The sequence below is a fragment of the Ruegeria sp. YTSC106 genome (assembly GCF_059609765.1).
In genome coordinates this window covers 1-56,580 of record NZ_JBXWMI010000008.1, presented here as the reverse complement: position 1 = coordinate 56,580, position 56,580 = coordinate 1, and the positions used below count along the sequence as shown (strand labels likewise).

The 56,580-nt window shown below is 57.9% G+C and carries 57 protein-coding genes, 2 tRNA genes and 1 other RNA gene (1 of these 60 only partly in view); 36 read left to right on the top strand and 24 right to left on the bottom strand.

Annotation, left to right across the window (positions count from 1 at the left end; all coding sequences use genetic code 11):
* Both AC2FEB_RS12650 and AC2FEB_RS12645 read left to right on the top strand, forming a co-directional pair.
* Positions 1–27, top strand: the end of a protein-coding gene (locus tag AC2FEB_RS12650) for a DUF1127 domain-containing protein (RefSeq protein ID WP_117868246.1). Its footprint begins 183 nt before the window's first position; the window shows 27 of its 210 coding nt (coding positions 184–210); its start codon lies off the left edge, out of view; its stop codon occupies positions 25–27.
* A 184-nt stretch (positions 28–211) separates the two neighbouring features.
* The gene (locus AC2FEB_RS12645) at positions 212–991 is read left to right on the top strand and encodes a Bax inhibitor-1/YccA family protein (protein ID WP_117868245.1); all 780 of its coding nucleotides are present in this window, start codon (positions 212–214) and stop codon (positions 989–991) included.
* A 136-nt stretch (positions 992–1,127) separates the two neighbouring features.
* Here the strand turns inward: AC2FEB_RS12645 and AC2FEB_RS12640 are convergent, their stop codons facing one another.
* The 3 genes from AC2FEB_RS12640 to AC2FEB_RS12630 all read right to left on the bottom strand — a co-directional run bounded on the left by AC2FEB_RS12640 (position 1,128) and on the right by AC2FEB_RS12630 (position 2,843).
* Positions 1,128–1,634, bottom strand: coding sequence for a hypothetical protein (locus tag AC2FEB_RS12640; RefSeq protein WP_162896730.1), 507 nt, complete (start codon positions 1,632–1,634; stop codon positions 1,128–1,130).
* Between the two features lie 206 nt (positions 1,635–1,840).
* Positions 1,841–2,008 (bottom strand): 50S ribosomal protein L33, encoded by a 168-nt coding sequence (gene rpmG, locus AC2FEB_RS12635; RefSeq protein ID WP_037309480.1) that lies wholly within the window; start codon positions 2,006–2,008, stop codon positions 1,841–1,843.
* Positions 2,009–2,135: 127 nt separating this feature from the next.
* Positions 2,136–2,843: a DUF533 domain-containing protein gene (locus AC2FEB_RS12630; RefSeq protein WP_496675770.1), complete on the bottom strand. Its 708-nt coding sequence runs from the start codon at positions 2,841–2,843 to the stop codon at positions 2,136–2,138.
* A gap of 270 nt (positions 2,844–3,113) precedes the next feature.
* Between AC2FEB_RS12630 and AC2FEB_RS12625 the strand changes: the two genes are divergently transcribed.
* The 3 genes from AC2FEB_RS12625 (at position 3,114) to AC2FEB_RS12615 (ending at position 5,007) form a co-directional block, all read left to right on the top strand.
* Positions 3,114–3,749: a DUF1326 domain-containing protein gene (locus tag AC2FEB_RS12625; RefSeq protein WP_496675767.1), complete on the top strand. Its 636-nt coding sequence runs from the start codon at positions 3,114–3,116 to the stop codon at positions 3,747–3,749.
* A gap of 13 nt (positions 3,750–3,762) precedes the next feature.
* Positions 3,763–4,605 (top strand): DUF2182 domain-containing protein, encoded by an 843-nt coding sequence (locus tag AC2FEB_RS12620; protein WP_496675765.1) that lies wholly within the window; start codon positions 3,763–3,765, stop codon positions 4,603–4,605.
* A 69-nt stretch (positions 4,606–4,674) separates the two neighbouring features.
* Complete coding sequence (locus AC2FEB_RS12615) at positions 4,675–5,007, top strand: GYD domain-containing protein (protein ID WP_299895019.1); 333 nt, start codon at positions 4,675–4,677, stop codon at positions 5,005–5,007.
* A 6-nt stretch (positions 5,008–5,013) separates the two neighbouring features.
* Here the strand turns inward: AC2FEB_RS12615 and rnpB are convergent.
* The 5 genes from rnpB to gatC form a co-directional block, all read right to left on the bottom strand.
* Positions 5,014–5,413: RNase P RNA component class A (rnpB, locus tag AC2FEB_RS12610), an RNA gene on the bottom strand.
* 124 nt (positions 5,414–5,537) lie between these two features.
* Entirely contained in the window at positions 5,538–6,245 is a 708-nt protein-coding gene (locus AC2FEB_RS12605; protein ID WP_496675762.1) for an N-acetylmuramoyl-L-alanine amidase, read from the bottom strand.
* Entirely contained in the window at positions 6,196–6,900 is a 705-nt protein-coding gene (locus AC2FEB_RS12600; RefSeq protein WP_496675759.1) for a hypothetical protein, read from the bottom strand. Before AC2FEB_RS12600 ends, AC2FEB_RS12605 begins: the two co-directional genes overlap by 50 nt.
* Before the next feature lie 38 nt (positions 6,901–6,938).
* The gene (gatA, locus tag AC2FEB_RS12595) at positions 6,939–8,426 is read right to left on the bottom strand and encodes an Asp-tRNA(Asn)/Glu-tRNA(Gln) amidotransferase subunit GatA (protein ID WP_117868237.1); all 1,488 of its coding nucleotides are present in this window, start codon (positions 8,424–8,426) and stop codon (positions 6,939–6,941) included.
* Between the two features lie 3 nt (positions 8,427–8,429).
* Positions 8,430–8,717, bottom strand: coding sequence for an Asp-tRNA(Asn)/Glu-tRNA(Gln) amidotransferase subunit GatC (gene gatC / locus AC2FEB_RS12590; protein ID WP_117868236.1), 288 nt, complete (start codon positions 8,715–8,717; stop codon positions 8,430–8,432).
* Between the two features lie 227 nt (positions 8,718–8,944).
* Here gatC and AC2FEB_RS12585 point away from each other — a divergent pair, with 227 nt between their 5' ends.
* Positions 8,945–9,103 (top strand): hypothetical protein, encoded by a 159-nt coding sequence (locus AC2FEB_RS12585; RefSeq protein ID WP_162896729.1) that lies wholly within the window; start codon positions 8,945–8,947, stop codon positions 9,101–9,103.
* A 156-nt stretch (positions 9,104–9,259) separates the two neighbouring features.
* Positions 9,260–9,823: a DUF4202 domain-containing protein gene (locus AC2FEB_RS12580; RefSeq protein WP_496675756.1), complete on the top strand. Its 564-nt coding sequence runs from the start codon at positions 9,260–9,262 to the stop codon at positions 9,821–9,823.
* Between the two features lie 73 nt (positions 9,824–9,896).
* On the opposite strand, the gene AC2FEB_RS12575 is transcribed toward AC2FEB_RS12580, so the two are convergent.
* Positions 9,897–10,568, bottom strand: coding sequence for a ceramidase domain-containing protein (locus AC2FEB_RS12575; RefSeq protein ID WP_117868234.1), 672 nt, complete (start codon positions 10,566–10,568; stop codon positions 9,897–9,899).
* 60 nt (positions 10,569–10,628) lie between these two features.
* On the opposite strand from AC2FEB_RS12575, the gene AC2FEB_RS12570 reads away from it, so the two are divergent.
* On the top strand, positions 10,629–11,321 hold the full coding sequence (locus AC2FEB_RS12570) for a metal-dependent hydrolase (protein WP_496675754.1): 693 nt from the start codon (positions 10,629–10,631) through the stop codon (positions 11,319–11,321).
* An 8-nt stretch (positions 11,322–11,329) separates the two neighbouring features.
* Here the strand turns inward: AC2FEB_RS12570 and AC2FEB_RS12565 are convergent, their stop codons facing one another.
* Positions 11,330–11,794 (bottom strand): nucleoside deaminase, encoded by a 465-nt coding sequence (locus AC2FEB_RS12565; RefSeq protein WP_496675751.1) that lies wholly within the window; start codon positions 11,792–11,794, stop codon positions 11,330–11,332.
* Between AC2FEB_RS12565 and AC2FEB_RS12560 the strand changes: the two genes are divergently transcribed.
* The 15 genes from AC2FEB_RS12560 (at position 11,793) to AC2FEB_RS12490 (ending at position 27,121) form a co-directional block, all read left to right on the top strand.
* Complete coding sequence (locus tag AC2FEB_RS12560) at positions 11,793–12,671, top strand: pseudouridine synthase (RefSeq protein WP_496675748.1); 879 nt, start codon at positions 11,793–11,795, stop codon at positions 12,669–12,671. The genes AC2FEB_RS12565 and AC2FEB_RS12560 overlap by 2 nt on opposite strands.
* A gap of 175 nt (positions 12,672–12,846) precedes the next feature.
* A complete protein-coding gene (locus AC2FEB_RS12555; RefSeq protein WP_496675746.1) occupies positions 12,847–13,761 on the top strand; it encodes a 5-bromo-4-chloroindolyl phosphate hydrolysis family protein in 915 nt (304 codons plus the stop codon).
* 30 nt (positions 13,762–13,791) lie between these two features.
* A complete protein-coding gene (locus AC2FEB_RS12550) occupies positions 13,792–14,982 on the top strand; it encodes a toxic anion resistance protein (RefSeq protein ID WP_299640154.1) in 1,191 nt (396 codons plus the stop codon).
* Positions 14,957–15,952 (top strand): DUF2927 domain-containing protein, encoded by a 996-nt coding sequence (locus AC2FEB_RS12545; RefSeq protein WP_496675743.1) that lies wholly within the window; start codon positions 14,957–14,959, stop codon positions 15,950–15,952. The genes AC2FEB_RS12550 and AC2FEB_RS12545 overlap by 26 nt, the downstream gene beginning before the upstream one ends.
* A 22-nt stretch (positions 15,953–15,974) precedes the next feature.
* A complete protein-coding gene (locus AC2FEB_RS12540; RefSeq protein ID WP_117868227.1) occupies positions 15,975–17,123 on the top strand; it encodes an SPFH domain-containing protein in 1,149 nt (382 codons plus the stop codon).
* A gap of 9 nt (positions 17,124–17,132) precedes the next feature.
* On the top strand, positions 17,133–17,450 hold the full coding sequence (locus tag AC2FEB_RS12535; RefSeq protein ID WP_496675739.1) for a CPCC family cysteine-rich protein: 318 nt from the start codon (positions 17,133–17,135) through the stop codon (positions 17,448–17,450).
* 7 nt (positions 17,451–17,457) lie between these two features.
* A complete protein-coding gene (locus AC2FEB_RS12530) occupies positions 17,458–18,573 on the top strand; it encodes a TFIIB-type zinc finger domain-containing protein (protein ID WP_496675736.1) in 1,116 nt (371 codons plus the stop codon).
* A 65-nt stretch (positions 18,574–18,638) separates the two neighbouring features.
* Entirely contained in the window at positions 18,639–19,307 is a 669-nt protein-coding gene (locus AC2FEB_RS12525; RefSeq protein ID WP_496675734.1) for a nitroreductase, read from the top strand.
* Between the two features lie 42 nt (positions 19,308–19,349).
* Positions 19,350–19,787: a D-aminoacyl-tRNA deacylase gene (dtd, locus tag AC2FEB_RS12520; protein ID WP_117868223.1), complete on the top strand. Its 438-nt coding sequence runs from the start codon at positions 19,350–19,352 to the stop codon at positions 19,785–19,787.
* Positions 19,787–20,890: a DUF4147 domain-containing protein gene (locus AC2FEB_RS12515; RefSeq protein WP_496675732.1), complete on the top strand. Its 1,104-nt coding sequence runs from the start codon at positions 19,787–19,789 to the stop codon at positions 20,888–20,890. Before dtd ends, AC2FEB_RS12515 begins: the two co-directional genes overlap by 1 nt.
* 235 nt (positions 20,891–21,125) lie before the next feature.
* Positions 21,126–22,712 (top strand): ABC transporter substrate-binding protein, encoded by a 1,587-nt coding sequence (locus AC2FEB_RS12510; protein WP_117868221.1) that lies wholly within the window; start codon positions 21,126–21,128, stop codon positions 22,710–22,712.
* 15 nt (positions 22,713–22,727) lie between these two features.
* Positions 22,728–23,684: an ABC transporter permease gene (locus AC2FEB_RS12505; RefSeq protein WP_117868220.1), complete on the top strand. Its 957-nt coding sequence runs from the start codon at positions 22,728–22,730 to the stop codon at positions 23,682–23,684.
* Positions 23,681–24,496 (top strand): ABC transporter permease, encoded by an 816-nt coding sequence (locus AC2FEB_RS12500; protein WP_117868219.1) that lies wholly within the window; start codon positions 23,681–23,683, stop codon positions 24,494–24,496. The genes AC2FEB_RS12505 and AC2FEB_RS12500 overlap by 4 nt, the downstream gene beginning before the upstream one ends.
* Positions 24,493–26,130, top strand: a complete 1,638-nt coding sequence (locus AC2FEB_RS12495) for an ABC transporter ATP-binding protein (protein ID WP_299895067.1) — start codon at positions 24,493–24,495, stop codon at positions 26,128–26,130. Before AC2FEB_RS12500 ends, AC2FEB_RS12495 begins: the two co-directional genes overlap by 4 nt.
* A gap of 154 nt (positions 26,131–26,284) precedes the next feature.
* Positions 26,285–27,121: an alkaline phosphatase family protein gene (locus AC2FEB_RS12490; RefSeq protein WP_117868217.1), complete on the top strand. Its 837-nt coding sequence runs from the start codon at positions 26,285–26,287 to the stop codon at positions 27,119–27,121.
* A 23-nt stretch (positions 27,122–27,144) separates the two neighbouring features.
* On the opposite strand, the gene AC2FEB_RS12485 is transcribed toward AC2FEB_RS12490, so the two are convergent.
* The 6 genes from AC2FEB_RS12485 to AC2FEB_RS12460 all read right to left on the bottom strand — a co-directional run bounded on the left by AC2FEB_RS12485 (position 27,145) and on the right by AC2FEB_RS12460 (position 34,042).
* Positions 27,145–27,948, bottom strand: a complete 804-nt coding sequence (locus AC2FEB_RS12485) for a class I SAM-dependent methyltransferase (RefSeq protein WP_496675728.1) — start codon at positions 27,946–27,948, stop codon at positions 27,145–27,147.
* 108 nt (positions 27,949–28,056) lie between these two features.
* Complete coding sequence (locus AC2FEB_RS12480; RefSeq protein ID WP_117868215.1) at positions 28,057–28,980, bottom strand: alpha/beta hydrolase; 924 nt, start codon at positions 28,978–28,980, stop codon at positions 28,057–28,059.
* Positions 28,981–28,992: 12 nt separating this feature from the next.
* Entirely contained in the window at positions 28,993–30,882 is a 1,890-nt protein-coding gene (locus AC2FEB_RS12475) for an acyl-CoA synthetase (RefSeq protein WP_496675726.1), read from the bottom strand.
* 159 nt (positions 30,883–31,041) lie between these two features.
* Positions 31,042–32,862, bottom strand: coding sequence for an ABC transporter transmembrane domain-containing protein (locus AC2FEB_RS12470; protein ID WP_117868213.1), 1,821 nt, complete (start codon positions 32,860–32,862; stop codon positions 31,042–31,044).
* 129 nt (positions 32,863–32,991) lie between these two features.
* A tRNA-Gly gene (locus AC2FEB_RS12465) sits at positions 32,992–33,065 on the bottom strand.
* Between the two features lie 104 nt (positions 33,066–33,169).
* Positions 33,170–34,042 (bottom strand): MurR/RpiR family transcriptional regulator, encoded by an 873-nt coding sequence (locus tag AC2FEB_RS12460; protein ID WP_496675723.1) that lies wholly within the window; start codon positions 34,040–34,042, stop codon positions 33,170–33,172.
* 127 nt (positions 34,043–34,169) lie between these two features.
* Between AC2FEB_RS12460 and AC2FEB_RS12455 the strand changes: the two genes are divergently transcribed.
* The 7 genes from AC2FEB_RS12455 (at position 34,170) to AC2FEB_RS12425 (ending at position 42,022) form a co-directional block, all read left to right on the top strand.
* Complete coding sequence (locus AC2FEB_RS12455; protein ID WP_496675721.1) at positions 34,170–34,931, top strand: N-formylglutamate amidohydrolase; 762 nt, start codon at positions 34,170–34,172, stop codon at positions 34,929–34,931.
* A gap of 16 nt (positions 34,932–34,947) precedes the next feature.
* Positions 34,948–35,466 (top strand): TRAP transporter small permease subunit, encoded by a 519-nt coding sequence (locus AC2FEB_RS12450; RefSeq protein ID WP_496675719.1) that lies wholly within the window; start codon positions 34,948–34,950, stop codon positions 35,464–35,466.
* Complete coding sequence (locus AC2FEB_RS12445; protein WP_496675717.1) at positions 35,466–36,791, top strand: TRAP transporter large permease; 1,326 nt, start codon at positions 35,466–35,468, stop codon at positions 36,789–36,791. Before AC2FEB_RS12450 ends, AC2FEB_RS12445 begins: the two co-directional genes overlap by 1 nt.
* Before the next feature lie 67 nt (positions 36,792–36,858).
* Positions 36,859–37,890: a TRAP transporter substrate-binding protein gene (locus AC2FEB_RS12440; RefSeq protein ID WP_299895090.1), complete on the top strand. Its 1,032-nt coding sequence runs from the start codon at positions 36,859–36,861 to the stop codon at positions 37,888–37,890.
* Positions 37,891–37,980: 90 nt separating this feature from the next.
* Positions 37,981–39,333: a glutamine synthetase family protein gene (locus tag AC2FEB_RS12435; RefSeq protein WP_299895093.1), complete on the top strand. Its 1,353-nt coding sequence runs from the start codon at positions 37,981–37,983 to the stop codon at positions 39,331–39,333.
* Between the two features lie 93 nt (positions 39,334–39,426).
* Positions 39,427–40,809, top strand: coding sequence for an aldehyde dehydrogenase family protein (locus AC2FEB_RS12430; protein WP_117868206.1), 1,383 nt, complete (start codon positions 39,427–39,429; stop codon positions 40,807–40,809).
* 67 nt (positions 40,810–40,876) lie between these two features.
* Positions 40,877–42,022, top strand: coding sequence for an iron-containing alcohol dehydrogenase (locus tag AC2FEB_RS12425; protein WP_496675712.1), 1,146 nt, complete (start codon positions 40,877–40,879; stop codon positions 42,020–42,022).
* Positions 42,023–42,083: 61 nt separating this feature from the next.
* On the opposite strand, the gene AC2FEB_RS12420 is transcribed toward AC2FEB_RS12425, so the two are convergent.
* Together AC2FEB_RS12420 and AC2FEB_RS12415 are read right to left on the bottom strand one after the other, a co-directional pair.
* On the bottom strand, positions 42,084–43,316 hold the full coding sequence (locus AC2FEB_RS12420) for an HlyD family secretion protein (RefSeq protein WP_496675710.1): 1,233 nt from the start codon (positions 43,314–43,316) through the stop codon (positions 42,084–42,086).
* Positions 43,313–43,741, bottom strand: coding sequence for a hypothetical protein (locus AC2FEB_RS12415; protein ID WP_496675707.1), 429 nt, complete (start codon positions 43,739–43,741; stop codon positions 43,313–43,315). Before AC2FEB_RS12415 ends, AC2FEB_RS12420 begins: the two co-directional genes overlap by 4 nt.
* Before the next feature lie 162 nt (positions 43,742–43,903).
* Between AC2FEB_RS12415 and AC2FEB_RS12410 the strand changes: the two genes are divergently transcribed.
* From AC2FEB_RS12410 to AC2FEB_RS12400, 3 genes are all read left to right on the top strand, one after another.
* On the top strand, positions 43,904–44,977 hold the full coding sequence (locus AC2FEB_RS12410) for an NAD(P)/FAD-dependent oxidoreductase (protein ID WP_496675705.1): 1,074 nt from the start codon (positions 43,904–43,906) through the stop codon (positions 44,975–44,977).
* A complete protein-coding gene (locus tag AC2FEB_RS12405; RefSeq protein WP_496675703.1) occupies positions 44,974–45,627 on the top strand; it encodes a DUF938 domain-containing protein in 654 nt (217 codons plus the stop codon). Before AC2FEB_RS12410 ends, AC2FEB_RS12405 begins: the two co-directional genes overlap by 4 nt.
* A gap of 72 nt (positions 45,628–45,699) precedes the next feature.
* Positions 45,700–46,035, top strand: coding sequence for a carboxymuconolactone decarboxylase family protein (locus AC2FEB_RS12400; protein ID WP_496675700.1), 336 nt, complete (start codon positions 45,700–45,702; stop codon positions 46,033–46,035).
* A gap of 42 nt (positions 46,036–46,077) precedes the next feature.
* Here the strand turns inward: AC2FEB_RS12400 and AC2FEB_RS12395 are convergent, their stop codons facing one another.
* The 6 genes from AC2FEB_RS12395 to AC2FEB_RS12370 form a co-directional block, all read right to left on the bottom strand.
* Positions 46,078–48,585, bottom strand: coding sequence for a GcvT family protein (locus AC2FEB_RS12395; protein WP_496675697.1), 2,508 nt, complete (start codon positions 48,583–48,585; stop codon positions 46,078–46,080).
* Positions 48,586–48,727: 142 nt separating this feature from the next.
* On the bottom strand, positions 48,728–49,006 hold the full coding sequence (locus AC2FEB_RS12390) for a hypothetical protein (RefSeq protein ID WP_496884085.1): 279 nt from the start codon (positions 49,004–49,006) through the stop codon (positions 48,728–48,730).
* An 86-nt stretch (positions 49,007–49,092) separates the two neighbouring features.
* Complete coding sequence (locus AC2FEB_RS12385) at positions 49,093–50,502, bottom strand: FAD-binding oxidoreductase (RefSeq protein WP_496675850.1); 1,410 nt, start codon at positions 50,500–50,502, stop codon at positions 49,093–49,095.
* Between the two features lie 93 nt (positions 50,503–50,595).
* The gene (ggt, locus tag AC2FEB_RS12380; RefSeq protein WP_496675692.1) at positions 50,596–52,383 is read right to left on the bottom strand and encodes a gamma-glutamyltransferase; all 1,788 of its coding nucleotides are present in this window, start codon (positions 52,381–52,383) and stop codon (positions 50,596–50,598) included.
* Between the two features lie 111 nt (positions 52,384–52,494).
* Positions 52,495–52,884 carry a GFA family protein gene (locus AC2FEB_RS12375; protein ID WP_496675689.1) on the bottom strand — a complete coding sequence of 130 codons (390 nt, stop codon included), beginning with the start codon at positions 52,882–52,884 and terminating at the stop codon, positions 52,495–52,497.
* 20 nt (positions 52,885–52,904) lie between these two features.
* Entirely contained in the window at positions 52,905–53,891 is a 987-nt protein-coding gene (locus AC2FEB_RS12370; protein WP_117872586.1) for a 2-hydroxyacid dehydrogenase, read from the bottom strand.
* A 198-nt stretch (positions 53,892–54,089) separates the two neighbouring features.
* On the opposite strand from AC2FEB_RS12370, the gene AC2FEB_RS12365 reads away from it, so the two are divergent.
* The 3 genes from AC2FEB_RS12365 (at position 54,090) to AC2FEB_RS12355 (ending at position 55,801) form a co-directional block, all read left to right on the top strand.
* The gene (locus tag AC2FEB_RS12365; protein ID WP_496675846.1) at positions 54,090–54,551 is read left to right on the top strand and encodes an SH3 domain-containing protein; all 462 of its coding nucleotides are present in this window, start codon (positions 54,090–54,092) and stop codon (positions 54,549–54,551) included.
* A 95-nt stretch (positions 54,552–54,646) separates the two neighbouring features.
* Positions 54,647–55,636, top strand: a complete 990-nt coding sequence (locus tag AC2FEB_RS12360; RefSeq protein WP_496675687.1) for an NADPH:quinone reductase — start codon at positions 54,647–54,649, stop codon at positions 55,634–55,636.
* A gap of 90 nt (positions 55,637–55,726) precedes the next feature.
* Positions 55,727–55,801: transfer RNA gene (locus AC2FEB_RS12355), tRNA-Gln, on the top strand.
* The last annotated feature ends 779 nt before the right edge of the window (positions 55,802–56,580 follow it).

Here is a 56,580-nt window from a genome sequence, read left to right as displayed (position 1 = left end):
GATGCTCCCCAATTCTGGAAAAGGTAACCGTGAAACTCATATTTTTATGGCGATAGGAGGCCTTGAGTCGCCTGTCGCCATTTTTGTTGCGTGTTTTGGTCGGTTTTCGCCCGGAATCTCTTGAAACACAGCCCCTTGTTGCCGATATTTAGATGGAAAACCGCCCCGTACAACCGGGGCGATGTAACTTGACGACTAGGGAGACCCTTTGATGGCACAATTCGATACGATCCGGACGGCATCCGGCGCGCGCGCCGCCGAGATTGATCAGGGCCTGCGCGCCCACATGAACAAAGTCTACGGCACGATGTCCGTCGGCATGCTGATCACTGCACTGGCGGCATGGGCTATTGCGGGTCTGGCTGTCACCAGCGATCCAAGCAACGCGGTCGCACAGATCGGCGCAGATCGCTATCTGACCAGCCTGGGCGGCACGCTGTTCCTGTCGCCGCTGAAATGGGTGGTCATGTTCGCGCCGCTGGCCTTTATCCTCTTTGGCTGGGGTGCCCTGATGCGCCGCGGCTCGGCGGCGACAGTTCAGCTTGGCTTCTTCGTCTTTGCCGCCGTGATGGGCATCTCGATGAGTTCGATCTTTCTGGTCTTCACACCCTACTCGATTACCCAGACCTTCCTGGTGACGTCGATCGCCTTTGCTGGCCTCAGCCTTTATGGCTACACCACAAAGCGGAACCTCAGCGGAATGGGCACCTTCCTGATGATGGGTGTGATCGGTCTGCTGGTTGCGATGATCATCAACCTGTTCCTGCAATCCGGTGTGATGATGCTGGCCATTTCGGCCATCGGCATCCTGATCTTTGCCGGTCTGACCGCGTTCTACACACAGGACATCAAGAACACGTACGTCGCCCATGCTGCGCATGGCGACCAGGAATGGCTGGACAAAGCGGCCTTTGACGGCGCGCTGAGCCTGTACATCTCGTTCCTGAACATGTTCCAGTTCCTGCTGATGTTCATGGGCCAGCAAGAATAGCCCTTGTTGACACCTGAATTGGTTTGGGGCCGGTCATTGACCGGCCCTTTTCTTTGCGCGCCGGACTTCTTTTGCCCGGAAATGAAAAGCCCCGCCTGACCAGGCGGGGCTTTCTGTTTCCGAAGCGTTTATGTGTTCAACTGCAGTTTAGCGGTATGGCAAAGCCCGAGCTCTTCTCGGATGTACCTTTGCGGAAGACATTGCCAGCCGGCAGACAGCCGGTAAAACGCTCTGTTTCTTCCGCAAAGCTCACACCGATCGAATTGTCGACTTTCACACTGTTGGAGGGCGTGCGCAGCACACCAAACAAAGTGCCGTTCACGCTGACAGTGCTCAGGAACAGGTTCGTGTCGCTACCTTGCAATTGCACCGCGTTGTCTGGCGTCTGGCCGCCGTTATCGATTGCAACCGATGCTACCTTGGAAGATTCCACCTCATCACTCAAAAGCGTGACTGTCCGCAGTTCCGCCAGTTCCGCAGGAACGTTGGTCGCATCCGGCAGAAAGGCTACGGCTCCGGGTACGTCCGAAATCGTGCGTGGTTCGCCATCGATTCCAGTAAACCCGACACCTTCGCGGTTAAACGGGTCTTCACAGGCCGTTAGGGTTAGAACGGCGATTGTGGATAACAAGATTTTTTTCATGGCGGTCAACATTTTGTGGCGGTTTGCTGAAACGTACTTGCAGGTCCCCACAAAAAGCAAGCCGCAGGTTATGCGATTGCACCAAACGCTGATGCGCCACTGCAACGGACTGCTTGGATTGCCACCTGTCAAAAACAGGAAATCAGAACTGAAAAAGGGCTCTGTGAACCAGAGCCCTTTTCGGAATTTCCATTTGGAACGGCAGATTACTTGATCTTGCCTTCCTTGTACTCGACATGCTTGCGAACGACCGGATCGTATTTACGAATGGTCATTTTCTCAGTCATGGTGCGCGCATTCTTTTTGGTCACGTAGAAGTGGCCCGTGCCCGCGGTCGAGTTCAGACGGATCTTGATTGTCGTCGGCTTCGCCATGGTTATCTCCTGCGTCCGAAAAGGCAGGGGCCTTTCGGTTGAATTCCTATGAGCGTGCGCTTTTACGCGCTGCACCGCCCATGTCAAGGCCAATCCGATGATACCGGCTCAGGAATCGGGTGCAGGTTCAACCAGGCAGGGTTGGAGCGCCCATATAGGTGTGAATTTGGTCTCTTTCAGCGTCCGAAAGGCCCAACGCGGTGGACAGTTGCCGCAGGTATGATGCCTCGCGCGTGTTATCCAGACGGATCGCGGCCAGAGATGCTGCATAGATCTGCGTTTTGAACGGCGCACCAGAATCAGCCGCCAATCCCATTACATCAATCGGTGCGCTCAGCTGATCTTGCACGAAGGCGCGTTCCTCATCGCTGATGTCATCGCCCAATTCACCCAGAATGATTTCCTTTTCCTGTTCGTCCAGTTCGCCATCCGCCTTGGCTGCCTGAATCATCGCCCGAAGCATCAGCTTCGCCTGCTCTTCCATCGCCGCACCCGCGGGCGTGCCGCCGAACACGGTTTCCATCATGTCACCTGTTTGTTGGTTGGCCGTCTTGGCGGCCCCCTGCATGGCATTCAACAACCCACCCAATCCGGCCGCACCGGTTGCGCTGCCGCCGATACCCATCTTGCTCATCATGTCCTGCAAGCCTGACGCGCCACCGGGCAGACCAAACTGCTCTGCCATTTTGCCCAGCTGATCCACGCCAAAACCGCCGCCGGCGCCCTGCATCATGTCCTGCAGGCCAGCCATGCCGCCCATCTTCTGATATTTGTCCATGCCCTTGGCAGCAGCAAACCCAATGGCCACGGACGCCAGCGTTTTCATAAAGCTCATAATCAACCTCCCGTTTCAAAAAAAATTGGTGCCGCAAGCCTAACAGCAGAATGGAAGCACGAATACCGCACTCAACCCCAGCGCGACTGACGCGCACTATAACGTCTAGAGAAGGCGGGTTATTTGCCATGATGTTTGTACATATCACGCTTTCGTGATAGGTTTGCGTATCCAAGAAGCCGAATTCAGGCTCGAAGGCCGAGGCAGTGCCAAGTGGGATTGATCCGCATCGAGCAGGGGTGTTTTGCGTGACTTTTCTTGGGGGCTATCATGACAGAATGGGCTATTCAGGCCGAAGAACTGGCCAATTGCAATTGCAATTTCGGTTGCCCGTGTCAGTTCAGCGTACTTCCGTCTCACGGAAATTGCGAGGCGGTTGTCGTTTTCGACATTCAAAGCGGTCACTACGGTGACACTGATCTGGGCGGGCTTCGGGCGGCAGGGGTTTATTATTGGCCGGGACCAATTCATGAAGGGAATGGTCAGATGCAGCTGATCATTGATGAAAGCGCAACGGCTGAACAGCGGGCCGCGTTGCAAGCGATCATGACCGGTCAGGATACCGATGAAATGGCCACGTTCTGGTATGTCTTCAGCGCCATGGCACCAACGAAACACGAAACACTTTTCGTTCCAATCGAGCTGGATTGGAACCGCGAAGAACGTAGCGGATACGCCAAGGTTGCCGGGGTTTTCGATGTTGAGGTCAACCCGATCCCACATATCGTATCGGGCGCACCTCACCGCGCGTCGATACAATTGCCGAATGGCTTTGAATACCGCCATGCCGAGGCGGCATCGGGCAGTGCGACGACAACAGGCGGTCAGATCAACCTGACCTTTGACGCAACGCACGCTCATTTGGCGCATCTGAACATCTCGGGCCACGGCGTTCTAGGCGCTTAGGCGGAGACCTCCCATGACCAGACAAAACATATCGTCCCGGTTTGGGGCGGTTGAACGGTTGTTGAGACAGGACAAAGCGATTGTTTTGGGAAGTGTTCTTCTGATTATTCTCGCAGCAGCCTGGTACACGATAACCGGTATCGGAATGACCATGTCTGCGGTCGAGATGACCCGAATGGCCGGCCCGATCGGAGATCCCATGCAAATGGGCTCTAAGTCCGCCTGGAGCGCAAGCTATGCCTTGCTGATCTTTCTGATGTGGTGGGTCATGATGATCGCCATGATGGCCCCGAGCGCTGCACCTGCCGTTCTTCTGTTCATCGCGATCAAGCGGATAGGGCCTGAAAAGCATCGAACGGCAACGTTCGGATTCTGTTTCCTGTCAGGTTATCTTGTTGCCTGGGGTGCATTCAGTCTGACCGCAACTGCGTTGCAATGGGGGCTGGAGCATGTCGGTCTGTTCGACGGTCCAATGATGACGATCAGTTCCGGTGTCTTCGCAGGAAGTATTCTGCTGGCTGCCGGTGCCTATCAGTTTTCAGGTTTGAAGAACGCATGCCTGCGCCACTGCCAAAGCCCTGCACGTTTCCTGGCCGATCACAACCGACCTGGACCATTCGGGGCGTTCCGAACCGGTGCGGAACACGGCACATATTGTCTGGGGTGCTGCTGGGCACTGATGTTGCTGCTGTTCGTAGGAGGGATTATGAATCTCTACTGGATTGTCGGAATTGCCGCCTACGTCGCGCTGGAAAAGCTCCTGCCCAGGGCCCGGTGGCTTGTTCCCGGGACTGGCTTGGCGCTGATCATTGCTGGCCTCTGGTTCATCACTGCACCGTTGTTTTCTGGCATCTGACGCCCGTCCGCCAAGGGGTCGGTAGACGATAAACCCCTGCACTGTTTCAACAAATAAACGGAGAAACCAATGCCTATTTTCATTACTTATGCATCTTACTCGCAGGCTGGCGTCCAAGGGATGCTGCAAAAACCTGAAAACCGCACCGGGCCGGTGAAAGCCTTGCTGGAAAAAGTAGGTGGCAGGCTGCTGTCCTTTTACATGACAACCGGCAGCAACGACGTGGTCGTGATCAGCGAAGCCCCCGATGGAACAGACGCTGTGGCCGTTGGCATGGCTGTCGCCGCATCGGGTGCAGTGACGAACATAGAAACCGTTCGTGCCTGGACCGCGGACGAGTTCACGTCGATAACCGAAAAGGCAGCAGCGCTGACCGGTTCCTACACGCCGCCCGGAGGATAGGAGGGTACGCGCGGAGGGCCTGTAAGCCGGATCTTGTTCCAGGGTTTCCCCCTTCGATGACCATTCCTCTAGGCCGTGCATTGCTGCACGGCTCAAGCTGCCAACCCGGTCCCTCTCGGCCAAGACGCGCTTAGCGGCGGTATCGGCTTGCGCCGACCGGCCCGCGCGGGGACCCTATTTGGCATTGCTCCCGGTGGGGCTTGCCGTGCCGCCGCTGTTGCCAGAGGCGCGGTGGGCTCTTACCCCACCGTTTCACCCTTACCTTTGACCGAAATCGCAGGCGGTCTGATTTCTGTGGCGCTTTCCGTCGGGTTACCCCGCCCGGGCGTTACCCGGCACCGATGTCTTGTGGAGTCCGGACTTTCCTCTCGGGCCTTGCGACCCCAGCGGCCATCCGGCCCTCCGCGCTTGGGCTGGTTAGGCTTTGCGCCCAGCGGCGTCAAGGGATGATGGTTCAAAGAAGGGGCCAGCCCCTTCTTGGCCTGCGGCCAATTCAACCCCGGGATATTTTCGGCCAGATGAAGTGCGGATCAGGAGTGCCGGATCAAGGGGGCGAGATCGGCTTGCTGCAATGGCCCCCTGCCCCATGGGCGGTATCGAAGGCGGACGGCACGTAACAGCGTTTCATCGTCTACATCAGCGCTGAAACCGGCGGCTTGAGCCAGGTTTCGGAACTGGTCCTCTGATGCAGCTTGCGGGCCAAGGGCATATCCGCGTGGCGTAGCCAGCAAGTTGCGCTCCAGCCGCAACCAGTCAAATCGCGGACCGGGGTCAAATTTGCGCCCGGGCGCCATGTCCGAATGGCCGATAACGCCATTTGGTAAAATGGCCCAACGGTGCATTATCTGATGCAACAACTGTTCGAGCCTATGCAATTGGGGTTCCGAGAACGGATGCTTGCCGGTGTTGTCCAACTCGATGCCAATGGAACGGGAGTTGATGTCGGTCTGACCGTGCCATTCTCCGGCACCCGCGTGCCAGGCCCGGTCTTCTTCGCGCACCATTTGCCAAAGCGTGCCATCATTGCCGATCAGGTAATGGACCGAGACCTCGGCCTCCGGGTCGCACAGACGATCCAGAGCCGCCTGCGCGTTGTCCATCGCGGTGTAATGAATCACGATTAAAGATGGCGTCAGCCCATCCCGGCGTTCACCAAAATTGGGCGACGGATGCCAAATGGGCGAGGTTTCAGTTTCTGACGGCACTGCGGAACGGGCTTGGGTCCCAGCCACACGCATAGCCGTCCCCATCCGGGTCCAGACCTTTGCGGTCGCGCTGTGGGCCGCCATTGGACAGAAACTCGATCTGAGCCTGATCCGGGGATGGGAATTGCGCGCAGTTCCTCTGAGCTTTGGCCTGAAGGTTGAAGCCCGAGCGGCTGTAGAGTTGGGTGCCAACGGGATTGGACGTGCTCAGCGCGTATTGCACAATGTTTGTCTGGCCGCTCGCCGTACGCTCGGGCACTGCCGTCGGGGTCACGAGCTCATACGTCTGGCGGTTCTGCTCGATTCGGACGGCGTCCGTTTCGATGCTGCGGCGTTCGGACACGGCGGCAAAATCCTGTTCATCCGAAATCGCGCCAGTGTTCGCCACGGGAACCGCCGTAGCCGCGGCTGGGTTTTGGCCAGATGTGATGGCCAATGCCGCCGCGGCCTGGTTGGCGATATCCGCGTTTTCACCCGTGGCAACAGTCGCCGCACCGGGAGCGCCCAGCGGTTGTTGTGACACATCGACCGGAGCCAGCAGAGGGTTGCCGACCGCACCTTGACCTGCCAATTGAGCTTCTCGCTGCGCCTGATATTCAGGCGTGTTGAAACCTGTGCTGGTCAGCGGTGCGACGTCTGTGCATGCAGCTGCCAGTGTCAGAGCGGGCACCAAAAGCAAAACGCGCATTGTTTGGCTCCGTGTCTAGATATTCTGTTGCCTTAGGCTTACCACCATTTCCCGGGTTTGGCCACAAAACCGGCTGCGTTTTCCAGCGCATAGGCGGTGTTGAGCAGATCGCCTTCTTCCCATGGACGCCCGATCAGTTGCAAACCCAGTGGAAGGCCTTGTGTATCCAACCCGGCGGGGACCGATATTCCGGGCAATCCGGCCAGGTTCACAGTCACTGTAAAGACGTCGTTCAAATACATTTGAACTGGATCTGCCTCGGTCATTTCGCCCAGACCGAAGGCTGCCGATGGGGTCGCCGGGGTCAGGATGGCGTCGACTCCGTCCGCGAACACGTCTTCGAAGTCTTTCTTGATCAGCGTGCGCACCTTGCGGGCACGGTTGTAGTAGGCGTCGTAGAAGCCCGCCGACAACACGTATGTACCGACCATGACCCGGCGTTGCACTTCGTGACCAAAGCCCTCGGCGCGGGTTTTTTCGTACATCTCGGTGATGCCATCCCCCTGCGCCAACTGCGCACGATGCCCATAACGGACACCGTCATAACGGGCGAGGTTCGAAGACGCCTCGGCCGGGGCGATCACATAGTAGGCTGGCAGCGCATACTTGGTGTGCGGCAGTGAGATATCGACGATCTCGGCACCCGCATCCTTCAGCATCGCGGCACCGTCGGCCCAGAGCTTTTCGATCTCTGCGGGCATGCCGTCCATGCGGTATTCCTTGGGGATACCGATCTTCTTGCCCTTGATGTCTCCGGTCAGCATCGCTTCGAAATTCGGGACGGCCAGGTCCGTACTGGTCGAATCCTTGGCGTCATGACCGCACATGGTTTCCAGCATGATCGCGGCGTCGCGGACGTTCTTGGTCATCGGGCCGGCCTGATCCAGCGAGGATGCGAAGGCGACAATGCCCCAACGGGAGCAGCGACCATAGGTCGGCTTGATGCCGGTGATGCCGACAAAAGCCGCGGGCTGGCGGATGGAACCGCCGGTATCGGTGCCCGTTGCCGCAAGGCACAGGTCAGCGGCCACAGCAGACGCAGATCCGCCGGACGAGCCGCCCGGCGTCAGCTGCGCATCATCGTTGCCACGACGCCATGGGCTGACGGCATTGCCATAGACCGATGTTTCGTTGGACGACCCCATGGCGAATTCGTCCATGTTCAGCTTGCCCAGCATCACTGCGCCTGCGTCGGCCAGTTGCTGCGAAACAGTGGATTCGTATTCCGGCTTGAAACCTTCAAGAATGCCCGACGCGGCCTGCGACGGCACGCCCTTGGTGCAGAATAGGTCCTTGATGCCGATCGGCAGGCCACACATAGACGGAGCGTCGCCACCCTTGATCCGTTCATCCGCAGCCTTGGCGCGTTCCATCGCGATCTCAGGCGTCTTGTGGACGAATGCGTTCAGCGCATCTGCTTCATCAATGGCTTTCAGGCAGGCGTCTGTCAGCTCGACAGAAGTGACGTCGCCGGCTCGCAATGCGTCGCGGGCCTCGGCCAGGCCCAGTTTGTTCAGTTCGCTCATGTCTTACTCCACCACTTTGGGGACTGCGAAGAACCCTTCACGGGCGTCGGGGGCGTTGGCCAGAATCTTGTCCTGCTGATTGCCATCAGTGACTTCGTCCTGACGACGCTTGAGGCGCATGGGTGTGACCGAGACCATCGGCTCGACACCTTCCACATCCACTTCGTTCAGCTGTTCGATGAACCCTAGGATGGTGTTGAACTCGGATGCCAGCGCCGGCAGCGCGTCATCCTCGACCTTGATCCGGGCCAGCTTGGCCACTTTGGCGGCGGTGCTTTGGTCAATCGACATCGGCTTCCCTCATCTACGTTAAGGGGCGTTTACCCGTCTGTTGCGACAGTCGCAAGACCGCCGCGCCGCTGGCAGGTCCGAGTTTCGGATTCCTCGTCTTCTCTTGCCATTCAAAACTGAATGAGTGGTATGCGAAAAAGTAAACTGAATAGTTCATTGCGGACCTTGAAAACTAAACTGTACTGTTCATTTTATTTGTGCGACATAACGCAAACCGGAGAAAAAACATGAAACCCCTGATAACAGCCGCAGTCTTGTCCGCCACGTTTCTGGCCGCACCGGCCATGGCCTTGGGTATCGACACAAGCAACCTGACACGCACGTTGACCTTCCCGTCCCCTATTGCGGAACCGGTCACGCAGGATCAGGTTAAACCTGCCAGCTAAAGCGCAGGTCCCGGCCGGGTCAGATATCCCCTCTCTGACCCGGCCGTTTTTCATTTTCGAGGATGCACATCCCAGGGCAAGCCGTTAGCATGACGTCGAATGACGAACAGAACTGCGCCGAGGTTTCGTAGTTCAGGCAAGCCAGTGGAGCAGAAAATGAGCACGCAAAAACAAGCGGTTCTGGACGCAATCGACGCAGCCAACGAAAATGACCCCAACCAAGACGATGGCCGCCCCGCGGCGCTGTTGTATGGCGAACGCATGAGTGCCGAGCTGGACCGCCTGTTTCCGGAAGCTTCCGACGCACTTCAGATCGCCGCGCGCGGGCAGCATGTTGAGCGTTGGAAACTTGCCCGCAGTGAATACCCCGAAGGCCGGGCGGGATATTTGGCCTGGCGCAAGGCGCAGGGCGAACACCATGCCGAAGTGGTCATGGGCTTGATGTCCCGTGAAGGTTATGACGCGGAACAGGTTGAGGCCGCAGGGCGCATGTTGCGCAAACAGGGCCTCAAGCGCGACGCAGAGGTGCAGGCGCTGGAAGACGTGATCTGCTTTGTATTCCTGAAATGGTATTTCCAGCCCTTTGCTGCGAAACACTCGGCCGAGAAAATCCAGAGCATCGTCGAAAAGACTGCCCGTAAGATGTCGCCCGACGGCCGCGCACGGGTATTGCGCGAATTCGATCTGCCCGATCATCTGGCCGCGGCCTTTCAGACCTGAACACGGACCAATGCGGATTCGCCGACCTCGTTTCCATGAGACGTGGGATGGCCGGAAAGGACCATTCCGCGACTCAAGGCCCAAGGCCATCGTCGAAACGGCCCCTGATGAAGGCCGCGCGATACACCTCGATCATCCAACCCAGCATGATGGCATTCAGGATATGCCACATGAAATGCGTCCCCATCGGCCATTGCTTGCAAATTTGCAAATCGAGCGCACGGAAAGTGATGGATAGAATCAGGATCAGGGCCCCGAGCGTCATCGCTCTGGCCAAGTTCGGGTCATTGCCCCGCAGCAGGAACGCGTAGATCAGGATCAACAAAGGGACCGGCGCATAAGCCGCCGACCCACCAATCCCTGGCACACGTTGGAACAATGGTGCAACGGCCGCCGCATAGGGAAGAAACAGAATCATACCGACGAAGGCCAATCCAGACGACATGCGACAGATGTCCCGGTTCACCGCATATATATAGACCAATATGAACAGCAGGATCGGCACCACATCCGCCAATGCCGCCCACACCCTGGCATGGGTGTGAAACAGATAGCTGCCGATCCCAATCATGGCCAGAATCACGACCAGACCCTTGGCCAGTGGCATGTCCTGATCGCGTACGCGCCGCCACATGATCCATGCGGCAATCAGAAAAGCAGCGTTTGTGATCGCATTGATCGGCTCGGCCCAATAGTCAGCCGACAAGCGTTCGCAATAGCCATCGATTTCTCGAATCCAGTCCATGGAATTTTACATAGCCGATGCTAGGCTGCTGCCAAGAGACCTTATGGGAGGAAAACCGGAATGAACATTATCTGGCTGGGCCATGGCAGTTTTCGCATTGAAACTCAGGGGCAGGTTCTGTTGATCGACCCGTGGCTGACCGGCAACCCGGTCTTGCCGGAAGATCAGCATGATGCAGCGCTGGATGGTGCGACTCATATCCTTCTGACCCACACGCATTTCGACCACGTGGTTGATATTCTGCCGCTGGCCAAACACCTGAAAATCCCCGTTGTCGGCCAGTATGATCTGATGGGATTCTGGAGCGAAACGGAAGGCATTGAGACCATCGGTTTCAACAAGGGTGGCACCGTCGATCTGAACGGCGTCAAGGTGACAATGGTTCCGGCTTCTCACAGCTCGACCTTTTCAACACCGGACGGTCTGCGCACCGGTGGCAGTGAAGTCGGCTTCATGATCGCGGCTGAGGGGCAAATGCTCTATGTCTCGGGCGATACCGACATCATGGCCGACATGGATTGGATGGGAGATTACCACAAGCCCGATATCGGCATCCTTTCGGCCGGCGGGCATTTTACCATGGACATGAAAGCCACCGCCTATGCCGCCAAGCGCTACTTCAACTTCAAGACGGTCATCCCATGCCACTACAGAACGTTCCCCATCCTGGAACAGTCCGCACAGGCGTTGATCGACGGATTGCCGGGGGTCGATGTGATCGAGCCTGAGGTGATGCAGCCGATCAAACTCTAGACCCGACTTCAGCTTGGCACGTCCTTCCGGCGCGACGCAAAGAAGTCTTTCAGAAGTGCGGCGGCGTCTTCGCAGGCAATCCCGTCATAAACCTCGGGCACGTGATGCGCCTGTGCATGCGAAAATACGCGTGCACCATGCGCCACACCCCCGGACTTGGGGTCTGCCGCGCCGTAATAGATCCGCCGGATGCGCGCGGCCGCCAAGGCCGCTGCGCACATCGCGCAAGGCTCCAGCGTGACATAAAGATCGTGATCCGGCAGCCGTTCAGACCCCGCTTGTGCACAGGCTGCACGCAAAGCCACGATTTCAGCATGGGCCGTGGGGTCATTCAACTCACGCGTTTGGTTTCCAGCCGCCGCCACAATGGTTCCGTCCGGACCGACGATAACTGCCCCCACGGGCACCTCGCCGCGGTCAGCCGCTGCGCGCGCCTCGGCCAGGGCCTGTTCCATATGCGATTTGAACACCATGCCCCTGACTGCATCAGAAACCCGCCTTTCGCAAGCGCGCGGGATGCGGTATGGCCCTGACATGAACAAGACCCCACCCCCCGGCGATCGGATCGCCAAAGTCCTGGCCCGCGCTGGCGTAGCGTCGCGGCGCGAGGCGGAACGCATGATCGAAGCAGGCCGCGTGGCAGTGAATGGCAAGACCATTGACAGCCCTGCCCTGAACGTGACGGCGAAAGACAAGATCGTAGTCGACGGCAAACCGGTCTCGGAACCGGAACCATCGCGCCTGTGGCTGTATCACAAGCCTGCCGGGTTGGTGACAACGACAAGCGACGAAAAAGGGCGAGAGACAATATTCGACAGGCTGCCCGACGACATGCCACGGGTGATGAGCGTCGGTCGGCTGGATCTGAATTCCGAAGGGTTGCTGCTGTTGACCAACGATGGCGGCATCAAGCGCAAGCTTGAACTGCCCTCGACCGGCTGGTTGCGGAGGTACCGCGTGCGTGTGAACGGCCGCCCGAAGGACGAAGACTTCGAACCGTTGCGCAAGGGTCTGGTAATCGAAGGAGAGCGATTTCAGCCGATGAACGTGTCGCTGGATCGCCAACAGGGCGCAAATGCCTGGCTGACGATCGGCTTGCGCGAAGGCAAGAACCGCGAAATCCGCCGCGCGATGGAAGATATCGGTTTAACCGTGAACCGACTGTTGCGCGTGTCCTACGGCCCCTTCCAGCTGGGGACTCTGAAACAGGGTGAGGTCGAAGAAGTCCGTCGCAAGGTCATGCGCGATCAACTGGGTCTGGATTCCGAAGATAAAGCCGACAACGCGCCCAAACGCCCGTCACGGCTACAAAGAAAACGACCTCAAATCGGCAAGAATCCCCGCAAGTGATGCGGGTTCGGCAACCTTCCCCCTAGCGCTAAGCCCGCGTATCCCCTAAATTTTCAGTGAAAGCTGCTATTTGGGGGGTGTGATGTCCGGAAGCGGAGTGCAAAAACTGGCCTACGCTGTACTGCTGGTGCTGTTGTTCGGCGTCTGCACTGGCTTGCTCGGGGGTCTGTAAGCCATGGCAAAACGGTTTGGCGGTAAATACAGCCCACAGGGCGATGAAACGGAAAACGCTCCGCTGCCAAGGGGTCAGTTTGACGGCGCGCGGGTCGAGCCCGCTGGTGCGCGTGCGAATATTTTGTTTCTGCCCGCCATTCCTCTGGTGTTTCTGTCCCTGAACGACGGCGCGATTGGCATGACCATCGGGTTGATCGCCGCTGGTTTTCTGACGGCGGCCGCATTCTTGCTGCGGGAAGGCCTGAGGGCCGAGGCCGCGTACAACGCCCGCAAAACCGCCCGAAGGCCCGCTTTTCCGCGCAAGATCTTTGCCAGTGTTCTCACTGGCCTTGGCGCAGGCCTTGCGTCTTACAGATCCGAGTTTCTGGACGCTGAGGCAGCCGCGCAGGTCAGCCTGTTGGCCCCCGTACTGTTTGGCGTTGCGGCGACCGTTTTGCACTCTGTCTCATTTGGACTTGATCCGATGAAGGACAAAGGGATGGAAGGGGTCGACACCTATCAGCAAGACCGTGTGGCCCGCGTGGTCGATGATGCCGAGAAACAGTTGTCGGAAATGACGGATGCCATAAAACGCGCGGGCGACCGACGCGTCGAAGCCCGTGTGGAGCGGTTTCAGGACACCGCACGTGACCTGTTCCGCACGGTCGAGGAAGATCCTCGCGATCTGGCCGGAGCCAGAAAATACCTGACCGTCTATCTGCGGGGCGCGCGTGACGCGACTGTCAAGTTTGCTGATGTCTACGCGCGCACCCGCGATGCGCAGGCGCTTGCCGACTATTCCGCCCTGCTGGACGATCTGGAGCAGAATTTTTCCGCACGTACGCGGAAAATGTTATTGGATGACCGCAGTGATCTGACGGTCGAAATCGACGTGTTGCGTGAAAGACTGCAGCGCGAAGGCGTCCGGCTGGACTGACCGGCCATTATTTGAGCGAGGAACATCCCCATGTCCGATGAGATCAAGAAAAAGGCAGTTCAGGCCGAAACTCTGGTACAGGAAGTCACCGCAGTTGCCCTGCCCGAACCACAGGCCGAAGTCGTGTCGCTGGAGGAAGCCGACGAACCCGTCAGCGCCGAAATCCGCAAGCGGATGAATGAAATCGACATGGACAACACCAATTCGATCGTCGCGTTTGGCTCGTCCGCTCAGGCCGAACTTCAGGAAATCAGCCAGGCCATGCTGGCGGATGTGCGCAACAAGGATGTCGGCCCGGCCGGTGACAGCCTGCGCAACATCGTAACCACGATACGCGGGTTCTCGGTCAGTGAACTTGACGTGCGTCGCGAACGTAGCTGGTGGGAAAAACTGTTGGGCAGAGCTGCACCATTTGCAAAATTTACCGCTCAGTACGAAGAGGTTCAGGACCAGATCGACCGCATTACCGACGATCTACTGGGGCATGAGCATACGCTGCTCAAGGATATCAAGTCTTTGGACCTGCTGTATGAAAAGACCTTGGATTTCTATGATGAACTGGCGCTGTACATCGCGGCGGGCGAAGAGAAGCTGACCGAACTCGACAGCCACGCCATCCCTGAAAAAGAAGCCGAAGTTCAGGCTGCACCCGAAGAACAACAGGTGATGAAGGCGCAGGAACTGCGCGACATGCGCGCGGCACGCGATGACCTCGAACGCCGGGTTCATGACCTGAAACTGACACGACAGGTCACGATGCAGTCGCTGCCGTCGATCCGTTTGGTTCAGGAAAACGACAAGTCGCTGGTCACCAAGATCAACTCGACACTGGTGAACACCGTCCCGCTTTGGGAAACGCAACTGGCCCAGGCGGTTACGATCCAGCGCAGCGCCGAGGCCGCTGCCGCGGTGCGGGATGCAAATGACCTGACCAACGAGCTTTTGACCTCGAACGCAGCCAACCTGCGTGAATCGAACAAGATGATCCGCCAAGAAATGGAGCGCGGTGTGTTTGACATCGAAGCAGTCAAGCAGGCCAATGCCGACCTAATTGGCACCATCAACGAAAGCCTTGCGATTGCGGACGAAGGCAAGGCCAAACGCGCCGCAGCCGAAGCTGAGTTGCAGAAGATGGAAAAGGAACTGCGCGACACTTTGGCGTCTGCCAAGGCACGGCGCGACGGAACCGGCGACAATGCCGGTACGGCGGTACCTGGCTAAGGGCGGGTTCAGCGTGCGGGCCTTCGGTTACTTGAAACGAACATTGGGTATAGTATCATTCCTGGCCCTGGCCAATTGCGATGAGACCCTGACGTCATCCGTTGTTCCGCAACCCCGCCCCGCACCCGCACCTGTGGCAGCCATTGCTTATGTGCCGCCGTCTGCCGCAAGTCAGGATCTGGCGCGCTTTTATCGGCGGGTTGAACGGGACCTGCTGGTGCGGGGACTTTTGCGCATCGATGGGGGCGGCCCCGACACCCCCTATGATGCCGAAGATCTGTCGCGGAATTTCGAAGCGATTGCGTTCTACAGTGAGTATCCGACGCAGAGCGTCGCGGTTGGCTCGCGTCAGACGGACGGGCAACTCAGCCGATGGTCCGGGTCGGTGCGCATACAGACCGAGTTCGGCCCTTCGGTGCTTCCCTCTGCACGGCAGAAAGACACAGATCAGGTTCGGTCCTTTGCCACCCGTCTGGCCAGATTGACCGATCATCCGATTTCCGTCGTCTCTCGCAACGCCAATTTCCATGTCTTTTTTGCAGGCAAGGACGACAGCGCCTATGTCGTATCCCGCCTGAAGCAGCTGATCCCGAATATCGGTCAGGACTCGCTGAACCTGGTGGCCAATCCACGTGCCAATATCGATTGTCTGGTGTTTGCATCGGCAACGACCTCATCACCACACAGATACGTACGAGCCGTTTCCCTTATCCGGGCCGAATTGACGGATCTGGGCCGCCAAAGCTGCATTCACGAAGAAATTGCTCAGGGTCTTGGCCTGTCCAATGACAGCCCGGCAGCGCGACCTTCGATTTTCAATGATGACGACGAGTTTGCCCTGCTGACCAGCCACGACGAAAAGCTGCTGACGATGCTGTATGACCCGCGACTGCAGCCCGGCGTAGACGTCGACGAAGCACGACCCATTGTAAGAATTATTGCACACGAACTGATGGGGCAGCCGCTCTGACCCCAAGGACAGGAGAACCCAAATGGGAATATTCGATTTTCTGACCGGAGAATTCATTGATGTCATTCATTGGGTGGATGACACCCGTGACACCATGGTCTGGCGGTTCGAGCGCGAAGGTCACGAGATCAAGTATGGCGCCAAGCTGACCGTGCGCGAAGGTCAGGCGGCGGTCTTTGTGCACGAAGGCCAACTGGCGGATGTGTTTACGCCGGGCCTTTATATGCTTGAAACAAACAACATGCCGATCCTGACCACGTTGCAGCACTGGGATCATGGATTTCAATCTCCGTTCAAGTCAGAGATTTATTTCGTCAACACCACACGGTTCAACGACCTGAAATGGGGCACAAAGAACCCGATCATGCTGCGCGATCCGGAGTTCGGGCCGACCCGGATCCGCGCCTATGGCACTTATACTGTACGTGTGAAGGACCCAGCCAAGTTCCTGATCGAGATCGTAGGAACTGACGGTGAATTCACAATGGACGAGATCAGCTTTCAGATCCGCAACATCATCGTGCAGGAATTCAGTCGGGTCATCGCGGGGTCGGGCATTCCGGTTCTGGACATGGCCGCCAACACCGCCGATCTGGGCAAGCTGATCGCGGCCGAGGTGTCGCCGGTACTGGACGGATACGGGCTCGAGATGCCTGAGTTCTATATCGAAAACATCTCGCTGCCGCCGGCGGTCGAGGCGGCGCTGGACAAGCGCACCTCGATGGGATTGGCCGGTGATCTGGGCAAGTTTACACAGTATTCCGCAGCCGAGGCAATGACGGCGGCCGCCAGCAACCCAAACGGCGGTGGCGGCATGGGCGCTGGCCTTGGCATGGGAATGGGCATGGCGATGGCGAACCAGATGGCGAACATGGCAGCGGGTCAGCCGTCAGGCCCGTGGGGCGCGACCGCGCCCGCTGCTGCGCAACCGGCCGCGCATGTGGCCCCGCCGCCTCCGCCCCCCGTCGAGCATGTGTGGCATATCGCGGTGGACGGACAGACCAGCGGCCCGTTCTCGAAGGCCAAGATGGGCCGCATGGCCAGCGACGGCGAGATCACGCGCGACACTTTCGTGTGGACGCCTGGTCAGGACGGATGGAAGAAAGCGGGCGAGGTGCAGGAGCTGGCGCAGCTGTTCACCATTCTGCCTCCGCCCCCACCCGGCACATGAGGGCACCGCATGGCCGGCCCTGGAAAGCGCTCGAAGAAGGTCAGACGCAGAACGCGGCCCGGCCCGCATTTCGTCTGCCCCTGCTGCGACTATGTCACCCTTTCGGAGCGCGGAAAGTACCTGATCTGTCCGATCTGTTTCTGGGAGGACGAGGAAATCCATTGTGACACGAACCCACGCGAGCCCTCGGCGGCCAATCATAGCCTGACGCTGGCCGAAGGGCGCGACAGTTTCAAGACGATCGGGGCCTGCGAGGCCGCGATGCTGCCGCATGTCCTGCCCGAGGGAAACCGCGCGGCCTATCTCTACTTCCGTCTCAAGGACTGAGCGTGTCATGACTCATGCCCCTGCCCCATCGCCTGATGTCGCGGAACACCGTTTTCCGTGTGACCAGTGCGGCGCGGACTATCGGTTCGACCCGAAATCCGGCACGCTGACCTGTAACCATTGCGGCCATTCCGAACCGATCGGTGCGGGACCCTGGGGCGGCGCCAGCCTGCGCGAGCTGGATTTCGACGCGGCCATCGCTGACCGCCTGCCCGACAGCGAAATCGAAGAGACACGGGTTCTGTCCTGCCCAAATTGTGCGGCGCAGGTTGAATTCGACCCCAACACCCATGCTGCGGAATGCCCGTTCTGCGCTACTCCGGTTGTGACGGACACCGGGGTGAACCGACATATCAAACCGAAGGGCGTTCTGCCTTTTGCTCTGGATGAACGCGTGGCCCACACGGCGATGAGCGATTGGCTGGGGCGGCTGTGGTTCGCTCCGAACGGGCTCAAGGATTATGCCCGCAAAGGACGTAGGATGCAGGGTATCTACGTGCCGTACTGGACCTTTGATGCCGATACGAAATCGGCCTATCGCGGAGAGCGCGGCACAGTCTACTATGAAACCCGCACCGTCATGCGGGATGGCAAACGGGTGCAACAACAGGTGCCAAAAGTCCGCTGGACGCCCAAGTCCGGCCGGGTGGCGCGTTTTTTTGACGACGTGTTGGTATTGGCCTCAAGGTCACTGCCCAAGACTTACACCGATGCTCTGGAGCCTTGGGATCTACCAGCTCTGGAACCCTACCAACCAGAATACCTCGCCGGGTTTCGCGCCGAGGCCTATACGGTTGAGCTGAAAGAGGGATATGCCGAGGCCCGAGCACATATGGCGCGCGTGATCGAGCGGGATGTACGTTTTGATATTGGTGGCGACAGGCAACGTATCCACGCAGTGGACACCGATGTGCGCGATGTCACATTCAAACATATCCTGCTGCCGGTCTGGTTGGCGGCCTATAAGTATCGCGGCCAGACCTATCGTTTCGTGGTGAACGGCCGGACCGGTCGGGTTCAGGGAGAGCGCCCCTGGTCGGCAATAAAGATCACAATCGCCGTTGTACTTGGTCTGCTGGTTGCCGCAGGTGTCGGGTACTTGATGGCAACAGGACAGCAATAACAGCCTCTTGTACATTGTACACCGCACCTTCATCCTCAGGCCTGCAACGTTGAAAAGAGGTCCACGTGTCGATTGCTGAATTGAATGCCTTGCTGGACAAACGTCATTCCTGCCGGGCCTTTCTGCCGGACCCGGTACCGCAAGAACAGATCGCGCAGATCGTGACCAGCGCGTCCCGGGTGCCAAGCTGGTGCAACGCGCAACCTTGGCAACTGGTCATCACCAGCGGAGACGAAACCGACAGGTTCCGCGACGCGATGCTAAACGAGGCGGAAAACGGCACACCGGCCCCGGATCTTCCATTTCCCACGTCTTACTCCGGCGTGTACAAAGACCGCCGCCGGACGTGCGGCTGGGCACTCTACGACGCGGTTGGCGTAAAACGGGGGAACCGCGAGGAATCGGCCCAGCAAATGATGCAGAACTTTGCCCTGTTTGGCGCACCACATTGTGCCATCATCTCAAGCCCGGCAGAGCTTGGACCATATGGTGCAATGGATTGCGGCGGCTTTGTCACGGCTTTTGCGCTCGCTGCTCAGGCTTTGGGCGTGGCAACCATCCCGCAAGCGGCATTGGCCACATATAGTCCTTTTTTGCATCAGTATTTTCAGATCCCCGATGACCAGCTGATCCTGTGTGCAATTTCCTTTGGCTATTCGGATATGGATCATCCTGCAAACAGCTTCCGTACGGAGCGCGCGGCATTGGGTGACTTTGTGGACTGGCGCGGCTAAACCGTCGCTCAGGCAGGCTCAACGTTTCGGGGGAGGAACCAAGTGCGCGCATTGCTGCAAAGGGTGACACAGGCCAAAGTGTCGGTCGGAAGCACCGTCATAGGCACAACCGGCCCTGGGCTCATGATTCTTGTCTGTGCCATGCAGGGCGACAGCAAGGCACAGGCAGAAAAACTGGCCGAGAAAACCGCGAAACTGCGGATTTTCAAGGACGACGCCGGCAAGATGAACCGTTCGCTTCTGGATGTTGAAGGCTCTGCTTTGGTGGTCAGCCAGTTCACATTGGCGGCGGACACCTCCGGCGGCAATCGCCCCGGATTTTCGAACGCAGCCCCGCCTGAGCTGGGAGAGCAGTTGTACACGGTCTTCGCAGAGCACCTTGCCGCGCAGGGGATCGCAGTGGAAGCCGGACAGTTCGGCGCGGACATGGCGGTTGAGCTTGTAAATGATGGGCCAGTCACGATCTGGGTGGAGAATTGATGGATATTGAGAAGCAAGCCGTCAGGTTGTGGCAGGCCGGGGTTGAGGCCGTCGGCGGATATCAGGCCACCCAAGCCGCCTTGCCTGATGTCCCGAAACCCGACCGTATTCTGGCCGTGGGCAAACCAGCCGCAGCCATGGCGCGGGCTGCGCTGGCGCAATTTGGCGCTATCCCCACGCTTGTGGTCACCAAAGACGACCATGGCCGCGACCTGCCGGGTGGGGTCGAGGTGATTGAAGCGTCACACCCCGTTCCGGACGACCGCAGTCTTGCGGGCGGGCGTGCTCTGCGCCTGGCCATGGAACAAATGGAACCCGGATCACATGTGCTGCTGCTGGTTTCGGGCGGCGCGTCATCCCTGGCCGAGGACCTACTTTCCGGAACATCACTTGATGACCTCGAGGGGTTAAACCGCAAACTGCTGTCCAAAGGGCTGGATATCCGCGCGATGAATGCCGAGCGGCGCAAGCTGTCGCGTATCAAGGGCGGCGGTCTGCTGTCCCATTTCGCCGGAAACCGCGCCACTGTTCTGGCGATTTCGGATGTGCCCGGAGACGACCTGAATGTCATCGGATCGGGAATCGGAGCATTGCCTGATAAACATTCCTTTGCGGCCACCACCCGGATCGTTGCTTCGAACGCGCATGCCCGCAATGCGGCTGCCAAAGCAGCGGAAACGGCGGGGTTGAGTGTCTTGACCAATAATGAGGCCCTGCACGACGACTATTTGCAGGTCGCGGCGCGTCTTGGGCCCATGCTGCGCGAAATGAAAAAGGGAGTGATGATCTTTGGCGGAGAACCGACCGTGGTTTTGCCTGATCACCCGGGGCGTGGCGGCAGAAATCAGGCCCTTGCGCTTGCCTTGGCCAAAGAGATTTCAGGCCAAACAGATCTTGCGGTGGTCGTGGGCGGCACCGACGGCACGGACGGTCCGACAAATGCGGCGGGAGGAATCATAACAGGCGCAACCTGGGGTGATGGCGCAGATCGCGCGCTTCGAAAAGCCGACAGCGGGTCTTTCCTGGATAAAGCCAATGCTTTGCTGATAACAGGGCCAACCGGCACCAATGTCATGGACCTGGTTGTCGCGATACGTGGATGAATTGACGCTTATCATGCCACCTTGACCCGCAATCGACCGGAAACTACCCGGAAATGCAGACTGCACCTGAACACCCAATCAGCAATTGCCGCACACCTGACAAGAAAGAGAGGGCTTCGGCCATCGGTATTTAGGAGAAATGTCCTTGCCCGGTCCGCGGAAATAAGCCAACGTTGACTCATGCGTCAACAAAAGCCCGAAAAGGGCTGGAACCACTCGATAGGGAGATCACTAAATGAACGAACAAATCACGCATATGGCCGGTCAGGTCACAGCCGGAAAAATGACCCGCCGCGAATTCATGGGGAAAGCCGCGGCCCTGGGCGTTTCGGCTGCCGTGGCCAGCACGATGTTCGCCGACGCAGCACGCGCAGCTGGCCCGAAAAAGGGCGGCGACCTGAAGTTTGGCCTTCAGGGTGGCGAGTCCACAAACTCGCTGGATCCCGCGACCTATGCCAGCTCGGTTCCGTTCCAGAACGGCAAGCAATTCGGCGACCAGCTTGTAGAAGTTGCACCTGATGGGACCATCGAGCCGCGCCTGGCTGAAAGCGTCGAAGGCAGCGCGGACGCCAAGGTTTGGACCTTCAAACTGCGTCAGGGTGTCGAGTTCCACAATGGCAAGACTATGACCAGCGAGGACGTGCTGAAGACCATGCAGCGCCACTCGAACGAAGACTCCAAATCTGGCGCCCTCGGCATCATGAAGGGCATCGAGTCAATGAAGGCCGACGGCGACAACTTCCAGGTCACTCTGACCGAAGCGAACGCCGACCTGCCTTATCTGATGGCGGACTACCACCTGATCATTCAGCCGGACGGCGGCATGGATAACCCGGCGGCTGGGATCGGCACTGGTCCGTACAAACTGGAAGTTGACGAGCCCGGTGTCCGTCACCTGTTCACCAAGAACGAAAACCACTGGAACAGCGATTTCGGCAACTTTGACAGCGTCGAAGTGGTTGTCATCAACGATGCGACCGCACGTACTGCAGCGCTGCAGTCCGGTCAGGTGCACGCCGTTAACCGCGTAGAACCCAAAGTAGCCGACTTACTGGGGCGCGCGCCAAACCTGACGGTGCATTCAACAGCGGGTCGCGGACATTATGTCTTCATCATGCATTGCGACACGGCTCCGTTCGACAACAACGAACTGCGCACGGCACTGAAATACGCAATCAACCGTACGGATCTGGTGGACAAGGTACTGCGCGGCTATGGCTCGATCGGGAATGATATGCCGATCAACGCCGCCTACCCACTGTTTGATGAGACCATCGAACAGCGCGAGTTCAGCGTGGAAAAAGCTGCCGAGCACTACAAGAAGTCCGGTCATGACGGCTCGCCGATTATCCTTCGTGTTGCTGACGGTGCCTTCCCGGGTGCTGTGGATGCCGCAGCGCTGTTCCAACAGACGGCGGCGCAGGCCGGAATTCCGCTTGAGATCAAGCGTGAACCCAATGACGGATACTGGTCCGAAGTTTGGAACGTGCAACCTTTCTGTGCCTCCTACTGGGGCGGCCGTCCGGTTCAGGACCAGATGTACTCGACCGCGTATCTATCAACCGCAGACTGGAACGACACTCGGTTCAAGGTTCAGGCGTTCGATGACATGCTATTCGCGGCAAAGGCGGAGCTGGACGTTGAAAAACGCAAGGGCATCTATAGCCAGATGGGCAGAATGGTCCGCGACGAAGGCGGCCTGATCTGCCCGATGTTCAACGACTTTGTCGAAGGTGTCAGCAACCAACTGGACGGCTGGGAAAGCGACCCGACGCAAGAGATGATGAACGGCAACATGTCCCGCAAAATGTGGTTCGTCTAAGACGGGCCACGGATAATGCATCCCATCATCAAATTGGTTTCCCAGCGCCTCGCGCTGGGAATCCTATTGCTGTTTGGCGCTTCGGCCTTGATTTTTGGCCTGACCGAAGCTCTTCCCGGAGACGCCGCGCAAGCCGTCCTGGGGCAGTCCGCAACCCCCGAGGCCTTGGCTAACCTCCGCGAAGAAATGGGCCTGAACCGCCCCGCCCTGACCCGCTATTTCGAATGGCTGGGAGGCATTGTTCAGGGCGACCTTGGTCAATCGCTTACCAACAAGCTTGATATTTCTGAGAGCATCGGAAAACGCCTCGGCAACACGCTTTTCCTGGCTTGTGTTGCGGCAATCGTTTCGGTTCCACTAGCGATTTTCCTTGGGCTGCTGGCCGTCAGATACCGCAATCGCTGGCCAGACAAGCTGATTTCCGCCATCACATTGACGACGGTATCGATCCCCGAGTTTCTGATCGGCTACGTTGTGATCTATTACATCTCAGTCAAACTGGGATGGTTTTCCTCGCTTGCCATGGTCAATGATTCCATGTCCATCGGCCAGAAACTGTACGCCGTCGCCTTGCCGGCATTTGTTCTGACACTTGTGGTGCTGGCGCAGATGATGCGTATGACCCGGGCTGCAATTCTGAACCTGATGCAATCCGCTTATATCGAAACGGCAGAGCTTAAGGGCCTGAGCACATTTCAGGTCATCGCGCGGCATGCCTTTCCCAACGCAATCTCGCCCATCGTGAACGTCGTCATGCTGAACCTCGCCTATCTGGTTGTCGGCGTTGTCGTGGTCGAAGTTGTCTTCGTCTATCCCGGCATGGGGCAGTACCTTGTGGACGCCGTGACCAAGCGTGACGTGCCGGTCGTTCTGGCCTGCGGCGTGGTGTTCGCGGCTGTTTACATCGGCCTGAACATGGTCGCGGATATCGTCTCGATCCTTGCAAACCCAAGACTGAGGCATCCGAAATGAAGAACATTCCTATTTCGGCTCTGATTGGCCTTATGTTCACCGGCGCCTATTTCTTCGTGGCAATCGCTGCCCCGTTGATCGCGCCCTACGGGATGGCGGAAGTGGTCGGCGATGTATGGGAGCCGACCAGTGCCGAGCACCTGCTGGGTACTGACAATATCGGCCGTGACCTGCTGACCCGCATGATCTATGGCGGGCGCACGACGATCTTCATTGCCGCCGCCGCGACATTGCTCAGCTTTCTGACCGGTACCTCGCTCGGTTTGCTGGCCGCCGTTCTGGGCGGTTGGGCGGATCAGGCGCTCAGCCGGACAGTCGATCTGATCATGTCGATCCCGACCCTGATCCTCGCGCTGGTCATTCTGGCCATCGTTCCGGTCACTGTTCCGATCCTGATCCTTGTCATGGGCCTTCTGGATGCGACACGCCCCTATCGCCTGTCGCGGTCCGTTGCCGTGGATATCAACGTGATGGATTACGTCGAAGCCGCAAAACTGCGCGGTGAGGGACGGGCTTGGATCATCTTCCGGGAAATCCTGCCGAACGCATTGTCGCCATTGGTGGCCGAGTTTGGACTGCGGTTCATCTTCATGGTGCTGTTCATCTCTACCCTGTCCTTCCTGGGCCTGGGCGTACAGCCGCCACTGGCCGACTGGGGTGGCATCGTGAAGGAAAACAAAGATGGAATCGTCTATGGCATTGGCGCGGCGCTGTACCCGGCTGTCGCCATCGCGACGCTGGCGATTTCGGTCAACCTTGTGGCTGACTGGATCCTGAACCGAACCACATCGCTGAAAGGAGGCCGGGGATGAGTGATACCCTTCTCAAGGTCCGCGACCTCAAGATCGGTGCGACCGTTTATCCACCGGGTGAGAAACCCCATGACATCGAAATCGTGCACGGGGTCAGTTTTGACCTCGAGCGCGGCAAGGTGTTGGGCCTGATCGGTGAATCTGGTGCTGGGAAATCCACAATCGGTCTCGCCTCAATGGCCTATGGCCGGGGTGGCGTTGAAATCACCGGCGGCGAAGTCTGGGTCAACGGACGTGACGTCCTGAAGTCATCGCATGGCGATATCCGCAATCTGCGCGGGGGTGAGGTTGCCTATGTCTCGCAATCCGCTGCCGCGTCGTTCAACCCGGCCAAGAAGATCATGGATCAGGTTGTCGAAGCCGCGGTTGAGCACAAGAAGTTCAGCCGCAAAGAGGCCGAAGGCCGCGCGCGCGAACTGTTCGCCAAGCTGGGATTGCCCGATCCTGACAACATCGGCAGCCGTTATCCGCACCAGGTCTCAGGCGGTCAGTTGCAGCGTTGCATGACCGCTCTGGCTCTGTGCCCCGAACCTGATCTGGTGGTGTTCGACGAACCGACCACAGCGCTTGATGTGACCACCCAGATCGACGTTCTGATGGCAATCAAGGATGCCATTCGCGATACCGGCGTTGCCGCTTTGTACATCACGCATGACCTGGCCGTTGTCGCGCAGGTCAGCGACGATATCATGGTTTTGCGGATGGGTGATACAGTCGAATACGGCAGCACCGACCAGATCATCAACAACCCGCAGGAAGAGTATACGCAGGCTTTGGTCTCGGTTCGTTCAATCGAGCACGAAGAAAAACAGCCCACGCCGCAACCGCTGCTCACCGTCGAAGGCATCACTGCACGCTACAAGGGGCTGAACTTCGACGTGCTGCACAACGTCAATGTCGAACTTCATCCGGGACAGACGCTGGCGGTCGTTGGCGAATCCGGTTCGGGCAAGTCAACACTGGCCCGGGTTATCACCGGCCTGTTGCCGCCGCGCGATGGTGAGATCAATTTTGCCGGGCGCACACTTTCGCCGAACCTTGCGGGACGGTCTCGCGAGGATCTGCGCGAGTTGCAGATGATCTATCAGATGGCAGACGTGGCAATGAATCCACGCCAGACCGTCGGCACCATCATCGGCCGCCCGTTGGAGTTCTATTTCAACATGCGCGGCGCTGAGAAGCGCAAACGGATCATCGAGTTGTTGGATGAGATCGAGCTGGGCGAAAAATTCATCGACCGCTATCCTGCGGAATTGTCTGGCGGCCAGAAACAGCGTGTCTGTATCGCGCGGTCGCTCGCGGCAAAGCCCAAGATGATCATCTGTGACGAGGTCACTTCAGCGCTGGATCCGCTGGTGGCGGACGGCATCCTGAAACTGTTGCTGGACTTGCAGAAGATCGAGGATGTGGCCTATCTGTTCATCACCCACGATCTGGCGACGGTCCGCGCGATCAGCGACAGCATCGCGGTGATGTATCAGGGTCGCGTGGCCCGTTATGGCTCAAAGAGTCAGGTGCTGAGCCCGCCCTTCGACGATTATACCGACCTGCTGCTCAGTTCGGTGCCTGAAATGCATCTGGGCTGGCTGGAGGAAGTTGTCGCCCATCGCAAGATGGAAAGCGCCGGGAACTGATCCGGTTCGCGACAATTCAATGACGGTTTGAAATCCCGGCACTTTGTCTGATGACAGGTGTCGGGATTTTGCTATTGGGGGCGCAAAGTGGCAGCCGATGGACGTCGAATCTCCTAGGGTCGCCGGAACGCAATGTCTCTCAAAGGGCCTCGACATGGACCGCAAGCTACTTCTCATCATTCTGGACGGTGTCCCCTATCGCAATTTTCGCCGCCTGTTCGGCAATCTCGAAGGCTGGGTCGACAGCGGCGAAGCGCGTGTCTGGAAACTGCGCGCGGTGCTGCCTTCGACATCGGCCAGTTGCTATGCGTCGATCCACACAGGCGTGACGCCGCAAGAGCACGGCTGCACCGGGAATGGAAACGTCTTCCGGCTGAGCCACAAGGACGTCTTTAGTCAGGTGCGTGAATCCGGTGGTGTGACCGGAGCGGTGACACACAGCTACTGGTCGCAGTTCTTCAACCGTCATCCCTTTGATTACGTCCGCGACATCGAATATGACGAACCCGAAAGCCGGACGATCAACCATGGCCGTTTTCACAGCATGACCGGCTATGGCAAAGCCAATCAGATGACGCCATCTGATGTCGACCTGTATGCCACTCTGACCAATCTGTGCCTGCGGTTCGGGCTGGACTATGGCATTCTGCACACCTGCACGCTGGACAGTATGGGCCACCGTTTCTTCCACGATTGTGAAGAAATGGATCACGCCTGCTTTGTCGCCGACGAGATGCTGGCCCCTTTCATCCCCCGCTGGCGCCAGTTGGGATATGAAGTGATCGTCACGGCGGATCACGGCCAGGACGAGCGTGGGCACCACGGTGGACGCAGCCCACTGCAACAGGAAACGGCGCTGTATTATTTCGGCGACGCCGAAGGGCCAGACTCTGAGACCGTCATAAACCAGTTGCAATTGGCCCCGACCATCCTGAGCCGGATAGGTGCCCCCATTGCAGAGACAATGAAGGCCGAACCGTTTCTGCGGTAATGCGCATGCAGTTTCGGGGTCGCCTATGTGGCCTTTGCGGCCACCATTGTCGCAAACACCTGGTATCCGTAAAGTGACCCGTTTCGAGCACGTCTTTCGTGCTCGGCCACAAGCCCCACCGCCAATTCTTTTCCGATGTCACCTCGCTCGTACATTTGCTTGGTGGTCAGGTCGACCCAAGGCAACATGTGCTCTGGTGTTGATACAACTCTGCTCTGAACGTCAAAGTGCCTAACAGAAAGTCCGGCATCGGCAATCATTGGCCTGAGTTTTGCGACGACAAAGGGGTCGGTCACAAACTCGCGAACGAACTCTTTTGCGCAGATATCCAGTGGATCATTTGGAAAAGAGCTGAACGTCGCTTTGGAAAAATCAGCGTCACACACAATCAACTGACCATCAGGTTTAAGCACTCTGAAAGCCTCGGCAACCAGAGATTCGGGATCTTCCACATGCGTTAGCACCGTATGCATAATGACCGCATCGACGGCATCATCTTCCAAAGGCAGCGCGGCACCGTCCGCCACCTTAAACGTCAGGTTCGAATACTCTTTAGCCCGATCGCTGGCTTCCGAGACAAACCCTTTCGAGGGTTCAAACCCGACAACTGCTGCCGGGTGGCAGCGTGATGCGATGCGACGCGTTACGGCGCCTGCACCCGCACCGACCTCTACAACTGTGGACGCCCGCGTCACATGCAGATGATCCAGATACGCAGCAACGATCCGTTCCATGGTCGGGTCCGCTTGCCGTTGGTCCATTGAATCCGCAAACAACTTGATGAATTCAGGCCCTGCGGCATCAACGTTCTGGAAGGGGTCGGTCATAACCTAATGTCTCCTTGGAAATTCCAAGAGACTATACCACAGCCTAACGGTTTGTTGGGTTGTGAACGTACCGGGCTTTCGAGCACCATTGCCGAGACATTCGCTGCATTAGTCGTAGGACCAAATCCCCTGCCCCAGCGCTTCTATCGCAACCGAAATACGTTCGAAACTGTCAGCCGCACGTTTCACCGAGGTTCTCGCGCGCAGATATCCGTGAACAAGACCGGATTCGTTGATCCAGTGGGCCCGCCCGCCCGCCGCGTTGATCCGCCTGCAATAAACCTGCCCGTCGTCTCGCAGCGGATCGCAATCAGCCGTTACAACCACGGTCGGCGGCAGGTTTGAAAAGTCACTGTCCTGCAACGGAGCATAGGTTGGATCGCCCTTGGGCTGAACGCCCGAGTATCGGACGGTTTCATAAAACTTGATTTCATCCAACGTCAGCAAGGGGGCCTGGGCATGTTCCGTGTAGGACCCCTGACTGGGGTCCCCACCGAGGCCCGGGTAGATCAGCACCTGCCCCAGGATCCCGTCCAAACGCCCGCGCGCGTGATGCGAAACAGCGGCAGCCAGATTTCCACCGGCGCTGTCACCGGCCAATATCAGCGGGTCACCGTATTCGCTTGCGGCCCAGTTCGCAGCCGTCCAACAGTCATCAAACTGTGCCGGGTGCACATGTTCAGGGCACAGCCGGTAATCGACGGCGACGACCCGGTACCCGGTTTGGACGCATAACTCAGCGCAAACATCGTCGTGGCTTTCGAGACCACCAACAACGAAACCGCCACCATGAAAATAGACGACTGTTCGGGTTGGTTGCCCGGCAGAGTAGATACGAACCGGAACACCATCGGCCGCCCTGTCCTCTGTTTCCACGCCAGCCGGGCGTGGTTGGCGAAAGTCCTGACACATGGTGTCATAGACACGGCGCTGATCCTCAATCGACAACTGTACCGCGTCATCAGGATAGCTTTCGGCCGTGCGACGTATGAACGCCCAGGTTTCTTCGTCGATCAGGCGTTCATAGTCCATTGTCCCTCCGGCTTATTCAGACCACTCCCATGGCCGGGTGTATACCCCCAGCACTTTAGCAACATCGTCTTCCGAAGATCCGTTCGCGTCAAGCTGCGCGACCAGGCCGCGCTTCTTGTCATCGATGACAGAAACCACCCGTGCCGTTAAACCAGCATCCTCGAGAGCGCCGTTGTAGATACGAGTGATAGCCTGTTTCCGAAGATCAGGCTTGAACACCTTGCCAACGGCAGTTTTGGGCAGCTCATCCAGAATGGTCATGTGCTTGGGTTGCGCCGCGCGTTCATGCACGTGGACCTTGCAGTAATCCATCAGCTCTTTTTCGGTGACCGATGCGCCCTCGACCAGTTCGACAAAGGCGCAGGGAACTTCACCGGAATGCGCATCCGGCTGGCCGATAGCACCGGCAAAAGCAACGGTTTCATGGCCCAGCAAAGCCTCTTCGATCTCGGCAGGGTCGATGTTGTGACCGCCACGAATGATCAGGTCCTTCGCGCGACCGGTGATCCACAGATACCCATCTTCGTCGAAGCGCCCCAGATCACCTGTGCGCAGGTACTCATCGAAGTGATACAGGTTAACGTTCTTATCGGCCTCGGTGTAAGTATTTCCCGCATAGACACCTGGGTTCGAGATACAGATCTCACCGATTTGATCAGTCCCGCATTCGGTCGGTCCGTCCGGTCCGTCCTGCAGGATTTTGACGTCTGTATAAGGAAACGGAATACCGATCGATCCGATCTTTTTCTCGCCGTCCACCGGATTGCACGAGACCAAGCACGTTGCTTCTGTCAGACCATACCCTTCGACAATGGTGACGCCGGTGGCTTCTTCAAACCGGCGGAACAGTTCCACCGGCAGCGGGGCCGAGCCCGAAAAGGCCGTTTTTACGCTTGAGATATCGGCATCGACCGGGCGTTGCATCTTGGCTGAAATCGCAGTTGGCACGGTAATGATAAAGCTCACCTTCCAACGCTCGATCAGCTTCCAGAAATTGTCGAACACCCCGTCGCCGCGATATCCCTGTGGTGTCGGGAAAACCACATGGGCACCGGATGAAACGGCTGCCATCACAATCACGTGCACCGCGAAAACGTGGAACATGGGCAGCGGGCACATGATGACGTCGTTTTCGTCAAACAGAAGCGTGCTACCCAACCAGCCGTTGTAGATCAGGCCGGAATACTTGTGCTGCGCCACCTTCGGCATACCTGTGGTGCCACCGGTATGGAAGTAACAGGCGACACGATCTTCCTTGCTGTCTTCAAAAGTCAGCGTCGTCGGCTGTTTGGCCAGTTCAGTGTGGAAGTTCTTGTAATCCGCATGGGCGAGCTTTTCCTTGTCGCCCATCTTGGGGCGCAGGAACGGCACCAGCCATGATTTGGGCGGGGTCAGATACCGGTTCAGATCAATTTCCAGAATGGTATTGACCTTGGGTGCGTGGCGCACCGCTTCCTCGACCTTCTGGGCGACATCTGTTTTCGGGAAGGATTTCAGCGTCACCACGACCTTGGCGCCGGTCTCGCGCAGGATCGCGGCGATCTGTTCCGGTTCAAGCAGGGGATTGATCGGGTTCACAATCCCCGCGACCGCACCGCCCATCAGTGTGACCAATGTCTCATTGCAATTGGGCAGCACAAAAGCGACCACGTCTTTTTCGCCCACACCCAGCGAGCGGAACAGGTTAGCCGCCTGATTGACCTGAGCCAAAAGTTGCGACCAGGTCAGGGTCTCGGCCTTGTCGTTCGGGCCCGAGAACAGTTGGAAACTCATGGCATTATGGTTGGGAAACTTCCCTGCCGTGCGCGACAAAAGCTGATGGAAGGTGACAGGCAAATCCCGATCCTCCCACGGCATTTCCTGTTCCATACGCTTCTTGTCTTCCAATCCCACAAAGGCCATGTGGTTCCTCCCGTATATTCTCCCGCGTTTTGCGCGGGCTTGTTATTCGCGACCAAGATGGAAGCAAAACAAACCTCGCGCAAGCGAGGCCTTAGCCTTCAAGGGGGGTAAAATGTAGAATGACGCTACGGCGAATTCGCAAATGCCGGAGCGTCACTCTTATTCAGCAGCGACACCATCGGTGAACTGCAGGCGCGCAAGGCGTGCATACAGCCCGTCCTGAGACACCAGATCCTCGTGGCTGCCTTGCGCTACGATGCGGCCTTCTTCCAGCACAACGATGCGGTCGGCTTTTTTCACAGTTGCCAATCTATGCGCAACGATCAGGGTCGTGCGCCCGGCACGCATCTTGTCCACAGCACCTTGCACTGCGCGTTCACTTTCCGCATCCAGCGCCGAAGTCGCCTCGTCCAGCAGCAGAACCGGCGCGTCGCGCAGGATTGCGCGGGCAATGGCGATACGTTGCTTCTGCCCGCCGGACAGCATGACACCCCGTTCGCCGACAAAGCTGTCATATCCTTCTGGCAAGGCCGCGATAAAGTCATGCGCGGCAGCGGCACGCGCGGCAGATTCGACTTCTGCATCCGAGGCGTCCAGACGCCCAAAGCGGATGTTTTCACGCGCGGACGCAGCAAAGATCACAGGATCCTGAGGCACCAAAGCCATGTGGTGGCGGAAGTCTGACCGGTCAAGGTCGCGCAGATCAAGGCCGTCCAGCGTCACGCGGCCCGAGTTTGGATCATAGAAGCGCTGGATCAGTTGAATCACGGTTGTTTTTCCCGCACCCGATGGCCCGACAAATGCGACCGTCTCGCCGGGTTTCACTAAAAGCGAGAGATGATCCAGTGCAACTGTATCGGGGCGCGCCGGGTAGCGGAAGCTGACGTCTTCAAACCGGATTTCGCCCTGAATGTCTTTGGGCAGCGCTTTAGGATTGGCAGGGTCGGTGACAGTATCTTCTGCATGCAGCAACTCGACCAGACGCTCGGTGGCACCTGCGGCGCGCTGAAGTTCGCTCCAAATTTCGGACAGGGCTGCCACTGAACCTGCCATGATGATCGAATAGATCACGAACTGGATCAGAACGCCTTCGGTCATTAGCCCGTTTCGCACGTCGTTCGCACCCATCCACAGAACGCCAACAATACCCGAGAAGACCAGGAAGATCACGATAACCGTCAGGACCGCACGGGTCTGTATGCGGCGCAGCGATACACCGTAAGAGGTCTCGGTCATCTCACCGAATTGCTGACGGCTGGCTTGTTCGTGAGAAAACGCCTGAACGGTCTGCACTGCCCCCAATGCCTCACCCGCATTGCCGGACGAGGCGGCGATCCAGTCCTGATTCTCGCGGCTGATCACGCGAAGGCGGCGGCCAAGAACGAGAATCGGTACTATGACGACAGGGATCAGCAACAATACCAGCCCGGTCAGTTTGGCAGATGTCAGCAGCATCAGAACCAGCCCACCGACGAACATCAACATATTTCGCAGGGCAATGGACACGGATGAACCAAGAACCGATTGGATCAGCGTCGTATCAGTGGTGATCCGGCTTAGCACCTCGCCTGTCATGATGCGTTCGTAGAATTCCGGGCTCATGCCGATGACGCGGTCAAACACCGCCTTGCGGATATCAGCCACCACCCGTTCGCCCAGACGGGTGACCAGTGCATACCGAATACCGGTGCCCACGGCTAGAACGGCGGCAATGCCGAGCGCGGCCAGAAAATACCAATCCAGAAGCTCGCCATCCTGAATGCGGAAGTTGTCAACGACGCGCCGTACTGCCAGTGGCAGCGTCAGGGTCATGCTCGCCGTCAAAATCAACGCCAGCGTCGCGCCGATCATCAGGAACTTGTAGGGCTTCATGAACGGCCAAAGCGAGGCCAGCACCCCAATCTTCTTTGAACGGGCGCGCTCTTCAGAGGCGCCGGGGGCTGCGGCATTTGCTGGTTTGCTGACGGTTTGTCTTGCCATGTCTGGCCTTTGTGTCCTGAACGGTACTGAGTGACCGCTTTCTTGGAGGTACAGTCAGGTATGGTCAAGCATCACGACCAAAATCGGTAGGTCGAAAGGGCCATTTGACGCAGAATTTTATGAAAGGAATGGAGCGGGTAGACGGAATCGAACCGACATAGCCTGCTTGGAAGGCAGGGGCTTTACCATTAAGCTATACCCGCAAATGGTTTGCGCTGGTTAAGTCATGCGTTCGGGCACGTCAAGCCGGAAGTGGCAAATTTAGTGGTGCATTTTTTCGGAAACTGCGCCGCCCACTACCGGACGTTCAGTCCTGGCTACGGAATATTCTGGTCGAGGAGAAAAACCGTTCCAGTTCTTCAATCCGCTCCTTGCTTTCTTCCCACCGTGCCTCCTGCACTTCTGCAATCAGCGTTTCTGAAATCAACTGCAAGGCAATCGTCGAATCCCAACTGGATGGTGCCTCAACCAGCGCGTGGAAGGAATAATTGGCGGTCTTTCCTATCGGTGACCCCCATTGATCCGTAAACAGCACAACGGTGACGCCGCGGCCCGAGGCAACCTGTGCCAGCTTCTCCAGATGCGCCTCGTAACGGCGGATGTCGAAGATCACCAGAACGGATGATTCATCCATATCCAAAAGGTATTGCGGCCAGACATTCGCCGAATTGCCCAGCATCGTCACATTGGGTCGGATGATCTGCATGTGATTGAACAGGTAATCCGCGTTTGACCGGGTGATGCGGCCACCAACGACATAAAGATGGCGCTCTGTCTCTGCCAGAAGATGCGCAACGGCATCGAACATCTCTTTGTCCAGACGTTCCAGCGTGTGGCGCATGTTGGTCCATACCGCTTGCGCAAAGCGCGTTGTTGGATGCTCAGCCTCATCATCCACAACCCAGGCGTCCCGCTTCGAGATCGGCTTTTTGATCTGCGCCGCCACTTCTTCGCGCAGCGCGTCCTGCAGGTCCGGGAACCCGTCGAAGCCAAGCTTGCGCGCCATCCGAATAACGGTCGGGGTCGAAACCTGCGCTGCAGCGGCCAGCTTGGTGATCGATTGCAAACCGGCCATCGGATAATCCTGCAACAGGACAGAGGCCAACTGACGCTCGGAGCGTGTCAGATCGTCCAGCTCATCCTGAATCCGCTGTTTGACAAGTTTGGCAACGGTGGCCATTGGCGCTCTCATTTCTTAAATTTGTTACAGAATATGTTTGTTTGTAATTTTGTCTACAGAAATTTTCTTGACAGGTGAGAAGTTGCTGTAACAAATGCTACCTATGCGTCACGAGACCGAGTCATCATTGCTACAGCCGACTGAAGCCCCGGCAGCCCGCGTGCTCAATGCGCACGGTCGCGCGCCTGCTGTGCTGATATGCGAACATGCAAGCCGGTTTATTCCTGCCGCGCTGGGTGGATTGGGGCTGGATGAGGTGGCTGCGTCTTCTCATGCGGCGTGGGACATCGGCGCGCTGGACCTTTCGGTGGAACTGATGGGCGCTTTGGATGCGCCGCTTGTCCACTCGCGCGTCAGTCGGTTGGTTTATGACTGCAACCGTCCGCCCGAACGCGAAGATGCTATGCCGCAGGTCAGCGAAGTGTTTTCCGTTCCCGGAAATATGAACCTGACGGACGCTGAACGTGCCCAGCGGGTTCGCGATGTCTATGAACCGTTCAAACAGCTGGTTTCATCCACGCTGGATTCGCGACGTGAACCGCCAGTTGTGTTTACGATCCACAGCTTCACGCCTGTCTACAAAGGAAAACCCAGATCGGTAGAGCTGGGAATTCTTCATGATGCAGACGACTGCGCCGCACAACTCATGCTGCGGCACTCGGAAGGCTCGGGGCTACGTGTGGCTTTGAATGAGCCCTACTCGGCCACAGATGGCGTCACACACACGTTGCGCGAACACGCGATCAGGCGTGGGCTTCCAAATGTCATGATCGAAGTCCGAAACGATCTGATCGACTCACCAAAAGGCGTGAATCGCATTGCGGGATTGCTGATGCCAATTCTGCAATCGGTCATCAAAGACATATCGCACGCAGAGGCGAAACCATGAGAACAGAGGTATCGAGATGAATTTCATGCGGGGATATGTGGCGGTCATTGACCGCACGAACCGCTGGATCGGGCGCGTTGTCATGTACGGAATATTCGTCATGATGGGCATCCTGCTCTGGTCCTCGATCTCGAAAACGTTCTTTCTGCCATCGCTATGGACACTGGAGATGGCCCAGTTCGCAATGGTCGCCTACTACATTCTGGGCGGCCCTTATTCGATCCAGATGGGGTCCAACGTCCGCATGGACCTGCTGTACGGCGAATGGTCCGACCGCCGTCGGGCATGGACGGATGCGATCACCGTCTTTTTCCTGATAACCTATCTTGGTGTGATGATTTATGGCGGATACGACTCGCTGAGCTATTCGCTGCAATATGGTGAACGCAGCCCGACGGCGTGGCGTCCCTATCTGTGGCCGATCAAGGTCATAATGGTCGTGGGTCTGTTCCTGATGTTGCTTCAGGCAATCTCGGAACTGTTCAAAGATATTTTGCGCCTCCAGGGCGACGACATCCCGCGCGAGGTGATCTGATGTCCTACGAGTTGATCGCCATCCTGATGTTTTCGACCATGATGCTGATGCTAATGACGGGGCAGCGCGTTTTTGGCGCGATTGGTTTTGTCGCCGTGATGGCCGCCCTGTTCCTGTGGGGGGATCGCGGCGGCTATGACATAGGTTTTTCGGCAGCCATGAAGCTGATGAAATGGTACCCGCTGCTGACCCTGCCGATGTTCATCTTCATGGGCTACGTTCTGGCCGAGTCCAAAATCGCAGACGATCTGTACAAGATGTTCCACGTCTGGATGGGCGGTCTGAACGGCGGTCTCGCGATTGGCACGATTGGCCTTATGGTGCTGATTTCGGCCATGAACGGGCTGAGTGTTGCGGGCATGGCCATCGGAGCGACCATTGCGCTGCCTGAGTTGCTTAAACGTGGGTACGACAAGAAGATGGTGACCGGGGTGATACAAGCCGGATCATCACTGGGCATCCTTGTGCCACCCTCCGTCGTGCTGGTTCTTTATGCAATGATCGCGCGCCAGCCGGTTGGGCAACTGTGGCTTGCCGGGCTGCTTCCCGGGCTGATGATGGCTGCAATGTTCATCCTGTATATCGTGATCCGCTGCCGCATTAACCCGGCCTTGGGGCCAGCTCTGTCAGCCGAAGAGCGCGACGTGCCCATGGCAGAGAAACTGCGCCTGTTGCGCGCGGGCCTTCTGCCTTTGGCTATATTCGCCGCGATGATGGTGCCTTTCGTCAACGGCTGGACCTCGCTGGTCGAAAGCTCAGCCATCGGCGCCTTGACGGCGTTCGCCGCGGCCATTTTCAAAGGCCGTATGACACGCGAAGTATTCGAGACCTCGGTCCGGTCAACGTTGGGCATCACCTGTATGTTCATGTGGATCATCCTCGCCGCGCTCGCGTTCGGAGCCGTATTCGACGGGCTGGGCGCGGTGCGCGCAATCGAGAACCTGTTTACCGAACGTCTGGGCCTGAACCCTTGGCTGATCCTGATCTTGATGCAGCTCAGCTTTATTCTGATGGGCACGTTTCTGGACGACACTGCCATGCTGGTGATCGTCGCGCCTTTGTACGTTCCCCTGGTCGGCGCAATGGAATTCGATCTGATCTGGTATGGGGTGCTCTATACGATCACGACCCAGATCGCCTATATGACACCGCCCTTCGGCTATAACCTGTTCCTGATGCGCGCGATGGCACCGCCAGAGATTTCGCTGCGCGACATCTACGGGTCAATCCTGCCTTTCGTGATGGTGATGACGCTGGCGCTGGCGATTATCATGACCTTCCCGCAGATCGCGCTCTGGCTGCCCGAATACGTTTACAACAAATGATCCCGGATCAAACCGGGGCTTCGCGGGCAATCCCCGCATAACTGAAACTGACCAACGGAGAGAGAGAATGACGAACAGACGTACATTTCTGAAAGGTGCCGCGGCGGCCCCCGCTGCTGCGCTGGCGACGCCTGCACTGGCGCAATCGACCATCAGATGGCGGATGCAGACCTATGCCGGCCCGGCGTTGGCCGAACACGTGATCGACCCCGCCATCAAGATGTTCAACACAATCGCCGGCGACCGGATGCAGATCGAGCTGTTCTATGCCGATCAGCTGGTTCCAACGGGTGAATTGTTCCGCGCCATGCAGCGCGGCACGATTGATGCCGTGCAGTCGGATGATGACTCGATGGCGTCGCCCACCGAGGTCACTGTTTTCGGCGGCTATTTCCCATTCGCATCACGCTATTCTTTGGATGTGCCGGTTCTGTTCAACCAGTACGGCCTGAATGAAATCTGGGACGAGCAATATTCGGCAGTCGGTGTAAAACACATCTCGGCCGGTGCGTGGGACCCTTGCCACTTTGCCACCAAAGACCCGATCAACAGTCTCGCTGACCTGCAGGGCAAGCGTGTCTTCACCTTCCCGACTGCGGGCCGCTTCCTGTCTCAGTTCGGCGTTGTGCCGGTCACCCTGCCCTGGGAAGACATCGAAGTCGCGGTTCAAACTGGTGAGCTGGACGGCATCGCATGGTCTGGCATCACCGAAGACTACACTGTCGGCTGGGCGGATGTGACCAACTACTTCCTGACCAACAACATTTCGGGCGCATGGGCTGGATCGTTCTTCGCCAACATGGATCGCTGGAATGAGTTGCCCGAAGACCTGCAGACCTTGTTCCGCGTTTGCACCGATCAGTCGCACTATTATCGTCAGTGGTGGTACTGGGGCGGTGAAGCCAGCCTGCGCGTCAATGGCGACAAGATGCAGCTGACCTCGATTCCGGACGAAGAATGGGCGACGGTCGAGGCGGCCGCCGTTGCATTCTGGGATGAGATAGCAGCCGAGTCCGAGACCAAGGCGAAGGTTGTTGAAATCTTCAAACAATATAACGCCGACATGCTGAAGGCTGGACGGCCCTACCGCTACGGCTAAGAATTGGCCAAGCGACCTGCCCCTTCCGTGGGGGCGGGTCAAACAGGACGAATGGCCGATGATGGATCTCGGCAAAGATAAAGGTGGCACATGCTCACGTTCGAACATCTGAAAACGCAGGTATCCGAGGGTTCGGTTGACACGGTTTTGGTCTGCATGGTGGACATGCAGGGCCGATTGATGGGCAAACGATTTCACGCGGGCCATTTCGTGGCAGGCGCATGGGAAGAGACCCATTGCTGCAACTACCTGCTGGCCACCGATCTGGAGATGGCGACACCCGATGGCTATGCCTCGACCAGTTGGGAACGGGGCTATGGCGATTATGTCATGAAGCCGGACCTTAGCACCCTGCGCCCGGTGCCGTGGCTTGAGGGCACGGTGATGGTGATGTGTGATGTGCTGGATCATCACACCCATGAGGAAGTGCCGCACGCACCGCGTTCTATCCTGAAAAAGCAGGTCAACCGTTTGAAAGCCATGGGCTATGACGCCATGACGGCGACCGAGCTTGAGTTTTTCCTGTTCGAAAAGAGCTTTGATCAGATCCGCAAGGAAGGGTTCCGCGATCTGGCGCCGATATCAGGCTATAACGAAGACTATCACATCCTGCAGACCACCAAGGAAGAACATGTGATGCGTCCGATCCGCAACCATTTGTGGGATGCGGGTATTCCGGTTGAGAACACCAAAGGTGAGGCCGAGACTGGGCAGGAAGAGCTGAACATCAAATACGCGCCCGCCATGGATACAGCCGAGTACCATTCGATTGCCAAAAACGCGGTGAAAGAGATCGCGTGGCAGCATGGTCATGCGGCGACTTTCCTGCCGAAATGGCATCACGATAAGGTGGGCAGTTCATCCCACGTGCATCAGTCACTGTGGGCCGACGGCAAGCCCGCCTTTTACGATGACGCTGACGAACTGGGCATGTCGGCGCTGATGAAGAACTACATGGCCGGTCTGCTGAAATACGCCCCGGATTATACCTGTTTCATGGCACCCTACATCAACAGCTACAAACGCTTCATGAAAGGCACCTTCGCGCCGACGCGGATCATCTGGTCAGTGGACAACCGCACCGCTGGTTTCCGCCTGTGCGGAGACGGCACCAAGGCTGTGCGAGTCGAGTGCCGGATTCCGGGCTCAGATATGAACCCCTATCTGGCGATGGCTGGCATGCTGGCGGCAGGGATCGCGGGCATCGAAGAGGAGTTGGACTTGCAGCCACCCACCCAAGGGGACGTTTATCAGGGCGAGACTGGCATGATCCCTGGCAACCTTCGTGCGGCGCGGGATGCCCTGCATGGTTCGGTCATGTTGCGGGCGGCCATGGGCGATGACGTCGTCGACCACTATACCCGTGCTGCTGAGGTCGAAATCGAGGAGTTCGAGCGCGTGGTGACGGATTGGGAAATCGCCCGCGGGTTCGAGCGGGCGTGAGTTCGGGTCGTGCTGGGGGCTCTGCCCCCAGCCCCCGGGATATTTTTAGCCAGATGAAGCAGGGTTCCTGTTTCTTTAGGAAATGGAGTGAAAATGGGGCAGATATTGAAATGTGTCTCGCCGATCGACGGATCGGTTTTTGCCGAACGTGAAGTATTGTCGCGAGACGCCGCTTTCGGGGCCGCAGCCCGCGCTCGGGCTGCTCAGGCGGAATGGGCGACCCGTCCGTTGCAGGAGCGGATTGATCTTGTGATGGCTGGCGTGGCCGCCATTGGTGCCATGAACGATGAGATCGTGCCCGAACTGGCCCATATGATGGGTCGCCCGGTGCGTTATGGTGGTGAGTTCGGTGGGTTCAACGAACGCGCAAGCCACATGGCGAAGATTGCCGAGGCGTCCCTGGCAGATATCGCTGTGGGCGAGGATGAGACGTTCAAGCGTTATATCAAGCGCATCCCGCACGGGGTCGTCTTTGTGGTGGCGCCCTGGAACTACCCTTACATGACGGCGATCAACACGGTCGCACCGGCGCTTATCGCGGGCAACACGGTCGTCCTGAAACACGCCACCCAGACCTTGCTGGTGGGCGAGCGCATGGCAAGGGCGTTCCATTCGGCGGGTGTGCCCGAGGATGTGTTCCAGAACGTTTTCCTGAACCACGATGTTACGAACGACCTGATTGCGGGTAACGCGTTTGATTTTGTGAACTTCACCGGTTCGGTCGGCGGCGGCCAGGCGATGGAACGTGCCGCGGCGGGCACATTTACCGGCGTCGGCACCGAGCTGGGCGGCAAGGATCCCGGCTATGTCATGGACGACGCCGATCTGGATGCCGCAGTCGACACGCTGATTGACGGTGCGATGTTCAATTCGGGCCAGTGTTGTTGTGGTATTGAGCGGATCTATGTCCACGAAAGCCTCTATGATGACTTTGTCGCCAAGGCGGTGGACATCGTGAAGGGGTACAAACTGGGCAACCCGCTGGATGCCGAGACAACGATTGGCCCGATGGCCAATGTGCGTTTTGCCGATGAGGTGCGAGCACAGATCGCCGAGGCGGTTGCATCCGGCGCGGTCGCGCATATCGACACCTTCGCTGAAGACGATGGTGGCGCGTGCCTGACACCGCAAATCCTGACCAATGTCACCCATGACATGCGCGTGATGCGGGACGAGAGCTTTGGGCCCGTGGTGGGCATCATGAAAGTGTCGTCCGACGAAGAGGCCATCGCATTGATGAATGACAGTGAGTTTGGCCTGACCGCCAGCCTGTGGACCCGTGATGTGGATCGTGCGGCGCGGGTTGGTGACCGGATTGAAACGGGCACTGTGTTCATGAACCGCGCCGACTATCTGGACCCCGGCCTGTGCTGGACGGGCTGCAAGAATACCGGGCGCGGCGGCGGTCTGTCCGTGATCGGATATCACAACCTGACACGTCCCAAATCCTACCACCTCAAAAAGGTAACGGGCTAAGGACGACGGCCTGCTTCGGACCCACCCCCTCGCCGAAGCAGGCCTTATTTTGCAAAGGAAACCTGACATGACACTTGTTGGAAACTGGTCCTATCCGACCGCCATCAAATTCGGAGCTGGGCGCATCAGGGAATTACCCGAAGCCTGCGCCGCCGCCGGAATGAAGAAACCATTGCTGGTCACGGACAAGGGGCTGGCCGACCTGCCCATCACCACCGCGACACTGGATATCATGGACGTCGCTGGCCTGGGCCATGGGGTGTTCAGCGATGTGGACCCCAACCCGAATGAGAAGAACCTCGAGGCTGGAGTTGCGACCTACAACGCGGGTGGCCATGACGGGGTGATCGCCTTTGGCGGCGGCTCCGGGCTGGATCTGGGCAAGATGGTCGCATTCATGGCGGGTCAGACCCGCCCCGTTTGGGATTTTGAGGATATAGGCGACTGGTGGACCCGTGCCGATGCCGACGTTATCGCGCCGATCATTGCGGTTCCGACCACCGCAGGGACAGGGTCGGAAGTAGGCCGCGCAAGCGTCATCACCAATTCCGAGACCCATGCCAAGAAGATCATCTTTCATCCCAATGTTCTGCCCACCGTTGTGATTTGCGACCCGGATCTGACCGTCGGAATGCCCAAGTTCATTACGGCAGGAACAGGCCTGGACGCCTTCGCGCATTGCGTCGAAGCCTTCTCGAGCCCGCATTATCACCCAATGAGCCAGGGCATCGCGCTGGAAGGTATGCGACTGGTGAAGGAGTACTTGCCACGCGCTTATGCTGACGGTACCGATATCGAAGCCCGCGCCCAGATGATGAGCGCCGCTGCCATGGGCGCAACGGCATTCCAGAAGGGCCTTGGCGCGATCCACGCGATGAGCCACCCAATTGGTGCGGTATTCAACACCCATCACGGCACCACAAACGCGGTCTGCATGCCCACTGTTCTGGACTTCAACGCCCCGGCCATTGCAGACCGGTTCCAGCAAGCCGCGGCATATCTGGACATCGACGGTGGCTTCGATGGGTTCCGCGCCTTCGTGCAGGATTTCAACGACAGCCTTGGCATCCCCCGCACTCTGTCCGACCTGGGTGTGACCGAAGCCTCAATCGCAGAGCTTGTCGAAGGGGCGATCGTCGATCCTTCATGCGGCGGAAACCCGATTGAGTTGACGAAAGACAACCTGACGCAGCTGTTCAAGGCAGCTCTGTAAAACCAAGGGCCCGGCAGTGAGTTTCTGCCGGGCCCTACAAAACTGCGCAGCCTGTACCAGATCAGTGCCCGGTCAGCACCAGTGTGTTGACAGGCATCAGGATCAGACGCAAACGCAGACCGGCCGCATGCACTACTCCGATCGTGTCAACCACATGCAGGAAAGCCGCCTCCCAAAAGCCCAGATCCCCGTGCTCCAACCGCTCGTGGTTGTCTGTGTAGACATTGGCCAGACAATTGCTGCCCGGTGGAATGTCATCGGCCATACCTTTGTATAGCGGCTCCAAATAAACCAGAATCGAGCCGGGATTGCTGTTGGTCTGCACGTCCCGCAATTCATCCGATGGACGGATCTGGCCGGAAGGAATGACATCCTGCACCTCGACCACCACAGTGGGGATCACGGTGAATGGCTTGGTCATGCAGCCCAATTCGCCAATCATGCCCGGCTTTATCACCTGAGCAGACAGCTGGCTGAAAGCGGCCTGAAAGCGGTCATGTCCGGTGTGCGATGGCACTAGAATACCAGCAGGTCGCAACAACGGGCTTACGTAGTCACCGACCTGCAGGCCGAACTGTTCGACCCGCCCCGTGACGCCCGCGATGATTACGGTTTTGTCCAATTCGGTCTGCGCAGCATCCAGTTGCGCAATGGCACTTGCCAGCTGCGCGGGGATCAGTTCTTCAATCTGCTGCTCAACCGCAGCACGTTTGGATTCCGCGGCAAGAACCTGGGCCTCTCGCTGGGCAACAAGGTTTTCCAGCCTCTCAATCTCGGCCAACCTTACCGCGCTTGAACCTTCGTCACGCAGGGTTGTGTTGCGCTCAAGATCCTCCAGAGACTGCGCAAGCGCTGCCGTGGCACCGGCAATTCCAGCTTCGGCCTCGGCCAAGTCGGTTTCCGCAACCTTAAGTGAGGCCTGCACCTGTGCAATCTGCGCATTTGCCGCCTGAACCTGTGCAGTCTGACTAAAATCCTCGATCCGGAAAATCGGTTGCCCAGCGGTTACCAGCTCGTTGTTCTTGACAAAAACCTCGGAAACACGGCCACCCAATTGCGGCAGAATGGTCACTGTCCGGAAATAGGACGCCGCGGTTTTACTGGCTGGATGAAAATAAAACAGCGTGGTGATCACGGTCAGCGCCAGAATGGCACAGGTGGTCAACCCCCACCGCAGTTCGTACCACATGGTAAACAAGGTAATCTCGTGACCGATCCGCTTACCCTGAACGAACCGGCGGAACAGATAGTCGGGCAGCACCGTTATCAGGGCGCAGAGCATGGTCTCGATCATGTGGTTTGCTCCTGCGCATCGCTGGCTTCGGAATCCAGCGATGCCGGTACCGTTGTTTCAGGCACCGGTTCCGGAACAGGAGATTGACCAAGAGAACGAATGGCGTCGGCAATATTTCTAAGCGGGGTGGCAAAATCCGGAAACTGGAACCCCGCGACCAATATGGCGGCAACCCAGAAAAGCCCATTATGTGTGAACAGTGCCAGCAGCGCCAGAATACCCACCAATTGGAATTGCGGGTGATTGTTTTCGTGGGCCATTTTTTCAGGAACTGAATGAAGTGTCAGGTATCCGACACCGATCAACACCACCAGAACGACGAAAAAAACGACCATGGCGGAGAAAAGGTAATCGCTTCCGTCAGCTGCGACAACGTATCCGGGAATATGCCCTGTGGCCATTGGATGAAGGTCTGCTGCGGTCACCTTACCCTCCTGTTTATTTTGATACTTCTTTGACCGGGTTGAAGCACAATTTCAAGGCTGCTTATAGTTTGAAAACCCAAACGCGTGGCGAATGAGGAGCTTTAGGGTCAGCATGAAATTCAAGAAACCCATTGCATATCTGTCTCGAACGGATCGCAAATCATGATTGATTTCCTTATCATCGGCGGCGGAATTGCCGGGCTCAGTGCGGGTGCGCGCCTGTCGAAACATGGAACTGTGGTGGTTCTCGAAGCCGAAGACGCCCTGGGCTATCACGCATCGGGCCGGTCGGCGGCGTTGTTCGAAGAAAGCTATGGGCCTCCCTCGGTCGTCGCCCTGAACAAAGCGGGGGCCGCCTTCTTGCGCACACAGAATGGCGGGTACCTGACCCCGCGGGGTTTGATGCTGGTCGGAGCGGTTGAACAACCCGACATTTTTGAAGCCGATCGCGCCGATCTGAACATGGTGAAGATAACGATGGATCAGGCCATATCGCGCGTTCCGATCCTGAACCCGGACAAAGTCGGGTTTGCAGCCATCAGCGAAGCGGCCTTTGACATCGATACAGATCGCCTGTTGCAGGATTTCGCCCGGACCATCCGGCAAAACGGAGGAACGGTTTCGACGAAAAGCAAAGTCACCGGCATTCGAAAAGAAAAGCACTGGGTGGTTGAGGCCAATGAGATCTTTGACGCCCGCACTCTGGTCAACGCAGCCGGTGCCTGGGTGGATGAGGTTGCACAGCTTGCAGGGCTGCCTGGTATCGGCATCACACCTCGCCGTCGGTCGATGGCGCGTCTGCCCGCCCCCGGAGGGCATGACGTTTCTGTCTGGCCCATGATGCTGGGCGCTGGCGAGACATGGTACGCCAAACCGGATGCGGGCAAGCTTCTGGTCTCTCCCTCCGAAGCCGATCCGGTTCCGCCGCAGGATGCCTATGCAGATGATATGGTGTTGGCAGAGGGTCTGGCGCGGTATGAAGAGTTGATGACCGAGCCGGTCACAAGGGTTGAAACGAATTGGGCAGGTTTGCGCAGTTTTGCCCCTGACGGGACCTTGGTGCTTGGGCGCGACCCACTGGACCCTTCGTTTGTCTGGAGTGGCGGTCAGGGCGGGTATGGTTTTCAAACCTCACCGGCGGCCTCGCAACTGTTGTGCGATCTTGTTGTTGGAAACACACCCGAGCTGAAACCTGACATAGTAGGCATGTTGACCCCTGACAGGTTAAAACGATGATCAAACGCAGCCTCCCCTCTTCTGCAAGTGTTGCCAATGCGTCTGAAGATGGCAAGCTGGTGGCCCCGGCAGCATCCCGAAACACGGACGCCCTGTGTGCATTGCTGCAAGAATGGGGCCCGTCCCAAGGCCAGGCATTGGAAATTGCAAGCGGGACAGGTCAGCATGTCAGTGCCTTCGCCGAAGTGCTGCCCGGGCTGACCTGGCAGCCTTCGGAAGTTGAACCTGAGCGGCGCGTGAGTATCGACGCCTATACCCGCAACTCGCCCAATGTCGCGCAGGCCGTAGAACTGGATGCAGCGAATTCAGGCTGGCACAGGCGGATTTACGGCAAGGACCTGATCGTTCTGATCAACTTGATTCACTTGATCAGTTGGCAGGAAACCAGAACCATCGTTTCAGAAGTCGCCCAATCGCTGTCACCAAAGGGGCGGTTCATCTTGTACGGCCCATTCAAACGCTCGGGCCAACTCACCAGTGACGGGGATGTCCGCTTTCATGCGGCTTTGTTTCAACAAGACCCCGAAATCGGCTACAAAAACGACGGGGACATTCTGAATTTGTTCAAAAACGTCGGTCTGCACATGCTGGCTACGGTCGAGATGCCTGCCAACAACCTTGCATTCATTGCCGAGCGCCCTGTCGTCTGATCGAGATCAAAGTCAAACAGCTGTACCCCACTTCATATTCCGGTTGCGAAATATGAAGAAGGGCACTCAGAAATGGCATGGCAAGAAAAACTCTCGGCAACACGAAAGAGTTTGCGAAACCTGAACGGTTCTATCCCCGACACGACGCGCGCATTCGGAGCGCTTGGCAAAGCCGTCAAAGAGGGCGGTACACTCGACTACAAAACCAAGGAACTCATTGCGTTAGGCATGTCGGTCAGCCTGCGATGCGAACCCTGCATTACGCTGCACACCGAAGCGTTGGTCAAAGCGGGTGCGACGCGAGATGAGGTGTCCGACGTGTTGGCCATGGCCATTCAGATGGGCGGCGGGCCAGCCATGATGTACGCAGCCAAGGCACTTGAATGCTTCGACGAGCTTTCCGCATGACCAACAGAAAAGGCCCCGGCGGTTGCCGGGGCCTTTCTTTGATCAGCCGTCCTTGCGGATGGTTTCGTTTTTCGGATCATAGGGGCTGTCGCAGGTGACAACCGCATCCCACAGCTTGTCCTGCATTTTGACCTTCAGCTTTGTGCCTTCGACTGCCAGCTCGGGCTTTACATAACCCATGCCGATGGACTTCTCGAATGCCACGGAATAACCGCCCGAGGTCAATCGACCCACACGCTCGCCTTCCGGTGTGTACAGTGCCTCGCGGCCCCATGGGTCGGCATCCTCCGGGCCGTCGATCAGCAGGGTACAGCACTTCACGCGCACGCCGGTCTCTTCCAGCTTGGCCTTGCCGTAGAAGTCTTTCGACAAATCGACAAAGCGCGGCAGGTCGGCTTCCAGCGGGGTCGCATCGCGGCCCAGTTCGGTGCCGAAGGCGCGATAGGATTTCTCCTGCCGCAGCCAGTTCTGGGCGCGCGCACCGACCAGCTTCATGCCGTGCTTCTCACCGGCTTTTTCAAGAAGGTCGAACAGGTAGTTCTGCATCTCGATCGGGTGGTGCAGCTCCCAGCCCAGTTCGCCGGTATAGGCCACGCGGATCGCGTTGACCGGGCACATGCCCAGTTCGATCTGACGGGCCGACAGCCACGGGAAACGCTTGTTGGACAGCGCGGTTTCCGGATCGGCGTCTTTGATGACCTCTTTCAGAACGTCGCGCGACTTGGGTCCGGCGATGGCGAAGACGCCCCATTGCGTGGTCACGTCCTGGATTTCGATGTAACCGAACTCCTCCATCTTGTCCTCGGCCGCCTTACGGAGGTAGTCGGCGTCATACTCGGTCCAGGCACCGGCAGAGACGATGTAGTAGTTGTTCTCGCCATTGCGGACGATGGTGTATTCGGTGCGGGTGGTACCGTGCGACGTCAGCGCGTAGGTCAGGTTGATCCGACCGACCTTCGGCAACTTGTTGCAGGTGAACCAATCCAGGAACTGGGTGGCGCCGGGTCCTTTGACGACATGCTTGGTAAAGGCCGATGCGTCGATCAGGCCAACGCCTTCGCGGATCGATTTGGCCTCTTCGACGGCATATTGCCACCATCCACCACGGCGGAACGAACGGCTTTCCTTGTCGAAGTTATCCGGCGCATCGACGGGGCCGAAATAGTTTGGACGTTCCCAGCCGTTGACCCAGCCGAACTGTGCGCCGCGCGCTTTCTGACGGTCGTAGGCTGGAACGGTCCGCAGCGGGCGGCAGGCTTCACGCTCTTCGTCCGGATGGTGCAGGATATAGACGTGCTCATAGCACTCTTCGTTCTTGCGGGCCGCGAACTCGGTGGTCATCCAGTTGCTGCTGTAGCGTTTGGGGTCCAGCGAGGCCATGTCGATCTCGGCTTCGCCATCTACCATCAACTGCGCCAGATAATAGCCGGTGCCGCCGGCGGCGGTAATACCGAAGCTGAAACCTTCTGCCAACCACATATTGCGCAGACCCGGTGCAGGACCAACCAGCGGGTTGCCGTCAGGCGTATAGCAGATCGGGCCGTTGAAATCGTCCTTCAGGCCGGATTCGGCGCAGGACGGCACACGCTCGGCCATGGCCATGTACTGATCCGCAATCCGATCCAGATCCAGCGGGAACAGGTCTGCGCGGAAGCTGTCCGGCACACCGTGTTCAAACCGCGCGGGGGCGCCGTGTTCATAGATACCCAGAATCCAGCCACCGCGCTCTTCACGCGCATAGGATTCGTTGTCCGCATCGCGCACAACGGGGTGTTCGGGGTTGCCCGCTTCACGCCATTTGACCAATTCCGGGTCTTTGTCCATGACGATGAACGTATGCTCGACCGGGATCGCCGACATCTTGATGCCCAGCATCTTGGCGGTGCGCTGTGCGTGGTTGCCCGATGCAGTGACGACATGCTCGGCAGTGATCACGACCTTCTCATCGCTCTCGACAAGATTGCCGCCTTTTTCCACCATCTTGGTGCAGGTGACTTCCCAATGGGTGCCATTCCAGTGGAAGGCATCCGCCTGCATCTTGCGCACGATCTCTACACCACGCTGACGGGCCCCCTTGGCCATCGCCTGAGTCACGTCAGCCGGGTTAATGTAGCCGTCCTCGGTGTGATAGATCGCACCCTTCAGATCCGATGTCTCGATCAGGGGCCAACGCTCCTTGATCTGGTCGGGGGTCAGCCATTCGTACGCGACATCGCAGGTCTCCGCTGTCGAGGCGTAGAGCATATACTCATCCATGCGCTCTTGCGTCTGTGCCATGCGCAGGTTGCCGACAACGGCAAAACCCGCATTCAGCCCGGTTTCTTCTTCCAGCGTCTTGTAGAAGTCGACCGAGTACTTGTGGATGTGAGTTGTCGCATAGGACATGTTGAACAGTGGCAGCAGACCAGCCGCGTGCCAGGTGGACCCGGACGTCAGCTCGTCCCGTTCGATCAACATCACATCATCCCAGCCCGCTTTGGCCAGATGATAGGCAATCGAGGTCCCAACGGCGCCGCCGCCAACGACCAATGCTTTGACTTGGGTTTTCATAACCGGGCGTCTCCCCTTGAAATCAGTTGACACCATATGGCGCACTTGAGGGGGATCGCGCGACATTCATCCGACCAGTGATATGAAAAAAACGACCCGAACATCGAAAGCGGATCGAAGATCAGGCATGAAACCCCTGATCTCAACCGCTGGAGCGACAGCGCTTGCTTGTCCCGATCGTGGTGCAGACGAGCTTCCGAATGTCCTCTGACGGCGTCTTAGCCGCAGGTTCCTCTGGCTGTACAGGTTGAGCTTCTGCTTCGAACCAACTGTCCGAGATTCCGACACGCGAGGATACCGAGGCAAGATAACCTTTGATACCCAGCCCAGTCTCGGATGCCTTGGCTTGCTGAGTATAATCCAGCCCAGCAACGACCACCGCACAGACTGCTGCAAACCCTGCCAGATATTTTGCACTCATGTCGACCACCTGTTCTCAATCAAGTCTGAGAAACCAAAACATGTGGACGATTTGAAGGCGCAATGCGGGCCAGAACGCGAAAATCATTACGATTGGTCGGACAAAACCTTGCCGGGATTCATGATATTTTCGGGGTCCAGAGCGGCCTTGATCGCCGCCATATACTGCGTGGCAGCACCCAGTTCCTTGATGAGGTAAGGCATTTTGCCCTGACCGATGCCGTGTTCACCTGTACAGGTGCCTTCCATTGAAATTGCCAGATCATTCAACCAGCCGACAAACTCTTCGGCTTTGGCAACTTCTTCGGTATTTTCCATGTCGATCAGTAGAAGCGAGTGGAAGTTCCCATCCCCCACATGCCCGACCATTGGCGCGAGCAAACCAAGATTGGATGCCTTCTGTTGGGTGCTGGTCACACATTCCGCCAGACGCGAGATCGGCACGCAGACATCTGTGGAAATGCCACGCGCGCCGGGGCGCAGTTGCAGGCACGCCCAATACATATCATGCCGGGCCTGCCAAAGCTTGTTCCGCTCTTCGGTGGTCGAGGTCGCAGCAAAGTCAGTGCCGCCGAACTCCTCGACGATCTGACCAAAGGTTTCAGCCTGTTCCGCTGCACCGTTTTCAGAGCCATGGAATTCAAGCAGCAACAACGGCGTTTCCGGCAGGCATAGCCCGGAATAGGCGTTTGCCGCCTGAACCGACATTTCATCCAGCAACTCTATTCGGGCGACCGGAATGCCATACTGAATGGTCATCATCACAGCACGACACGCTGCATCGACCGATGGAAAAGAACACCTGGCCGAGCTGATCGCTTCGGGGATGCCTTGCAACCGCAGAGTCAACTCGGTGATGATCCCCAACGTACCTTCCGCCCCAATCAAAAGACGTGCCAGATCATACCCGGCCGATGACTTCTTGGCTCTGTGACCGGTACGGATGATCTGGCCGTCCGGCATGACCGCCTCAAGGCTGAGAACGTTGTCCCTCATCGTTCCATACCGCACCGCATTGGTGCCCGAAGCGCGGGTCGCGGCCATACCGCCCAGCGAGGCATTCGCCCCCGGGTCAATCGGAAAGAACAGACCCTGGTCCCGCAAATGGGTGTTCAGCGCCTCACGCGTGACGCCGGGCTGCACGACGCAATCCAGATCTCCGGCGTGGACCGCCAGCACCTTGTCCATCTGCATCAGATCGACCGAGATTCCCCCCGCTGGCGCATTCACATGCCCTTCCAGCGACGTTCCAGTGCCGAAGGGGATCACCGGTACCCTGTGCGCGGCACAGGTTTTGACGATTTCCGAAACCTCCTGCGTTGTATGCGGGAAAACCACAGCATCCGGGCTCTGGTTTTCAATCCAGGTCGTAGTGTGTCCGTGCTGTTCCCGGATTGCGGCACCAGTTTGCAACCTGTCGCCAAAGCGTTGTTTCAGAACACCTATGACGGTTTCGATACCTGTTTCATTCCGAGGCAAAGCGGTCGCCTGCACCATCGTCATCCTCCCTTTCCCCAACACATCGCGGGCCTTTCAGTCTATGACTAATTGGCCCACTAAGTGCGGGCAATCCCCACAAATACCGAGGAACTATTCGCCCAGCGCAATACCTTCGCGGCGCGGGTCGGCACCACCGCTCAGCCCGCCGCCAATTTCGATGGCGTGAAGGCCAGATGTCAGGTCACGCGGATTTACCTCGAAGCCAAGCTCGGTCAGCCCGTCAGAAAAGCCTTCTGCAGAGGTCCCGGCCTCGACGTCGTAAGTCCCGAAACGATTGACCAGATGCGGCAGTGACACGGCTTGTTGCACATCCATTCCCCAGTCGGCCCAGGCGATGATCGACTTGGCCACATAGCCGATGATCCGACTGCCACCCGGAGAACCAATAGCCAAAACCGGCGCGCCATCCTGCATCACGATGGTCGGGCTCATGGACGAACGCGGACGTTTTCCGGGCTCCAGCCGGTTGGCAATCGGCACGCTGTTACTGTGGGTCTTGAACGAAAAATCCGTCAGTTCGTTGTTCAGAAGGAACCCGTTTGTCATCAGGCGTGAACCAAAGCCGTTCTCGATGGTCGTGGTCATCGACAGCACGTTGCCATAGCCATCCACGATCGAGATATGCGAGGTCGAGGGCAATTCCAGCGACACATCATCCGCCCAGTTCAGCGCGTGATCGAATTCTGGTTGCCCCGGTCCGACCTCTGCCAAAGCGCCTTCGGAGTCCAGCAATTCAGCACGTTGCGACAGGTACGCCGGATCGACCAGCCCGCTGGTCGGCATGGGTACGAAATCGCTGTCGGCCATGTAGCGGCCCCGGTCCGCAAAGGCGAGACGCGAAGCGTCTCCGATCAGCCGCCACGCCTCGGCGCTTTCCGAGCCCATGGCCGCCAGATCATAGCTGTTCAGCATCCCCAGAATTTGCCCCACGGTCAACGCACCCGACGACGGCGGGCCCATGCCGCAGACTTCATAGGCACGGTATTCTGCGCAAACCGGCTCGCGTTCGATCACCTGATACAGCGCAAGATCCGCGCCGGACAGAACACCGGGATTGCCGGGAGCGTTGCGAACCGTGCGCACGATATCTGCTGCAATCTCACCACCGTAGAATCCAGCCGCCCCGTCACTGGCCAACACACGCAGTGTTTCGGCATAAGCCGGGTTCATCAGGCGCTGCCCCTGCTGCAACGGTTCGCCTCCCGGCAGGAAGTATTCAGCGGTTTCCGGGAAGTGCGACAGGCGCTCGGCATCGTTTTCGACAAGGCTGGCCAGACGTGGGGACACCAGGAACCCTTCGTCCGCCAACCGGATTCCATCGGCAAACAATCCCGGCCACGCAGAACGGCCCCAGCGGCGATGCGCCTCTTCCAGCAAAGCAGGTGTGCCCGGAGTACCCACGGACAGCCCACCAACAACTGCGTCGAAGAACTTCAGCGGCTCTCCGCTTTCGTCTTGAAACAGGGTCGGTGTGGCCGCAAGCGGTGCGGTTTCACGTCCGTCTAGGGTTGTCATCTGCCCGGTCGCTGCGTCGTACCAGACCAGAAACGCACCACCGCCCAAGCCCGAGGATTGAGGCTCGACCAGGCCCAACACGACCTGCACCGCTACCATTGCGTCTGCGGCGGATCCACCTGCGCGCAATACTCTGGCTCCGGCTTCCACGGCCAGCGGGTTGGCTGCGGCAATCATCCAGGTCTCAGACGTGACCGGAATACCATCTAGCTTGGCCTCGAGCGCGGCGATGACCTCTTCTGTCATGGCCTGCACCTGCCCTTCCGTGGCCGTTTCCGGCGCAACGGCATCGGCCGCTTCCTGAGCGAACCCCTGGGTTGCACAACACAATGCAGAAAGCAGTAGAACTGAAACACGTCTCATCTGATCAAATCCTCCAATACATCCTTAATTATCAAAACTGTACGCCGAACACACTCTGAACAAGGATAAGCTGCACGGGCATGAACACACGGCAGACTTCCGCCACATGAGTTAAGCCTTTAAGCCGTCTGCCAATCGACCCTGGTCAAAGCGGGTCATTCCACAGAAATCAGGCAACCACGCTTCACGCCGGGTGACCCAGCTTTCATAAGTTGGCGTCAACTGGTCTGGCGCATCAAGGCACCCAAGATGCACTTCCACTTCAGCTCCGCTGCGCGCAAAGACCGGAGAGCCGCAGCCAGGGCAAAAGAACCTGTCAACATAGCCGCGCGCTTCGCCGGAAACCTCAATTCTGTCATCCGGGAAAACGGCCGCCGCATAGAACAAAGCGCCATGATGCTTGAGACAATCCAGACAGTGACAAATCCCGACCCTGAGAGGACGACCTGAAGCTTTGATGCGCAGATTTCCACATCGGCATCCTCCTTCATAAACGTCCATTCCTGCTCCTTTCCGGAGTGCTACAGCATCGCCGGCACAACCTGATCCGGCGGGCGGTGGCCGTCTTCGAAAGTCTTGATGTTGATAATGACCTTCTCGCCCATCTCCACCCGGCCCTCCAGCGTTGCCGATCCCATATGAGGTAACAGAACCACATTGGGCAACTGCCGCAGGCGCGGGTTCACGTCAGTGCCCTGTTCGTAGACATCCAGCCCCGCCCCCGCAATTTCACCTGCACGGATCATCCGGGTCAGGGCATTTTCATCCACGACTTCGCCACGTGACGTGTTTACGATCACTGCCGAGGGTTTCATCAGTTTCAGACGACGTGCGTTCATCAGATGGAAAGTCGACGGCGTTGAGGGGCAATTGACCGAGATCACGTCCATCCGCGCGACCATCTGATCCAGGCTTTCCCAATAGGTTGCCTCCAGTTCCTGCTCAGTCTCTGGGCGCAGCCTGCGACGGTTGTGATAGTGGACCTGCATTCCAAACGCGTTTGCACGCCGCGCTACTGCCTGCCCGATCCGTCCCATGCCCAGAATACCCAGACGACGACCTCCGATACGACCTCCCAGAAAAGCGGTGGGTGCCCAGCCGGACCAATCTCCTTGCTGCATCACACTCAGACCTTCGGGAATGCGTCTGGTAACTGCCAGGATCAGGGCCATCGTCATGTCGGCGGTGTCATCAGTCAGCACACCCGGCGTGTTCGACACCAGAATACCGCGCTGACGCGCTGTGGACACATCAATATTGTCGACACCAGCCCCGTAATTGGCAATGAGCTTCAGCTTTTCGCCCGCCTGCCCCAGTAGACCGCTATCAATCGCATCAGTTACCGTAGGCACCAGCACATCGGCGTCTTGCACTGCGGCCACCAGTTCCTCGCGCGTCATCGGAGTGTCATCGTCGCGCAAGCGCACGTCAAATAACTCGCTCAAACGTGTTTCGACCGCTTCGGGCAACCGTCGCGTAACGACAACACTCAAACGTTCTCTTGGCACCTCGGCCCTCCCACTGCTTTGCAAACGGACGCGCGCCATGGCATCGTGGCGCAGGAAAAGGCGGGGCACAAGAACCCCTTTGGCATTGAGTCGACCTTTTTTCGGAACCGGATCAACAGGCATAAGAGCAGGCAGTCAGTGAGTGGTATTCGACCGGTAAAACGCCGTTGTCTGGCGGCACTATCCGTATTTCTGGTCATGTTCGGCGCGTGGGCTGCTCATGCCGACGTGAAACGTGGATCAGTCACCAACCTGCCCCTACCCCGTTATGTCTCGATGAAAGCGGCCGAAGGCAACGTTCGACGCGGGCCTTCTTTGACACACCGAATCGACTGGGTGTTCAAACGGCGCGGCATGCCGCTGCAGGTTACTGCCGAATACGGCAATTGGCGAAGGGTTCAGGACCGCGACGGCGCTGGAGGCTGGGTTCACTACGCTTTGCTGTCGGGCGTTCGGACAGTGCTGGTTGAAGCCGAAATGCTGCCTGTCTATGCCCGACCTGATCCGACCTCGCCCGTGAATGCGCATTTCGAATCCGGGGTAGTGGCCCGGCTGGGAACCTGTTCGCTGGACTGGTGCCGGATCACCGCCGGCGGGTATCGGGGTTGGACATTGAAATCGAACCTTTGGGGTGTCGACCCGTCCGAGATTCGCGAATAACCACTGGGCTGAACTCCCCCGCATCGCGGACTCGCGACAAGGTGTTTGAGTTTCCCGCCGATATGCTGTGAAACTCGACCAAAACGGAGACGATCATGCGCGCAGTTACATATTCCACCTTCGGAGACCCGGCTGATGTCCTGCGGATACAGGACCTCCCTCCGGTCCGGCCGGGTCCGGGCGAGGTCACGGTAGAGCTGTCCTTTTCCGGAGTGAACCCTTCCGACGTCAAAGCCCGCGCTGGGACCAGACCGGGCGTGACAGAGCCGCAGTTCCCCCTGATCATCCCGCACAGTGACGGCGCCGGTGTGATCTCGGCCGTAGGCGATGGAGTATCCGCATCTCGGATCGGTCAACGCGTGTGGATCTGGAACGGGCAATGGCAACGCCCGTTTGGCACCGCCGCCAGCCACATCACTCTTCCCGATGCGCAGGCCGTCGCCCTGCCGGATACAGTGTCGTTACAGACCGGTGCGATTCTGGGCATCCCCGGTCTCACCGCCAGCCATGCGGTGTTTTCAGGCGGCTGCCCCGATGGGCATACGATCTTGATACACGGTGGCGCTGGCACCGTCGGCTTTCTGGCTGTTCAACTTGCCAAATGGGCAGGCGCGCGTGTGATCGCGACCGCCAGCCCTCGCAACTTTGACAGGGTCAAGGCAGCCGGGGCAGATATCGTACTTGATTACGCCAGCGAAGATCTTTCGACCGAGATTCTCGAAGCAAATGGCGGGCAAGCAATCGGTCGAATCGTCGACGTCGAATTCGGTCGAAACATTCAAACAAACGCCGTGGTCATCGCCGAGAACGGCCGCATCAACGCCTATGGCTCTGCCCAAGACATGACACCCGTGTTTCCGTTCGGACCGATGATGTTCAAAGCCATGACGCTTGAGACCATTTTGATTTATCTTCTTCCGTCGGATCTGCGTACCCTTGCCGTGAAGACCCTTCACAGGGCCTTGGCTGATGGCGCTTTGACCTGCCCTGTTCAAAAGGTTTTTGCACTGGAAGAATGCGCGTCCGCTCATGCAATGGTGCAGGACGGAAACCGTACCGGAGCTGTGTTGATCGACACCAAATGACCGCCCTGAAAAAAATCTGTTCAACGTGAGTTTTTTTGACAAAACGCTCTTGATCCCTGCCAGCAACAATCGTAGATAGCCGCTCACCGTTGGGGTGTAGCCAAGTGGTAAGGCAGCGGTTTTTGGTACCGTGTATCGTAGGTTCGAATCCTACCACCCCAGCCATCTTTTCCAGAAAAGCCAGAAAAATAAGGGGAAAACCTCCCCTTCCTCCCGTCGTGTATCCCAGTCCTCCGGCTGTGAGATACAAGGTGGGATACCCGACCATTTGGACTTGCCCTTTTGCACCCCTATCAGCTTTTTGGCATAGTGTTCAAAGCTGGTGGCTTTCTTCTTGGCGTGGTCGCTGTTGGCTATGCTGCGGTACGTGTCGGCAAACTCTTAAGCCACTTCCATGGCCTCGATCCGTGATTTTTCCTTTGTGGACCGCAGTACATATCCGCCCTTCATTGTGTCCCAAAGGCGAACGTGCCAATAGGGGCTACGATCATACTGTAGGATAGCCAGCCCTCGACGCAGAGGTTTTTGCTTGGAGATTTGGTTTTTTTGAATCTTTGGACAAGTCGGAGCCGAATTAGGAGCGCATAACAGTGCATAACTTTTACGGCTGAAATTTTGAACTCTCAACGTTCGGAATTTACAAACTATTTCAGTGAGTTAATGGTGCCTGGGGGGCGGATTCTAGCTCTTTTAATTTCAACCACTTACGGGGCGAATTTTCAAGCTTTACGTCGATTTTACGTCTTTCTAGCCAATTAGTGATCCTCAACTTTTTGGGTGACGTAAAGTACATCGCGCCTGAAAATTGCGTGCCTGCCAAGAACAAAAAACCATGCGTTGGAAGCATGGAATCTTCAGCATGTATGCTTAGGTTCTGGACCTATTAATTTGGTTGTCGCCATCCCGCCTGCGTGATTCATACCCGCGAGCTTCAGGGGTATAAC

Coding starts and splice junctions, on each gene's coding strand:
- AC2FEB_RS12645 (WP_117868245.1), top strand. CDS start 212: ATGGCACAATTCGATACGATCCGGACGGCATCCGGCGCGCGCGCCGCC.
- AC2FEB_RS12640 (WP_162896730.1), bottom strand. CDS start 1,634: ATGAAAAAAATCTTGTTATCCACAATCGCCGTTCTAACCCTAACGGCC.
- rpmG (WP_037309480.1), bottom strand. CDS start 2,008: ATGGCGAAGCCGACGACAATCAAGATCCGTCTGAACTCGACCGCGGGC.
- AC2FEB_RS12630 (WP_496675770.1), bottom strand. CDS start 2,843: ATGAGCTTTATGAAAACGCTGGCGTCCGTGGCCATTGGGTTTGCTGCT.
- AC2FEB_RS12625 (WP_496675767.1), top strand. CDS start 3,114: ATGACAGAATGGGCTATTCAGGCCGAAGAACTGGCCAATTGCAATTGC.
- AC2FEB_RS12620 (WP_496675765.1), top strand. CDS start 3,763: ATGACCAGACAAAACATATCGTCCCGGTTTGGGGCGGTTGAACGGTTG.
- AC2FEB_RS12615 (WP_299895019.1), top strand. CDS start 4,675: ATGCCTATTTTCATTACTTATGCATCTTACTCGCAGGCTGGCGTCCAA.
- AC2FEB_RS12605 (WP_496675762.1), bottom strand. CDS start 6,245: ATGCGTGTGGCTGGGACCCAAGCCCGTTCCGCAGTGCCGTCAGAAACT.
- AC2FEB_RS12600 (WP_496675759.1), bottom strand. CDS start 6,900: ATGCGCGTTTTGCTTTTGGTGCCCGCTCTGACACTGGCAGCTGCATGC.
- gatA (WP_117868237.1), bottom strand. CDS start 8,426: ATGAGCGAACTGAACAAACTGGGCCTGGCCGAGGCCCGCGACGCATTG.
- gatC (WP_117868236.1), bottom strand. CDS start 8,717: ATGTCGATTGACCAAAGCACCGCCGCCAAAGTGGCCAAGCTGGCCCGG.
- AC2FEB_RS12585 (WP_162896729.1), top strand. CDS start 8,945: ATGAAACCCCTGATAACAGCCGCAGTCTTGTCCGCCACGTTTCTGGCC.
- AC2FEB_RS12580 (WP_496675756.1), top strand. CDS start 9,260: ATGAGCACGCAAAAACAAGCGGTTCTGGACGCAATCGACGCAGCCAAC.
- AC2FEB_RS12575 (WP_117868234.1), bottom strand. CDS start 10,568: ATGGACTGGATTCGAGAAATCGATGGCTATTGCGAACGCTTGTCGGCT.
- AC2FEB_RS12570 (WP_496675754.1), top strand. CDS start 10,629: ATGAACATTATCTGGCTGGGCCATGGCAGTTTTCGCATTGAAACTCAG.
- AC2FEB_RS12560 (WP_496675748.1), top strand. CDS start 11,793: ATGCCCCTGACTGCATCAGAAACCCGCCTTTCGCAAGCGCGCGGGATG.
- AC2FEB_RS12565 (WP_496675751.1), bottom strand. CDS start 11,794: ATGGTGTTCAAATCGCATATGGAACAGGCCCTGGCCGAGGCGCGCGCA.
- AC2FEB_RS12555 (WP_496675746.1), top strand. CDS start 12,847: ATGGCAAAACGGTTTGGCGGTAAATACAGCCCACAGGGCGATGAAACG.
- AC2FEB_RS12550 (WP_299640154.1), top strand. CDS start 13,792: ATGTCCGATGAGATCAAGAAAAAGGCAGTTCAGGCCGAAACTCTGGTA.
- AC2FEB_RS12545 (WP_496675743.1), top strand. CDS start 14,957: ATGCCGGTACGGCGGTACCTGGCTAAGGGCGGGTTCAGCGTGCGGGCC.
- AC2FEB_RS12540 (WP_117868227.1), top strand. CDS start 15,975: ATGGGAATATTCGATTTTCTGACCGGAGAATTCATTGATGTCATTCAT.
- AC2FEB_RS12535 (WP_496675739.1), top strand. CDS start 17,133: ATGGCCGGCCCTGGAAAGCGCTCGAAGAAGGTCAGACGCAGAACGCGG.
- AC2FEB_RS12530 (WP_496675736.1), top strand. CDS start 17,458: ATGACTCATGCCCCTGCCCCATCGCCTGATGTCGCGGAACACCGTTTT.
- AC2FEB_RS12515 (WP_496675732.1), top strand. CDS start 19,787: ATGGATATTGAGAAGCAAGCCGTCAGGTTGTGGCAGGCCGGGGTTGAG.
- AC2FEB_RS12510 (WP_117868221.1), top strand. CDS start 21,126: ATGAACGAACAAATCACGCATATGGCCGGTCAGGTCACAGCCGGAAAA.
- AC2FEB_RS12505 (WP_117868220.1), top strand. CDS start 22,728: ATGCATCCCATCATCAAATTGGTTTCCCAGCGCCTCGCGCTGGGAATC.
- AC2FEB_RS12500 (WP_117868219.1), top strand. CDS start 23,681: ATGAAGAACATTCCTATTTCGGCTCTGATTGGCCTTATGTTCACCGGC.
- AC2FEB_RS12495 (WP_299895067.1), top strand. CDS start 24,493: ATGAGTGATACCCTTCTCAAGGTCCGCGACCTCAAGATCGGTGCGACC.
- AC2FEB_RS12490 (WP_117868217.1), top strand. CDS start 26,285: ATGGACCGCAAGCTACTTCTCATCATTCTGGACGGTGTCCCCTATCGC.
- AC2FEB_RS12485 (WP_496675728.1), bottom strand. CDS start 27,948: ATGACCGACCCCTTCCAGAACGTTGATGCCGCAGGGCCTGAATTCATC.
- AC2FEB_RS12480 (WP_117868215.1), bottom strand. CDS start 28,980: ATGGACTATGAACGCCTGATCGACGAAGAAACCTGGGCGTTCATACGT.
- AC2FEB_RS12475 (WP_496675726.1), bottom strand. CDS start 30,882: ATGGCCTTTGTGGGATTGGAAGACAAGAAGCGTATGGAACAGGAAATG.
- AC2FEB_RS12470 (WP_117868213.1), bottom strand. CDS start 32,862: ATGGCAAGACAAACCGTCAGCAAACCAGCAAATGCCGCAGCCCCCGGC.
- AC2FEB_RS12460 (WP_496675723.1), bottom strand. CDS start 34,042: ATGGCCACCGTTGCCAAACTTGTCAAACAGCGGATTCAGGATGAGCTG.
- AC2FEB_RS12450 (WP_496675719.1), top strand. CDS start 34,948: ATGAATTTCATGCGGGGATATGTGGCGGTCATTGACCGCACGAACCGC.
- AC2FEB_RS12445 (WP_496675717.1), top strand. CDS start 35,466: ATGTCCTACGAGTTGATCGCCATCCTGATGTTTTCGACCATGATGCTG.
- AC2FEB_RS12440 (WP_299895090.1), top strand. CDS start 36,859: ATGACGAACAGACGTACATTTCTGAAAGGTGCCGCGGCGGCCCCCGCT.
- AC2FEB_RS12435 (WP_299895093.1), top strand. CDS start 37,981: ATGCTCACGTTCGAACATCTGAAAACGCAGGTATCCGAGGGTTCGGTT.
- AC2FEB_RS12430 (WP_117868206.1), top strand. CDS start 39,427: ATGGGGCAGATATTGAAATGTGTCTCGCCGATCGACGGATCGGTTTTT.
- AC2FEB_RS12425 (WP_496675712.1), top strand. CDS start 40,877: ATGACACTTGTTGGAAACTGGTCCTATCCGACCGCCATCAAATTCGGA.
- AC2FEB_RS12420 (WP_496675710.1), bottom strand. CDS start 43,316: ATGATCGAGACCATGCTCTGCGCCCTGATAACGGTGCTGCCCGACTAT.
- AC2FEB_RS12410 (WP_496675705.1), top strand. CDS start 43,904: ATGATTGATTTCCTTATCATCGGCGGCGGAATTGCCGGGCTCAGTGCG.
- AC2FEB_RS12405 (WP_496675703.1), top strand. CDS start 44,974: ATGATCAAACGCAGCCTCCCCTCTTCTGCAAGTGTTGCCAATGCGTCT.
- AC2FEB_RS12400 (WP_496675700.1), top strand. CDS start 45,700: ATGGCATGGCAAGAAAAACTCTCGGCAACACGAAAGAGTTTGCGAAAC.
- AC2FEB_RS12395 (WP_496675697.1), bottom strand. CDS start 48,585: ATGAAAACCCAAGTCAAAGCATTGGTCGTTGGCGGCGGCGCCGTTGGG.
- AC2FEB_RS12390 (WP_496884085.1), bottom strand. CDS start 49,006: ATGAGTGCAAAATATCTGGCAGGGTTTGCAGCAGTCTGTGCGGTGGTC.
- AC2FEB_RS12385 (WP_496675850.1), bottom strand. CDS start 50,502: ATGGTGCAGGCGACCGCTTTGCCTCGGAATGAAACAGGTATCGAAACC.
- ggt (WP_496675692.1), bottom strand. CDS start 52,383: ATGAGACGTGTTTCAGTTCTACTGCTTTCTGCATTGTGTTGTGCAACC.
- AC2FEB_RS12375 (WP_496675689.1), bottom strand. CDS start 52,884: ATGGACGTTTATGAAGGAGGATGCCGATGTGGAAATCTGCGCATCAAA.
- AC2FEB_RS12365 (WP_496675846.1), top strand. CDS start 54,090: ATGTTCGGCGCGTGGGCTGCTCATGCCGACGTGAAACGTGGATCAGTC.
- AC2FEB_RS12360 (WP_496675687.1), top strand. CDS start 54,647: ATGCGCGCAGTTACATATTCCACCTTCGGAGACCCGGCTGATGTCCTG.